At 64.8% G+C, this 57,671-nt stretch carries 49 protein-coding genes (2 of these 49 running past the window's edge); 27 read left to right on the plus strand and 22 right to left on the minus strand.

Going from position 1 to position 57,671, the window contains the following annotated elements:
* On the minus strand, positions 1–556 hold the 5' portion of the coding sequence (locus NLM15_RS35915) for an STM3941 family protein (RefSeq protein WP_254122639.1). Its footprint begins 107 nt before the window's first position; 556 of the gene's 663 nt are visible here — the first part of the coding sequence; the start codon lies at positions 554–556; its stop codon lies off the left edge, out of view.
* A 307-nt stretch (positions 557–863) separates the two neighbouring features.
* On the opposite strand from NLM15_RS35915, the gene NLM15_RS35920 reads away from it, so the two are divergent.
* From NLM15_RS35920 to NLM15_RS35950, 7 genes are all read left to right on the plus strand, one after another.
* On the plus strand, positions 864–3,713 hold the full coding sequence (locus NLM15_RS35920; RefSeq protein ID WP_254122640.1) for a bifunctional transaldolase/phosoglucose isomerase: 2,850 nt from the start codon (positions 864–866) through the stop codon (positions 3,711–3,713).
* A 13-nt stretch (positions 3,714–3,726) separates the two neighbouring features.
* Positions 3,727–4,725: a phosphogluconate dehydrogenase (NAD(+)-dependent, decarboxylating) gene (gene gnd, locus NLM15_RS35925; RefSeq protein ID WP_254122641.1), complete on the plus strand. Its 999-nt coding sequence runs from the start codon at positions 3,727–3,729 to the stop codon at positions 4,723–4,725.
* 28 nt (positions 4,726–4,753) lie between these two features.
* Positions 4,754–6,265 carry a glucose-6-phosphate dehydrogenase gene (gene zwf / locus NLM15_RS35930; protein WP_254122642.1) on the plus strand — a complete coding sequence of 504 codons (1,512 nt, stop codon included), beginning with the start codon at positions 4,754–4,756 and terminating at the stop codon, positions 6,263–6,265.
* The gene (pgl, locus tag NLM15_RS35935) at positions 6,265–7,014 is read left to right on the plus strand and encodes a 6-phosphogluconolactonase (RefSeq protein ID WP_254124592.1); all 750 of its coding nucleotides are present in this window, start codon (positions 6,265–6,267) and stop codon (positions 7,012–7,014) included. Before zwf ends, pgl begins: the two co-directional genes overlap by 1 nt.
* Positions 7,001–7,531: a gluconokinase gene (locus tag NLM15_RS35940; protein WP_254122643.1), complete on the plus strand. Its 531-nt coding sequence runs from the start codon at positions 7,001–7,003 to the stop codon at positions 7,529–7,531. Before pgl ends, NLM15_RS35940 begins: the two co-directional genes overlap by 14 nt.
* 36 nt (positions 7,532–7,567) lie before the next feature.
* The gene (locus NLM15_RS35945; RefSeq protein ID WP_254122644.1) at positions 7,568–8,380 is read left to right on the plus strand and encodes an HAD family hydrolase; all 813 of its coding nucleotides are present in this window, start codon (positions 7,568–7,570) and stop codon (positions 8,378–8,380) included.
* 79 nt (positions 8,381–8,459) lie between these two features.
* On the plus strand, positions 8,460–9,137 hold the full coding sequence (locus NLM15_RS35950) for a phytanoyl-CoA dioxygenase family protein (protein ID WP_254122645.1): 678 nt from the start codon (positions 8,460–8,462) through the stop codon (positions 9,135–9,137).
* Positions 9,138–9,149: 12 nt separating this feature from the next.
* On the opposite strand, the gene NLM15_RS35955 is transcribed toward NLM15_RS35950, so the two are convergent.
* Positions 9,150–10,952 carry a glycoside hydrolase family 15 protein gene (locus tag NLM15_RS35955; RefSeq protein WP_254122646.1) on the minus strand — a complete coding sequence of 601 codons (1,803 nt, stop codon included), beginning with the start codon at positions 10,950–10,952 and terminating at the stop codon, positions 9,150–9,152.
* Between the two features lie 43 nt (positions 10,953–10,995).
* Positions 10,996–12,957: a 4-alpha-glucanotransferase gene (gene malQ, locus NLM15_RS35960; protein ID WP_254122647.1), complete on the minus strand. Its 1,962-nt coding sequence runs from the start codon at positions 12,955–12,957 to the stop codon at positions 10,996–10,998.
* A 204-nt stretch (positions 12,958–13,161) separates the two neighbouring features.
* On the opposite strand from malQ, the gene NLM15_RS35965 reads away from it, so the two are divergent.
* Genes NLM15_RS35965 through treY form a run of 6 tightly spaced genes read left to right on the plus strand, consistent with a single transcriptional unit; the run spans position 13,162 to position 27,170 of the window.
* Positions 13,162–15,108, plus strand: coding sequence for a maltotransferase domain-containing protein (locus NLM15_RS35965; protein WP_254122648.1), 1,947 nt, complete (start codon positions 13,162–13,164; stop codon positions 15,106–15,108).
* A 10-nt stretch (positions 15,109–15,118) separates the two neighbouring features.
* Positions 15,119–18,409, plus strand: coding sequence for a maltose alpha-D-glucosyltransferase (gene treS / locus NLM15_RS35970; protein WP_254122649.1), 3,291 nt, complete (start codon positions 15,119–15,121; stop codon positions 18,407–18,409).
* On the plus strand, positions 18,402–20,549 hold the full coding sequence (glgB, locus tag NLM15_RS35975) for a 1,4-alpha-glucan branching protein GlgB (protein WP_254122650.1): 2,148 nt from the start codon (positions 18,402–18,404) through the stop codon (positions 20,547–20,549). The genes treS and glgB overlap by 8 nt, the downstream gene beginning before the upstream one ends.
* Before the next feature lie 3 nt (positions 20,550–20,552).
* Positions 20,553–22,631, plus strand: a complete 2,079-nt coding sequence (gene glgX, locus NLM15_RS35980; RefSeq protein ID WP_254122651.1) for a glycogen debranching protein GlgX — start codon at positions 20,553–20,555, stop codon at positions 22,629–22,631.
* Positions 22,628–24,382, plus strand: coding sequence for a malto-oligosyltrehalose trehalohydrolase (gene treZ, locus NLM15_RS35985; RefSeq protein ID WP_254122652.1), 1,755 nt, complete (start codon positions 22,628–22,630; stop codon positions 24,380–24,382). The genes glgX and treZ overlap by 4 nt, the downstream gene beginning before the upstream one ends.
* Position 24,383: 1 nt before the next feature.
* Positions 24,384–27,170, plus strand: a complete 2,787-nt coding sequence (treY, locus tag NLM15_RS35990; RefSeq protein WP_254122653.1) for a malto-oligosyltrehalose synthase — start codon at positions 24,384–24,386, stop codon at positions 27,168–27,170.
* A 3-nt stretch (positions 27,171–27,173) separates the two neighbouring features.
* On the opposite strand, the gene NLM15_RS35995 is transcribed toward treY, so the two are convergent.
* Positions 27,174–27,491, minus strand: coding sequence for a polyhydroxyalkanoic acid system family protein (locus NLM15_RS35995; protein ID WP_254122654.1), 318 nt, complete (start codon positions 27,489–27,491; stop codon positions 27,174–27,176).
* A 180-nt stretch (positions 27,492–27,671) separates the two neighbouring features.
* Between NLM15_RS35995 and NLM15_RS36000 the strand changes: the two genes are divergently transcribed.
* Positions 27,672–27,836 (plus strand): DUF3309 family protein, encoded by a 165-nt coding sequence (locus tag NLM15_RS36000; RefSeq protein WP_007595743.1) that lies wholly within the window; start codon positions 27,672–27,674, stop codon positions 27,834–27,836.
* Between the two features lie 129 nt (positions 27,837–27,965).
* Here NLM15_RS36000 and ligD read toward each other — a convergent pair whose 3' ends face one another.
* Entirely contained in the window at positions 27,966–30,632 is a 2,667-nt protein-coding gene (gene ligD / locus NLM15_RS36005) for a DNA ligase D (protein WP_254122655.1), read from the minus strand.
* 117 nt (positions 30,633–30,749) lie between these two features.
* Between ligD and NLM15_RS36010 the strand changes: the two genes are divergently transcribed.
* Entirely contained in the window at positions 30,750–31,634 is an 885-nt protein-coding gene (locus tag NLM15_RS36010) for a Ku protein (RefSeq protein WP_254122656.1), read from the plus strand.
* A gap of 111 nt (positions 31,635–31,745) precedes the next feature.
* Here the strand turns inward: NLM15_RS36010 and NLM15_RS36015 are convergent, their stop codons facing one another.
* The 6 genes from NLM15_RS36015 to NLM15_RS36040 form a co-directional block, all read right to left on the minus strand.
* Positions 31,746–32,435: a response regulator gene (locus NLM15_RS36015; RefSeq protein ID WP_254122657.1), complete on the minus strand. Its 690-nt coding sequence runs from the start codon at positions 32,433–32,435 to the stop codon at positions 31,746–31,748.
* Positions 32,432–35,155, minus strand: coding sequence for a sensor histidine kinase KdpD (locus NLM15_RS36020; RefSeq protein WP_254122658.1), 2,724 nt, complete (start codon positions 35,153–35,155; stop codon positions 32,432–32,434). The genes NLM15_RS36015 and NLM15_RS36020 overlap by 4 nt, the downstream gene beginning before the upstream one ends.
* A gap of 40 nt (positions 35,156–35,195) precedes the next feature.
* Positions 35,196–35,801: a K(+)-transporting ATPase subunit C gene (locus tag NLM15_RS36025; RefSeq protein WP_254122659.1), complete on the minus strand. Its 606-nt coding sequence runs from the start codon at positions 35,799–35,801 to the stop codon at positions 35,196–35,198.
* A gap of 109 nt (positions 35,802–35,910) precedes the next feature.
* The gene (gene kdpB / locus NLM15_RS36030) at positions 35,911–38,025 is read right to left on the minus strand and encodes a potassium-transporting ATPase subunit KdpB (RefSeq protein WP_254122660.1); all 2,115 of its coding nucleotides are present in this window, start codon (positions 38,023–38,025) and stop codon (positions 35,911–35,913) included.
* Positions 38,026–38,075: 50 nt separating this feature from the next.
* The gene (kdpA, locus tag NLM15_RS36035; RefSeq protein ID WP_254122661.1) at positions 38,076–39,779 is read right to left on the minus strand and encodes a potassium-transporting ATPase subunit KdpA; all 1,704 of its coding nucleotides are present in this window, start codon (positions 39,777–39,779) and stop codon (positions 38,076–38,078) included.
* Positions 39,780–39,891: 112 nt separating this feature from the next.
* Entirely contained in the window at positions 39,892–39,981 is a 90-nt protein-coding gene (locus NLM15_RS36040; protein ID WP_035698142.1) for a K(+)-transporting ATPase subunit F, read from the minus strand.
* A 485-nt stretch (positions 39,982–40,466) separates the two neighbouring features.
* On the opposite strand from NLM15_RS36040, the gene NLM15_RS36045 reads away from it, so the two are divergent.
* The 10 genes from NLM15_RS36045 to NLM15_RS36085 all read left to right on the plus strand — a co-directional run bounded on the left by NLM15_RS36045 (position 40,467) and on the right by NLM15_RS36085 (position 46,316).
* Positions 40,467–40,934 (plus strand): hypothetical protein, encoded by a 468-nt coding sequence (locus tag NLM15_RS36045; protein WP_254122662.1) that lies wholly within the window; start codon positions 40,467–40,469, stop codon positions 40,932–40,934.
* Positions 40,935–40,974: 40 nt separating this feature from the next.
* Positions 40,975–41,235 carry a hypothetical protein gene (locus NLM15_RS36050; protein ID WP_254122663.1) on the plus strand — a complete coding sequence of 87 codons (261 nt, stop codon included), beginning with the start codon at positions 40,975–40,977 and terminating at the stop codon, positions 41,233–41,235.
* A 133-nt stretch (positions 41,236–41,368) separates the two neighbouring features.
* Positions 41,369–41,626: a hypothetical protein gene (locus NLM15_RS36055; RefSeq protein ID WP_254122664.1), complete on the plus strand. Its 258-nt coding sequence runs from the start codon at positions 41,369–41,371 to the stop codon at positions 41,624–41,626.
* A gap of 18 nt (positions 41,627–41,644) precedes the next feature.
* The gene (gene dapA / locus NLM15_RS36060; protein WP_254122665.1) at positions 41,645–42,562 is read left to right on the plus strand and encodes a 4-hydroxy-tetrahydrodipicolinate synthase; all 918 of its coding nucleotides are present in this window, start codon (positions 41,645–41,647) and stop codon (positions 42,560–42,562) included.
* 25 nt (positions 42,563–42,587) lie between these two features.
* Entirely contained in the window at positions 42,588–42,986 is a 399-nt protein-coding gene (locus NLM15_RS36065) for a hypothetical protein (RefSeq protein WP_254122666.1), read from the plus strand.
* 114 nt (positions 42,987–43,100) lie between these two features.
* The gene (locus NLM15_RS36070) at positions 43,101–43,286 is read left to right on the plus strand and encodes a hypothetical protein (RefSeq protein ID WP_254122667.1); all 186 of its coding nucleotides are present in this window, start codon (positions 43,101–43,103) and stop codon (positions 43,284–43,286) included.
* An 18-nt stretch (positions 43,287–43,304) separates the two neighbouring features.
* Complete coding sequence (locus tag NLM15_RS36075) at positions 43,305–43,691, plus strand: hypothetical protein (RefSeq protein WP_254122668.1); 387 nt, start codon at positions 43,305–43,307, stop codon at positions 43,689–43,691.
* A 90-nt stretch (positions 43,692–43,781) separates the two neighbouring features.
* Positions 43,782–43,910 (plus strand): hypothetical protein, encoded by a 129-nt coding sequence (locus tag NLM15_RS43635; RefSeq protein WP_256565537.1) that lies wholly within the window; start codon positions 43,782–43,784, stop codon positions 43,908–43,910.
* Between the two features lie 162 nt (positions 43,911–44,072).
* A complete protein-coding gene (upp, locus tag NLM15_RS36080; RefSeq protein WP_254122669.1) occupies positions 44,073–44,708 on the plus strand; it encodes a uracil phosphoribosyltransferase in 636 nt (211 codons plus the stop codon).
* A gap of 33 nt (positions 44,709–44,741) precedes the next feature.
* Entirely contained in the window at positions 44,742–46,316 is a 1,575-nt protein-coding gene (locus NLM15_RS36085; RefSeq protein WP_254122670.1) for an AMP-binding protein, read from the plus strand.
* Positions 46,317–46,322: 6 nt separating this feature from the next.
* On the opposite strand, the gene NLM15_RS36090 is transcribed toward NLM15_RS36085, so the two are convergent.
* From NLM15_RS36090 to fliD, 9 genes are all read right to left on the minus strand, one after another.
* The gene (locus tag NLM15_RS36090) at positions 46,323–47,234 is read right to left on the minus strand and encodes a flagellin (protein ID WP_254122671.1); all 912 of its coding nucleotides are present in this window, start codon (positions 47,232–47,234) and stop codon (positions 46,323–46,325) included.
* 18 nt (positions 47,235–47,252) lie between these two features.
* Positions 47,253–49,025, minus strand: a complete 1,773-nt coding sequence (gene flgK / locus NLM15_RS36095) for a flagellar hook-associated protein FlgK (RefSeq protein ID WP_254122672.1) — start codon at positions 49,023–49,025, stop codon at positions 47,253–47,255.
* Between the two features lie 16 nt (positions 49,026–49,041).
* Positions 49,042–49,497, minus strand: coding sequence for a flagellar protein FlgN (locus NLM15_RS36100; protein WP_254122673.1), 456 nt, complete (start codon positions 49,495–49,497; stop codon positions 49,042–49,044).
* Between the two features lie 15 nt (positions 49,498–49,512).
* Positions 49,513–49,773: a hypothetical protein gene (locus NLM15_RS36105; protein WP_254122674.1), complete on the minus strand. Its 261-nt coding sequence runs from the start codon at positions 49,771–49,773 to the stop codon at positions 49,513–49,515.
* Between the two features lie 3 nt (positions 49,774–49,776).
* A complete protein-coding gene (gene flgE / locus NLM15_RS36110; protein WP_254122675.1) occupies positions 49,777–51,042 on the minus strand; it encodes a flagellar hook protein FlgE in 1,266 nt (421 codons plus the stop codon).
* A 31-nt stretch (positions 51,043–51,073) separates the two neighbouring features.
* Positions 51,074–51,742: a flagellar hook assembly protein FlgD gene (locus tag NLM15_RS36115; RefSeq protein ID WP_254122676.1), complete on the minus strand. Its 669-nt coding sequence runs from the start codon at positions 51,740–51,742 to the stop codon at positions 51,074–51,076.
* 324 nt (positions 51,743–52,066) lie between these two features.
* Positions 52,067–52,339: a hypothetical protein gene (locus NLM15_RS36120; RefSeq protein ID WP_254122677.1), complete on the minus strand. Its 273-nt coding sequence runs from the start codon at positions 52,337–52,339 to the stop codon at positions 52,067–52,069.
* Between the two features lie 171 nt (positions 52,340–52,510).
* The gene (fliS, locus tag NLM15_RS36125; RefSeq protein WP_254122678.1) at positions 52,511–52,939 is read right to left on the minus strand and encodes a flagellar export chaperone FliS; all 429 of its coding nucleotides are present in this window, start codon (positions 52,937–52,939) and stop codon (positions 52,511–52,513) included.
* Complete coding sequence (gene fliD / locus NLM15_RS36130) at positions 52,939–54,639, minus strand: flagellar filament capping protein FliD (RefSeq protein WP_254122679.1); 1,701 nt, start codon at positions 54,637–54,639, stop codon at positions 52,939–52,941. The genes fliS and fliD overlap by 1 nt, the downstream gene beginning before the upstream one ends.
* Here fliD and NLM15_RS43835 point away from each other — a divergent pair.
* Positions 54,566–54,718: a hypothetical protein gene (locus NLM15_RS43835; RefSeq protein ID WP_254124764.1), complete on the plus strand. Its 153-nt coding sequence runs from the start codon at positions 54,566–54,568 to the stop codon at positions 54,716–54,718. The two genes, fliD and NLM15_RS43835, sit on opposite strands and share 74 nt — an antisense overlap.
* Before the next feature lie 11 nt (positions 54,719–54,729).
* Here the strand turns inward: NLM15_RS43835 and NLM15_RS36140 are convergent, their stop codons facing one another.
* Both NLM15_RS36140 and NLM15_RS36145 read right to left on the minus strand, forming a co-directional pair.
* Positions 54,730–55,554: a flagellin gene (locus tag NLM15_RS36140; RefSeq protein ID WP_254122680.1), complete on the minus strand. Its 825-nt coding sequence runs from the start codon at positions 55,552–55,554 to the stop codon at positions 54,730–54,732.
* 141 nt (positions 55,555–55,695) lie between these two features.
* Entirely contained in the window at positions 55,696–56,394 is a 699-nt protein-coding gene (locus NLM15_RS36145; RefSeq protein WP_254122681.1) for an RNA polymerase sigma factor, read from the minus strand.
* A gap of 513 nt (positions 56,395–56,907) precedes the next feature.
* Between NLM15_RS36145 and NLM15_RS36150 the strand changes: the two genes are divergently transcribed.
* On the plus strand, positions 56,908–57,671 hold the start of the coding sequence (locus tag NLM15_RS36150; RefSeq protein WP_254122682.1) for a hypothetical protein. The gene runs 1,651 nt beyond the window's last position; 764 of the gene's 2,415 nt are visible here — the first part of the coding sequence; its start codon is at positions 56,908–56,910; its stop codon lies off the right edge, out of view.

Consider the following 57,671-nt stretch of genomic DNA (forward strand, 5'->3'; position numbering starts at 1 on the left):
TATCAAAATCGGTCGCCAACCCCTCCGAGCGGATGACAATCCGTTCATTCTGCCGATCGTCCTGCGCGCGGCGCGCCAAGCTTCGGACGGCGCAGAGCTGCCGCTGCAAGGCCGGCGTCAGCGTCAGCACGATCGACTTGTGCCCGCGGCATTCCTCAGCCGAAATCTCCGCAATCGAGTCCCACAGCAGAAATTCATTGCCGATGCGGAGGTCGCGGATGCCATAGGGGGTGACGATCACCACCGGTCCCCGTTCGGCGGGCAGCAGCCAGATCAGCCGGCTGGTCACCAGGCCGAACAGCACGACGCCGGCATAGCCGATCGTCGTATCGTAGTCGCCCAGACCGTCCCACCAGTCGAAGGCAAGGGTCGCACTGAAAAGGGTCATCGCGAAGCCCGCCGCGACCAGCAGCCGCAGCTGGGTCGTACATGGACTGATTTCGAGGTCGTGGGACGCGTCGATGCATACGGCCGGCGCGACCGATTGCGGGCTGTCGGCGACAGCGAGCGTGCGGCCGTTATGATGTGCGTGCATGCTTTTCCCCAGCATGGCCATTCGCGGCCGAGCGACGATGTATCAGGCGGACCAGGATCCGCTGATGACACTCCACGCAACCATGGGCTGACGAGACGAAGCGGCTGACGTTACGCGACGAGACCTTGGCGAGCTCTTCCAGCCAACGACTTTTTACGCAACACGGCTACTTCCGCCTGGATCGCCATGATCGCGACGGAGTTACACTGGAGGGTATGACGCCTATGCCCTTGATTGGTTCCCTCCCGGGAGCATGTAAGCTAGAGGATAGCGCGTCAGGACCGGCGCGGAAACCCCTCGCCCGTAGGCTTGGAGATAAATAAGCATCATGAATCCCGTCAAAGAACTGGAAAAGCACGGACAAGCCGTCTGGCTGGACTTCCTGGCCCGCGGCTTCATCGCCAAGGGCGATCTGAAGCGGCTGATCGACACCGACGGCGTCAAGGGCGTCACCTCCAATCCGTCGATCTTCGAGAAGGCGATCGGCAGCTCGGACGAGTATGACGCCCCGATCGGCAAGGCGCTGAAGCGCGGCGACCGGACCGTGGCCGACCTGTTCGAGGCCGTCGCGATCGAAGACATCCAGAACGCCGCCGACGTGCTCCGCCCGGTCTATGACCGTCTCAAGGGAGGCGACGGCTATGTCAGCCTGGAAGTCTCGCCCTATCTGGCGATGGACACATCAGGCACGGTCGCCGAGGCGCGGCGCCTCTGGAAGGACGTTGGTCGCAAGAATCTGATGGTGAAGGTGCCGGCGACGCCTGAGGGCCTGCCGGCGATCGAGCAGCTGATCGGCGACGGCATCAGCATCAACATCACGCTCTTGTTCTCCCGGGACGTCTACCTTGAGGTCGCCGAGGCCTATCTCGCCGGCCTGGAAAAATATGTCGCCGGCGGCGGCGACCCGTCGCACGTGGCGAGCGTCGCGAGCTTCTTCGTCAGCCGCATCGACTCGGTCGTCGACAAGCAGCTCGACGAGAAGATCGCCCGCGCCAACGATCCATCCGAGAAGGAACGGCTCGCCGCGCTGAAGGGCAAGGTGGCAATCGCCAATGCCAAGGTCGCCTACCAGGATTACAAGCGCCTGTTCTCCGGCCCGCGCTGGGACAAGCTCGCTGCCAAGGGCGCCAAGCCGCAGCGGATGCTGTGGGCCTCCACCGGCACCAAGAACAAGGACTACAGCGACGTCCTCTATGTCGAGGAGCTGATCGGCCCCGACACCATCAACACCGTGCCGCCGGCGACGCTCGACGCGTTCCGCGACCACGGCAAGCCGCGCGACAGCCTGGAAGAGAATGTCGACGACGCAAGGCGCGTGCTGGAAGAGCTGGAGCGCTCCGGCGTCTCGCTCGATGCGATCACCGAGGAGCTCGTCAAGGACGGCGTCAGGCAGTTCGCCGATGCCGCCGACAAGCTCTACGGTGCGGTCGCCCACAAGCGCGCGACCGTGCTTGGCCCCGCGATCGACCGCCAGCTTCTCTCGCTCGGCGACGGTCTCGGCAAGGCCGTGGCCAAGAGCACCGAGGAATGGCGCGCGTCGGCAAAGATCCGCAGGCTGTGGCAGCGCGACAAATCGGTCTGGACCGGCACTGACGAGGACAAATGGCTCGGCTGGCTCGACAGCGCGGCAAAGGCCGACGTCGCCGACTATGAGGACTATGCGAGCCGCGTGAAGGGCCAAAAATTCTCCGACGCCGTCGTCCTCGGCATGGGCGGATCGAGCCTTGGCCCTGAGGTGCTCGCCGAGACCTTCGGGAAAAAGCCCGGCTTCCCGAAGCTGCACGTTCTTGACTCCACCGATCCGACGCAGGTGCGGGCAATGGAGGACAAGATCGACATCGCCAACACCGTGTTCATCGTCTCCAGCAAATCGGGCGGCACCACCGAACCGAACGCGATGAAGGACTATTTCCACGAGCGCGTCGCGCAGGCGCTCGGCCCGAAGGCCAAGACCGGCTTCCGCTTCATCGCGGTCACCGATCCCGGCTCGTCGCTTGAGAAGGCGGCGAAGGAGCTGAACTACGCCCGCACCTTCCATGGCGAGCCGTCGATCGGCGGACGCTACTCCGTGCTCTCGCCGTTCGGCCTGGTGCCGGCGGCAACCGCGGGCATCGACGTCAAGACCTTCCTCAAGCATGCGCTGGCGATGGCCCGCTCCTGCGGCCCGGACGTGCCGCCGAGTGAGAACCCGGGCGTGCAGCTCGGCCTTGCCATGGGCCTCGCCGGCCTCGAAGGCCGCGACAAGGTGACGATCCTGCCGTCGAAGAAGATCGCCGATTTCGGCGCCTGGGCCGAGCAGCTCATCGCGGAATCCACCGGCAAGGAAGGCAAGGGCCTGATCCCGATTGCCGGCGAGCCGCTGGGCGATCCCTCGGTCTACGGCAATGACCGCTTCTTCATCGACGTCCGCACCGAGGGCGAGGCGGACGCCGCGCACGACTCGGCGCTCGCGGGGATCGAAGCGGCCGGCCATCCGGTGGTCCGCATCGTCATGAAGTCGATCGACCATCTCGGCCAGGAATTCTTCCGCTTCGAGATGGCAACCGCGGTGGCAGGCAGCATCCTCGGCATCAACCCGTTCGACCAGCCGGACGTGGAAGCGGCCAAGATCAAGACCCGCGAGCTCACCGCGTCGTTCGAGAAGACCGGCACGCTGCCGGCCGAGCAGCCGGTGGTCAGCACGGACGAGGCCGATCTCTACACCGACGAAGCCAACGCCACGGCGCTGCGCGCCGCGGGCGCCAACGGCGACCTCACCTCGTGGCTGAGGGCGCATCTGTCGCGCTCCAACCATGGCGATTATGTCGCCCTGCTCGGCTACATCGCGCGTGACAAGGCGACGATCGACGCACTTCAGACGATGCGTCTGGAAGTGCGCGAGAAGCGCCACGTCGCGACCTGCGCCGAGTTCGGGCCGCGCTTCCTGCACTCGACGGGGCAGGCCTACAAGGGAGGGCCCGACAGCGGCGTGTTCCTCCAGATCACCGCCGACGATGCCAAGGACCTTGCGGTGCCGGGCCAGAAGGCGAGCTTCGGCGTCATCAAGGCGGCGCAGGCGCGCGGCGACTTCGACGTGCTCACCGAGCGCGGCCGGCGCGCGCTCCGCGTGCACCTGAAGGGCGGGCTCAAGAAAGGTCTCGCGACGCTCAATGCGGCGCTCAACGACGCACTGAATTAAGGGAATCTCTCACATGCAACTCGGCATGATCGGCCTCGGCCGGATGGGCGGCAACATCGTTCGCCGCCTGATGCGTCACGGCCATTCGACCGTGGTCTACGACAAGGACGCCAAGGCCGTCGCCGGCCTTGCCGCCGACGGCGCGGTCGGCTCCGCGACGCTCGAGGAATTCATCTCGAAACTCGAGCGGCCGCGTACGGCCTGGGTGATGCTGCCGGCCGGGCACATCACCGAGACGACGATCGACACGATCGCGGGCGTGATGCAGGCCGGCGACGTCATCATCGACGGCGGCAACACGTTCTGGCAGGACGACGTCCGCCGTGGCAAGGCGCTGAAGGCGCGCGGCATCCATTATGTCGATGTCGGCACGTCAGGCGGCGTCTGGGGGCTCGACCGCGGCTATTGCATGATGATCGGCGGCGAGAAGCAGGTGGTCGACCGGCTCGATCCGATCTTCGCCGCGCTCGCGCCAGGCGCCGGCGACATCCCGCGCACGGAGGGACGTGACGGGCGCGATCCCCGCATCGGGCAGGGCTACATCCATGCCGGCCCGGTCGGCGCCGGCCATTTCGTCAAGATGATCCACAACGGCATCGAGTACGGCCTGATGCAGGCCTATGCCGAAGGATTTGATATTCTCAAGAACGCCAGCATCGAGGCTCTGCCGGCCGACCATCGCTATGATTTCGACCTCGCCGACATCGCCGAGGTGTGGCGGCGCGGCAGCGTGATCCCGTCATGGCTGCTCGACCTCACCTCGACGGCGCTCGCCGACAGCCCGCAGCTCGCCGAATATTCCGGCTTCGTCGAGGATTCCGGCGAAGGACGCTGGACCGTGAATGCCGCGATCGACGAGGCGGTGCCGGCCGAAGTTCTGACCGCGGCGCTCTACACACGTTTCCGTTCCCGCAAGGAACACACCTTCGCCGAAAAAATTCTCTCCGCGATGCGCGCGGGGTTCGGCGGCCACAAGGAGCCGAAGCAGCCGGGCGCGCCGAAGCCGAAGTAGGGCATAACAAAGCGAAGGCCAATCGTTCGTGACAAAAGACCCGCAAGCAAAGCGCAAGCCGGAAAATTGCGCCTTCGTCATTTTCGGTGTCACCGGTGATCTCACTCACCGTCTGGTGATGCCGTCGCTGTACAATCTCGCCGCCGAACACCTGCTGCCGGAAAAGTTCTGCGTCGTCGGCGTCGCCCGCAAGGGCCAGTCCGACGACGAGCTCCGCGACAGCCTGTTGAAGGGCCTGCGCCGGTTCGCGACGCGCCCCGTGGACGACGACGTCGCCAGGAAGCTGCTGGAATGCCTGACGTTCGTCGAGGCCGATCCGAACGACCCGCCCTCGTTCGATCGCCTGCGCGAGCATCTGGACTCGCTGGAATGCGCGCAGGACACCGGCGGCAACCGGCTGTTTTATCTTGCCACGCCGCCGGCCGCGTTCGCGCCGACCGCGCGCGAGCTTGGTCGCACCGGCATGATGAAGGAGAACGGCGCCTGGCGGCGTCTCGTGATCGAAAAGCCGTTCGGCACCGATCTCGCCTCGGCGCGCGCGCTGAACGCCGAGCTGCTGAAGATCATGGACGAGCACCAGATCTACCGGATCGACCACTATCTCGGCAAGGAGACGGTGCAGAACATCCTGGTGCTGCGCTTCGCCAACGGCATGTTCGAGCCGATCTGGAATCGCAACCATATCGACCACATCCAGATCACGGTGGAGGAGAAGCTCGGCGTCGGCCATCGCGGCGGCTTCTACGATGCCACCGGTGCGCTGCGCGACATGGTGCCGAACCATCTGTTCCAGCTGATGTCGCTGGTCGCGATGGAGCCGCCCGCCCGCTTCGACGCGCATTCGGTGCGCTCCGAGAAGGCCGAAGTGCTCACCTCGATCCAGCGGCCGAGCCAGGAGGAAGCGCTGAAGAGCTCGGTGCGCGCGCAATATCTTGCGGGCCGGATCGGCGAAGACGAGATCCCGGATTATCGCAAGACCGAGGACGTCAAGCCCGGCAGCACCACCGAGACCTTCGTCGCGCTCAAGCTGATGATCGACAATTGGCGCTGGGCCGGCGTGCCGTTCTACCTGCGCACCGGCAAGGCGCTCGGCCACAAGCGCACCGAAGTCGCGATCAAGTTCAAGCAGGCGCCGCTGTCGATGTTCACGGGCACGACGGTCGACCGCTTGTCGCAGAACTTCCTCACCATCGGCATCGCGCCGACCGAGACCATCGAGCTGCAGTTCAACGCCAAGATCCCGGGGCCCAGCGTCACCATCGACGGCGTCGAGATGAAGTTCCGCTACGGCGACTATTTCCGCGCCGATCCCTCGACCGGCTACGAGACGCTGATCTACGACTGCATGATCGGCGACAACATCCTGTTTCAGCGCGCCGATGGTATCGAGGCCGGCTGGCAGGCGGTGCAGCCGTTCCTGGATGCCTGGAAAAGCGCGGGCACCAACGGCATCGAGACCTACGAGGCTGGCAGCGACGGCCCGGCCTGCGCCGACGAGCTGCTCCGGCGCGACGGGCGCAGCTGGCGGAAATATTCGTGATGGCCGCGGCCGGACAGCCGAAGCTGATCGTCGAGGCCGACGCCGAGGCGCTGGCGCTGGCCGCAGCCGAACGGGTGATGGCGCGGATCGCCGCCAACCCCTCGCGGATCGCGATCTGCCTGACCGGCGGCTCTAGCCCGAAGAAGCTCTATCAATTGCTCGGAAGCGACGCCTGGCGCGGCAGGATTCCCTGGGACCGCGTGCACTGGTTCATCGGCGACGAACGTTTCGTGCCGGAAAGCGATCCGCTCAACAACATGGCGGTCGCACGCGCGACCTTTCTCGACCGCAATGCGCCCTCCGGCCATATCCACCCGATCCCGACGGCGGCTGAAAACCCCGATCAAAGTGCACAGGCCTACGCGCGCGAGCTGCAATCTTTCTACGGCGCTGCGAGCCTCGATCCGGCACGGCCGCTGTTCGACCTGGTCCTGATGGGCGCGGGACCGGACGGCCACACCGCCTCGCTCTTCCCGGGCTATCCCGCGGTCGAGGAGACCACACGCTGGGTCGTGGGCGTCCCCAGGGCCAATGTCGCGCCTTTCGTGCCGCGGGTCTCGCTCACCCTGCCCGCTCTGGCGTCGTGCCGCGAAATGCTGTTCGAGATTGCCGGGCACGACAAGCAGCCGATCTTGACGCGCCTGCTCAATGGCGAGAATCTGCCGGCTGTACGCGCGCGCTCGAATGGTGAGACCGTCTGGCTGGTCGACCAGGCCGCGCTTCCGGAGGGAATTCGTGGCGGGCGTTGAAGCACCTTGTGCGTTGATCGTGATGGGCGTGTCGGGTTCAGGCAAGAGCACGGTTGCGGAGGCGCTAGGCCAGCGGCTCGGCTGGCGCTTCGAGGACGGCGACAGCTTCCACCCCGCCAGCAATGTCGAGAAGATGCGGGCCGGCCACCCCCTCACCGACGAGGACCGCTGGCCCTGGCTCAACGCCATCGCCGACGAGATCGCCCGGGTCTGCGACAAGGGCGAGCACGTCATCATCGCCTGCTCGGCGCTGAAGCACACCTATCGCGACGTGCTGCTGCGCGGCCGCGACGACGTCCGCTTCGTCTTCCTGAGGGGCACCAAGGAGCTGATCGCCGCCCGACTCGCGCAGCGCAAGGGCCATTTCATGCCGCCCGAACTGCTGACGAGCCAGTTCACGACGCTGGAGCCGCCCGAGGCCAGCGAGCACGTCATCACCGTCTCGATCGACGAATCGGTCGAGGCGATCGTCGACGGCGTGGTGCGGCAATTGAAGCTAAGCGGGGCGAAACGCTGAGGCCAAGAAAGAGGCCAAGAAACCCAAGGTCCTGCCATGACGAAAATCTCACTCGTGGTCTCCGACGTCGACGGCACGCTGCTGACCAAGGACAAGACGCTGACCGAACGCGCGAGGTCCGCGGTGCAGCGGCTGCACAAGGCCGGCATCGGCTTCACCATCACCTCCAGCCGCCCCGCCATCGGCATGCGCTTCCTGATCGAGCCGCTGGCGCTCTGGCTGCCGGTCGGCCCGTTCAACGGCTCCTCGATCGTCGATCCCGAGATGAAGCCGGTCGAGCAGCACCTGATCCCGCCGGGCGCCGCCGAACGGTCCCTGCAGATCCTCCGGGAGTTCGGCGCCGACATCTGGCTCTTCACCTACGACAAATGGCTGATCGACAACCCGAGCGGCAAATACGTCGCGCACGAGCAGCACACGATCCGCTCCGACCCGACCATCGTGACGGATTTTTCGCCGTATCTTTCGAGCGCCTGCAAGATCGTCGGCGCCAGCGCCGATGCGGCCGGCCTCGAGCGCTGCGAGAAGGCGATGCAGGAGGCGCTCGGCGTTGAGGCGACCGCGGTGCGCTCGCAGACCTATTATCTCGACGTCACGCCGCCCGGCTTCGACAAGGGCACCTTCGTGCAGGCCATGGCCAAGCGCTTGGATATTTCGACCGACGCCGTTGCCACCATCGGCGACATGCAGAACGACCTCGCGATGTTCCGCGTCAGCGGCACCTCGATCGCCATGGGCAATGCCACCGACAGCGTCAAGGACCAGGCCACCCACGTCACCGCGACCAATGAGCAGGACGGCTTTGCGGAGGCGATGGAAATGATCCTGAAGTGGAATGGGGTTGGCTAGGGTTTGACGGGACGAGACTCGACCAGCGCCCCGGCGGAAGGCTCCCCCTTGTGGGACAGGGAACGGAGAGAGACCGCCGTTGGAAAGTGAACAGCTGACTTTTCTGGACGACGGCGCGCAGCTGTTCCGGCAGGCGCTGACCTCGGATCGATTGCAGCGGCTCAAGGCAATCCTGTCTCATCTACCGCCCGATCACGCGGGGCTGAGGCTGAGAGGCGTAGAGGATCTCACACCCTTCCTTGCCCCGAGCGGAGATATCGGACGCTGTGCCGCGTCGGTGCTTGGAGAGGCCTGTCGTCCAGTCAGGGCGATCCTGTTCGACAAGACCGCCGCGACGAATTGGGCGCTCGGCTGGCATCAGGATCGCACCATCGCTGTGAAGACGCGGGTCTCCGTTGATGGTTTCGAGACATGGAGCGTCAAGAGCGGCATGCAGCATGTCGAACCGCCCTTTGGGCTGTTGTCAGGCATGGTGACGTTGCGGGTTCATATCGATCCGGTCCCGGCGAGCAATGCGCCGTTGTTGATCGCGCCCGGGTCGCACAAGCTTGGGCGCATTGCCAAGGACGATGTGAAGGACGTCGTTCAGCGTTGCGGCACGGTTGCATGCCTGGCTGAAGCTGGCGACATCTGGCTCTATGCGACGCCTATTCTCCATGCGTCGGATGCGGCGACCTCTCCGATGCATCGCCGCGTGTTGCAGGTGGACTTTTCCGTCGGCGAGCTTCCCGGCGGCCTGGAATGGCTTGGGGTCTAGCGGCAAGCGTTACTACTTCGACCGCTGCACGGCCGGCTTCTCGCTCTCCTGCCTTGCCGCCGACAGATTGTGGGCGGTGTTGATCAGCGCGATATGGGTCAGCGCCTGCGGGAAGTTACCGGTCTGGCGCTTGGCGACTGAATCATACTCCTCGGCCAACAGGCCTACATCGTTGGCGATGCCGACGACGCGGTCGAGCAGGACTTGCGCCTTGTCGAGATCGCCCGCGAGCACATGGGCATCGGCCAGCCACAGCGTGCAGGCCAGGAACGCGCCTTCGATCGGCTGCTTCTCCTCGGAGACCTCGCGCGGATCGTGCCGCAGCACGAAGCCGTCGCGCATCAAGTGCTGTTCGACCGCCGCGATGGTGCCCTGGATGCGCGGGTCTGCCGACGGCAGGAAGCCGACCGCAGGCAATAGCAGCACGCTGGCATCAAGCAGTTTCGAGCCATAGGAATCGACGAAGGCGTTCTCCTCCGCGTCAAATCCCTTGTTGCAGACGTCGCGATGAATGGCTTCGCGCAGGGCGCGCCAATGCAGCAGCGGCGCCTTGAAGCCAAAGGTCTCGGCGCTCTTGATGCCGCGGTCGAATGCAACCCACGTCATCACCTTGGAGAAGACGTAGTGCCTGGGCTGTCCGCGCCGTTCCCAGATGCCGTGGTCGGGATGATCCCAGACTTCGGCGAGATGCTGGAGCACCGCGCATTCCAGCGCCCAGGTCGTCTCGTCGTCGAGCTTCAGCCGGGCCATGCGCGACTGGTGGAAGGCGTCGATCAGCTCGCCATAGACGTCGAGCTGGAGCTGCGCATGCGCGGCGTTGCCGACCCGCACCGGCCGGGCGCCCTCATAGCCATCGAGCCAGCCCGCTTCCCATTCCAGCAGACGCCGCTGGCCCCAGATGCCGTACATGATCTGCATGTTCGCGGGCGAGCCGGCCGCCGCGCGCAGCAGCCAATTGTGCCAGGCCAGGGCTTCCTCGGTGTAACCCGAGTTCATTAGCGCCAGCAGCGTGAAGGTCGCATCGCGCAGCCAGCAGAAGCGATAATCCCAATTCCTGGCGCCGCCGAGCTTTTCCGGCAACGAGGTGGTCGGCGCCGCGACGATGCCGCCAGTGGGCCCAAAGGTCAGTGCCTTCAGCGTGATCAGCGAGCGCACGATCAGATCGTGGTACTCACCATCGCGCGTGCATTTCCCGCACCACTCATTCCAGAAGTTTTCGGTCTCCTGAAGCGCGACGTCCGGATCGATGGGCGCGGGCGGATCGAGATGCGAGGGGCCGTAGGTCAGCACGAACGGCACGGTCTCGCCGGCCTTGACCTCGAAGTCGGAGACCGTGGTAAGATCCTCGCCGCGGGTTTCGACCGGCGTGCGCAGCACCGTCATGTCCTGGCCTGCGACCGCCAGCAGCGAATGGTCGATGCGTCGCACCCAGGGAATGTCGACGCCGAAGCCGAAGCGAATGACGAGCTCCATCCTCATCTTCACCGTGCCGCTGACACCGCGCACCAGCCGCACGATGTCGGAGGCCTTGCCGCGCGGCGGCATGAAGTCGATCAGCGCAACGACGCCGCTCTCGGTCTCGAAGCGCGTTTCGAGGATGAGGGTGTTGCCGAGATAGCGGCGCGAGATGGAGGTCACGTCCTCGCCCGGCGCGATCAGCCAGCGGCCGTTCTTGGGCGTGCCAAGGATCGCAGCAAAGCAGGCATCGGAATCGAAGGCCGGCCAGCACAGCCAGTCGATCGAGCCGTTGCGCCCCACCAGCGCCGCGGTCTCGCAATCACCGATCAGCGCATAGTCCTCGATTCTCTGAGACAATGTGTTGCGAGCCTCTGAAAATCCGCGAAAAATTCCAGGCGCTTCAACTCCCGCCGGTCAACGAACGTTCCCGTGTCGCCGCCCTCAAGGCCGCGAGATCTACCTTGGCGGCGATCTTGTCAAGCGTAACCGGCAGGCGCTGGCGCCAGTTCGGATGCTCATCGATCGTGCCGGGAATGTTGGGCTGGTCGATCACGCCGAGCAGATCCTCCAGCGACACCGCCAGAAGACGCGACGGCGCCCGCGACAGGAAGGCGAGCACCGAATAGAGATCGTTGGCGTTGATGCCGTTCTGGCGCAGGATCGCGTCGAGCGCGCCGAGCGCATCCCAGCGCGCCTGGTCGTCCTCGCCGGGATCGAGCCCGAGCGAGCGCTTCATCTTGAGATCGCTGAAGGAGCGCCAGCCGGCATAGGTACAGAGATCATGCGTGTTCAGCGTGACCAGCGCATTGGGCCGGTAATGGTCGGCGCTGCGGAAATGGCCCGCATCGTCGCGCTCGAACATCATGACGAGGTAGGACCAGATGCCGAAATCCTGCATCGTCTCGCGGAAACCTTCCGGAACGGTGCCGAGGTCCTCGCCGATCACGATGCATTTGTGGGCTGCGCTCTCGCGCACCACGGCGCCAAGCAGCGCCTCGAACGGCATCTGCACATAGGCGCCGTTGTCGGGCTTGAAGCCGCGCGGCACGAGATACAGCCGCTTCAGGCCCAGCACATGGTCGAGCCGGATGGCGCCGGCATGGCGCATCGACGCCGCCAGCATGTTCGCGAACGGCACGAAAGACTGCGCTTCGAGACCACCGGCATTGAAGCCGGCAAGGCCCCAATCCTGGCCGACGGTATTGAGCACGTCGGGCGGTGCGCCGACGGCGAGATGGCGCGAAATCGCCATCTGCTCGTTCCAGGCATCGAAGCCGTTGGACTGCACGCCGACGGCGACGTCGAGGTAGAGCCCGACGCGCATGCCAAGCTGGCCGGCCAGCTCCTTGGCGGCATGCAATTGGCTGTCGGCCGTCCATTGCACGAATTCGACGAACTCGACCTCGCGCCTGTCGGGACCGCTGCGGAGCTCGGCGCATTTGGCTTCATCCGGCTGCTGCCACTCCGGCGGCCACTCCCACCATGGCCGGGTGAAGCGATGGCGCAGCACCTCGAAGCAGGCAAAGCGGGACAATAGCGGTGCGCGGTCGGCGCGGAACGCGTCGAACTGGTTGCGGCGGACTCCGGTCGCACTCTTCACAAAACTGTCGAAGGCGGCGCGCAGGCCCCGCCATTTCAGCGCCGCCATGTCCGCATAGGGCACACGATCGCCTTCACGCAGCCGCGCCGCGGTCGCAGCCGCGTCGGGGACGAGGTCGGCGGAAAATTCCGGGATCGCCTCGACGTCGATATAGAGCGGGTTGAGAAACAGCCGGCTGTTCGGCGAATAGGGGCTGCAATCGGCCGGCTGATCATCGAACAGGACGTGCAACGGGTTGAGCCCGACGCCGTCGGCGCCCAGCTGCCTGGCGAGCCGGACGAGGCCGGCAAGATCGGTGAAATCGCCGATGCCCCAATTGCGGTCCGAGCGGACGCTGTAGAGCTGCACGGCAAGCAGCCAGCCGCGATCGAATTCGCCGCCGAAGGCGCGTTCGGGCGCCACGATCATCGGCACCTCTTCCGCGACACCCTTGGCATCGGTCAGCGTCAACCGGTGATAACCGAGCGGCAGGCCGGCGGGCCAGGCGATCACGGGCTCGCGCGTCTCGCCTTGCGCGATCACATTGCCGTTTGCGCTCAATTTCCACTGTAGCGGCGGCGTGCCGATCGTCGCCAATTCGGTGCGCGGATGTCCCAGGGCGCGCACCACCACCGGCCCGCTGACGAAGCGGTAGACCCGCTTCTCCGGCAGGGCGTCGAGGATGGATTTGAGCGCCTCGGGCGCGGTGACCCGCAGCTTTCCGAGGGCGTCGACGAATTCGGACTGAACGCCCTTGATCCGGGCTTGAGCTAAAAGATCCATTCGGCACGCAGCTTGCAAGCCACCCTGTTGTCGGGGGCATCGATTTTAACGAGGCGGTGGAAGACCTTAGTCAAGGGTAACTCGCAAACTGCACCGGTCGTTCCCAAGGGAACTAATGACACAGAACCGGCTTTCTATATAGGTACCAAGCGTAGGTTCCCGACAAGGGAAACGGGCTCCTGCTTTCTTGTCAATGGCATCACCGTGAACAAGACAATTCAAACTGTCGAGAGTGCCGCAGCCGGCAGCGCTTTCCTCATCGAAGACATCTATCCCTTGATCGATGGCGGCCGCTTCGCCGTGAAGCGGATCGCCGGCGAACGGGTCGAGGTCTGGGCCGACATCTATCGCGACGGCGACGGAGTGATCGGAGCCGCGCTGATCTGGCACGGTGAGCAGGACCGGGAATGGCGGAGCGAGCCGATGATCCATCACGGCAATGACCGCTGGTCCGGCGCGTTCACACCGGTTGATCCCGGCCAATATGTCTATGCGATCGAAGCCTGGACCGACGAGTTCGCCACCTGGTCCCGCGGGGTCGCACGCAAGCGGCGCGCCGGCGCGGACGTCAGCCTCGATGCGATCGAGGGCGCCGGCCTCCTGACCAAGGCGCATGGCGCGCGGCAGGACGCCACGACGGTCATCATGAAGCAATGCGAGGATTATCTTCAAACCGGCGATATCGGCTCGCTGCTTGCAGCCGATCTCGGCGCGGCCATGGCTGACAGCCAGTCGCGGCCCGACCTGACCCGCTCGCAGAACTTCCCGCTGGTCGTCGACCGCGACAAGGCGCGCTTCGGCGCGTGGTATCAGATGATGCCGCGCAGCCAGAGCCAGATCCCCGGCCGGCATGGCACGCTTCGTGACTGCATCGCGCGCGTGCCTGACATCGCCGCGATGGGCTTTGACGTGCTCTACTTCACGCCCATCCACCCGATCGGCCACACCCGCCGCAAGGGCCGCAACAATGCGCCGGTGGCAACCGAAGGCGATCCCGGCTCGCCCTATGCGATCGGCACCGCCGCGGGCGGGCACGATGCACTGCATCCCGAGCTCGGCACGATCGAGGATTTCCGCGCGCTGGTCGCGACGTGCCTCGAATACGGCCTCGAACTCGCGCTCGACTTCGCCGTGCAATGCTCGCCGGACCATCCCTGGCTGACCCAGCATCCGGAATGGTTCAAATGGCGGCCGGATCGCTCGGTACGGACGGCGGAGAGTCCCTATCCGGACATCGTCAACCCCGATTTCTCCTCCGTCGACAGGGCCGGGCTGTGGAACGCGTTTCGCGATGCCATGCTGTTCTGGATCGACCAGGGCGTCACCATCTTCGCCATCGACAATCACGACACCGCGCCGCTTGCGTTCTGGGACTGGCTGATCGCTGACATCCGCCGCCGCCATCCCGGGGTGATCCTGTTCTCCAAGACCTTCGCGAAGCCGAAGCTGATGAAGGGCCTCGCCAAGCTCGGCTTCGCGCAGTCCTTCAGCTATTTCCCGTGGCGCACGGAAAAGTGGGAGCTGGAGCAATATTTTTGCGAGCTGACGCGCTATCCCGAGCGCGACTTCTATCGCCCGAACCTGTTCGTGAGCACGCCCGACCTGCTGCCCTATCATCTCCAGGGCGGCGAGCCCTGGGCGTTCAAGTCGCGCGTCGCGCTGGCGGCGACGCTGTCCGGCAGTTATGGCATCTACAGCGGGTACGAGCTGCTGGAGCACGACGCGATTCCCGGCCGCGAAGAGTATCTCGATTCCGAGAAATACCAGATCAAGCAGCGTGACTGGGATCGGCCCGACAACATCAAGGCCTACATCGCCGCGCTCAATCGCATCCGCAATGATCACGCCGCACTTCAGCAAACGCAGAACTTGCGCTTCCTCGGCATCGAGGATGGCGAGACGATCGCCTTTGCCAAGGAGGCGGCCGATCCGTCCGATACCGTCGTCGCGGTCATCGCCCTGACGCGCCGTGAGCGCGAATTCTGGTTGCCGCTCGGCGACCTCACCATCGACGGCGGCGGCGCACGCCGCCACGTCACCGCACTGGAAAATCTCATCACCGGCGAACAGTCCCGCATCGAATGGGGCGGGATCAAATTGCGTATCGATCCCGACCGCGATCCGGCGTTGCTGTTCCGCTGCCTGGCGTAAGGATCACGCCATGAATGTTTTATCTTCCGTCGACACCAAGAAAGCCGAGGCTGCCGAGATCGTGGATGAGCTCTGGTACAAGGACGCCATTATCTACCAGCTCCATGTCAAGGCGTTTGCCGACAGCAACCAGGACGGCATCGGCGACTTCGCCGGCCTGACCGAGAAGCTGCCTTACCTCCAGGAGCTCGGCGTCACCGCGCTGTGGCTGCTGCCGTTCTATCCGTCGCCCGGCCGCGACGACGGCTACGACATCGCCGACTACGGCTCGGTCAATCCCGATTTCGGGACGATGAAGGATTTCAAGCGCTTCATCCAGGAAGCACAGAAGCGCGGCCTGCGCGTCATCACCGAGCTCGTCGTCAACCACACCTCGGACCAGCACAACTGGTTCAAGCGCGCGCGCCGCAGCCATCCGGGCTCGAGCGCCCGCAACTGGTATGTCTGGAGCGACACCGACCAGAAATACCAGGGCACGCGCATCATCTTCACTGACACCGAGAAGTCGAACTGGACCTGGGATCCCGAGGCCGGCGCCTTTTATTGGCACCGCTTCTTCTCGCACCAGCCGGACCTCAATTTCGACAATCCGCGCGTGGTCAGCGCGCTGATCCAGGTGATGAAGCGCTGGCTGGACGCGGGCGTCGACGGCTTCCGGCTCGACGCCATTCCCTATCTCTGCGAGCGCGACGGCACCAACAACGAGAACCTCCCCGAGACGCATGCCATCATCAAGCGCCTGCGTCAGGAGCTCGACGCCTACTCCAAGGGCAAGCTGCTGCTGGCCGAGGCCAATCAATGGCCCGAGGACGTGCAGGAATATTTCGGCCGTGGCGACGAGTGCCACATGGCCTACCACTTCCCGCTGATGCCGCGCATCTACATGGCGATCGCGCAGGAGGATCGCTTCCCGATCACCGACATTCTGCGCCAGACGCCGGACATTCCCGCAAGCTGCCAATGGGCGCTGTTCCTGCGCAACCATGACGAGCTGACGCTGGAGATGGTCACCGACGTCGAGCGCGATTATCTCTGGACCACCTACGCCAACGATCCACGCGCCCGCATCAATGTCGGCATCCGCCGGCGCCTCGCGCCGCTGATGGACAATGACCGCCGCAAGATCGAGCTGATGAACTCGCTGCTGCTGTCCTTCCCCGGCACGCCGATCATCTACTACGGCGACGAGATCGGCATGGGCGACAACATCTATCTCGGTGACCGCAACGGCGTGCGCACGCCGATGCAGTGGAGCCCGGACCGCAATGGCGGCTTCTCGCGCTGCGACCCGGCGCGCCTCTACGCGCCGCTGATCATGGATCCCGTCTACGGCTACGAATCGGTCAACGTGGAGGCGCAGTCGCGCAGCCTGTCCTCGCTGCTCAGCGCGACCAAGCGCCTGATCTCGGTGCGCAAGTCGACGCTCGCCTTCGGCCGCGGCACCATGACCTTCATCCGGCCGGCCAACCGCGCGGTGCTCGCCTATGTCAGGCAATACGGCGACGAGGTGATCCTCTGCGTGGCCAACCTCTCGCGCGCCGCGCAGGCGACGGAGCTCGACCTGTCGCCATGGAAGGACCGCATCCCGCAGGAGATGCTCGGCCGAACGCGCTTCCCGCCGGTCGGCGAGCTGCCCTACATGATCACGCTGGGGCCTTACGGCTTCTACTGGTTCCAACTCGCCGAGCGCGACAAGTCCGAGCCGGTGACGCCGCGCGCGGTGCCGGAATTCGAGACGCTGGTGGTGCCGGTCAATTCGAATTGGGTGTCGCTGGCGCGCGAGCGCGGCGTGTTCGAGCGCGACGTGCTGCCGGGCTTCCTGGCGCGCACGCGCTGGTATCCCGAGCACAATCCCAAGCACATCCAGGCCACGTTGACCTCGGCGGTACCGTTCAGCGACATCGGCGACAACAGGCCGTGGATCGCATTCTTCGAGACCACGCAGGACGACGTGACCACGCGCTATGTGTTGCCAATGCAGATCGAGTGGGTCCGCTTCGACCGCGAACGCTTCAATCCGAAGGCGCTCGCCGCCGTGCGCCAGGGCGCGCGAGAGGGCACGTTGCTTGACGTCGCAACCGAGCAGATCTTCATCGGACTTCTCCTGCGGGGCCTGTCGCAGAACCTGGTGGTCGACGAGAACAATCTGCGGCTGGAGTTCAAAGCCACCAACCGGTTCGCCGATTACGTCATCAAGGAGCCGGGACGCATCCGCGCCATCGAGCAGTCGAACAGCATCGCGCTGGTCGACAACCAGTATGTCGCCAAGATCTATCGCCAGCTCGAAAGCGGCATCAATCCCGAGATCGAGATTGGCTCCTACCTCACCGACGTCGCGCATTTTGCCAATACGCCGGCGCTGCTCGGCAGCGTCGAGCTGGTCGAAGGCAATCGAAGCAGCGCGGTCGGCGTGCTGCACGCCTATGTCGAGAACCAGGGCGACGGCTGGGCGGTCACCACGGGTTATCTCGACCGCTATATCGACGAGCAGCGGGTGCTGCCACCGGGCGAGATGCTTCGCGAAACCCAGGAGCAGGCGCCCTATCTGCACTTCATGGCGCAGATCGGACGGCGGCTGGCCGAGCTGCATGCGGCTCTCGCCGCCGCAAAGCCCGACGATCTCGCGCCGGAGCCGATCGGCTCCGCGCAGGTCGAGCGCTGGGCATCCGGGCTCAAGGCACGGGCCGAGCGGATCTTCGAACGGCTGGCCGACAGCCGCGACGGTCTGCGCGAGGCCGATCGGCCGTTGATCGACCAGCTCGTCGCGGTGCGCGCGACCCTGCCCGACCACCTCGATGCGCTCTTGCCATCCGACATCGGCGGGTTGAACATCCGTCATCATGGCGACTTCCGCCTCGGGCAAATTCTGATCGTGAAGGACGATATCTTCATCATCGACTTCGACGGTGACCCGCGTCTGCCGCTGGCCGACAGGCGGCGCAAGGCGCCGGCCGCACGCGACGTCGCCGGCCTGATCCGCTCGATTGAGCTTTCGGTCAACACCGCGCTCAGTCGCGCGCTCACGGGCGCAGCCGACGAGCAGGACCGGCTCGCGACCGCACTCGGCGAATGGCGCGAACGCGCCGCCGCGACGTTCCTCAACGCCTACCGCGAAACCATGACCGATCGCCGGCTGTGGCCGGATGATCGGCAATCCGCGGAAGGCCTGTTAAGGTTTTTCCTGCTTGATCAAGGTTTCGACGAAGTAGAGTACGAGCTGTCCCACCGGCCGGAGGGACTCCGCGCGGCGCTGACCGGACTGCTTCGCATTCTGTCCAATGAGAGCGAAGCCCATGCCTAAACTGCCAGCCGAGGCCTACGCGATCATCGAGGGGCGCCATTCCGACCCCTTCCATTATCTCGGGTTGCATCCCGAGGGCGGCAAGAGCGTGGTGCGCGCGTTCCTCCCCGAGGCCTCCAATGTCGAGGCGGTGGGCGAACATGGCGAGGTGGCGAAGCTCGACCGCGTCCACGATTCAGGCCTGTTCATCGGCGCCCTGCCGAACGGCTCGAAGCGCTACCAGCTGCGCGCCAAGTTCGGCGACAACGTCGTCGAGTTCGAGGACGCCTATCGTTTCCCGCCGATCCTGACCGACTTCGATCTGTATCTGCTCGGCGAAGGCACCCATCAGCGACTCTATGACAAGCTCGGCGCGCATCCGATGCGGCTCGAAGGCATCGACGGCATCGCATTCGTCGTGCTGGCGCCGAATGCGCGGCGCGTGTCCGTGGTCGGCGATTTCAATTTCTGGGACGCGCGGCGCCATCCCATGCGGGTGCGCGGTGCCGGTTACTGGGAATTGTTCATCCCGCACGCCAAGGGCGGCGATCACTACAAGTTCGACATCGTCGGGCCGCACGGCCACCAGTTGCCGCTGAAGTCCGATCCCATGGCCTTTGCGAGCGAGGTGCGGCCGAAGACGGCGTCCATCGTGTTCGACGAGGCGCATCTGCCGCGGCCGCGCCCGGCGCCGGACGGCATCAACGCGCTCTCGGCGCCGATGTCGATCTACGAGGTCCATCTCGGCTCCTGGCGGCGCAAGAACGGCGACGAATGGCTCACCTATCGCGAACTCGCCGAGCAGCTGCCGGCCTATGCGCGCGACATGGGCTTCACTCATCTCGAATTCCTGCCCGTCAGCGAGCATCCGTTCGACGGCTCCTGGGGCTATCAGCCGACCGGCCTCTACGCGCCGACCAGCCGCTTCGGCACGCCCGAGGATTTTGCCGCGCTGATTGACGCCTGCCATCGCGAGGGCGTCGGCGTGCTGCTCGACTGGGTGCCCGGCCACTTCCCGGACGATCCGCACGGGCTTGGCAGCTTTGACGGCACCTCGCTCTATGAGCACGCCAATCCACTGCAGGGCCGCCACCTCGACTGGGGTACGCTGATCTACAATTACGGCCGCACCGAAGTGACGAACTTTCTGGTGTCGAACGCGCTGTTCTGGCTCGAGCGTTACGCGATCGACGGGCTGCGCGTCGATGCGGTGGCGTCCATGCTCTATCTCGACTACAGCCGCCCGCCCGGCGCCTGGATTCCGAACCAGTATGGCGGCCGCGAGAACATCGAGGCGATCAACTTCCTGCGCCGCTTCAACACCGAATTGTTCGCGCGTTTCCCGCAGGCGACCACGGCCGCCGAGGAATCCACCGCCTGGCCGCAGGTCTCGCGCCCGGTCGAATTCGGCGGGCTCGGCTTCGGCTACAAGTGGAACATGGGCTGGATGCACGACACGCTGAACTACATCAGCAAGGATCCCATTCACCGCAAGCATCATCACGGCGAGATCCTGTTCGGCCTGCACTACGCTTTCTCGGAGAACTTCATTCTGCCGCTGTCACATGACGAGGTCGTGCACGGCAAGCGTTCGATCCTGGGCCGTATGCCCGGCGACGAATGGCAGCGCTTTGCGAATTTGCGCGCCTATTACAGTTTTATGTTCGGCCATCCCGGCAAGAAGCTGCTGTTCATGGGCGCGGAGCTCGCGCAAAGCCGCGAATGGAATCACGACCAGTCGCTCGACTGGCACCTGCTCGAGTACAAATACCATTCCGGCATCCAGTCGCTGATCCGCGACCTCAACCGGCTCTATCGCGCGGTGCCGGCGCTGCACCAGATGGATTGCGAACAGGCCGGCTTCGAATGGGTGATCACGGACGACGCCAACCGAAACGTGTTCGCCTGGCTGCGCAAGGGCTTTGACGAGCACGCGCGATGCCTCGTGATCGTCAACTTCTCGCCCAACGTCTATCGCAACTACCGCGTTCGCGTGCCCTTTGCCGGCAAGTGGAAAGAGGTGTTCAATTCGGACTCCGACCATTATGGCGGCACCAATGTCGGGAACATCGGCGAGGTCAATGCCGTTGACGGCAAGGCCCCCGAGCTGCGCCTCACCATTCCGCCACTCGCCGCGATCTTCCTCGTTCCGGAAAGCTGACCGATGCGCCTGACCGCCGGATCGCCCGCACGCCTCGGTGCAAGCTGGGACGGACGCGGCACCAATTTCGCGTTGTTCTCCGCCAACGCGCAGAAGGTCGAGCTGTGCCTGTTCGACACGCAGGGCCGGCGCGAGCTGGAGCGTGTCGAGCTGCCGGAGCGCACCGAGGACGTCTGGCACGGCTATCTCAACGACGTCTCGCCGGGCCAGCTCTACGGTTATCGCGTGCACGGCCCCTACGAGCCCGAGCACGGCCACCGCTTCAACGCCAACAAGCTGCTACTCGATCCCTACGCCAAGCGGCTCGCCGGACGGCTGGTCTGGAGCGATGCGCATTTCGCCTATCGCACCGGCTCGCCGCGCGAGGATCTCTCCTTCGACCGGCGCGACAACGCGCGCGGCATGCCCAAGGCCGTCGTCGTCGACGAGACCTTCAACTGGGGCCGTCGCGAGATCCGGCCCAACATCCCCTGGGAAGACACCATCATCTACGAGGCCCACGTCAAGGGCCTGACGCAGAAGCGCGACGACGTGCCGCCGAACTTGCGCGGCACCTATGGCGGGCTGTCGTCGCCGGCGATGATCGAACATTTGAAGACGCTCGGCGTCACCACCGTCGAGCTCCTTCCGATCCACAGCTTCATCGACGACCGCATCCTGGTCGAGAAGAAGCTCGCCAACTACTGGGGCTACAACACGCTGTCCTTCTTCGCGCCCGAGCCGCGCTATGCCCAGGACAACGCGCTCGATTCCTTCCGCACCACGGTCGCGCGCCTGCACGATGCCGGCATCGAGGTGATGCTCGACGTCGTCTACAACCACACCGCCGAAGGCAATCACCTCGGCCCGACGCTGTGCTACCGCGGCATCGACAATGCCTCCTATTACTGGCTGAACCGCGAGAACCCGCGCTATTACGACGATTTCACCGGCTGCGGCTCGTCGGTGAACCTCACCCATCCGCGCGTGCTCCAGATGGTGATGGATTCGCTGCGCTACTGGGTCGAGGTCTGCCATGTCGACGGCTTCCGCTTCGACCTCGCCACCACGCTGGCGCGCGGACCGAACGGCTACGATCGCGGCATCTCGTTCCTGACGGCAGTCCGGCAGGACCCGGTGCTGGCGACGGTCAAGCTCGTTGCCGAACCCTGGGATCTCGGGCTCGGCGGCTACCAGGTCGGCGCATTCCCGTCGCAATGGTCGGAGTGGAACGATCGGTATCGCAGCGCCATGCGCCGCTACTGGAGCGGCGAAGGCAGCCTGATCGGCGACATCTCCAGCCGCATGACGGCCTCATCCGACCTGTTCAACCATGACGGACGGCGGCCGCGCGCCAGCATCAACCACATCACCGTGCATGACGGCTTCACGCTCGCCGACCTCTTCAGCTACAACGAGAAGCACAACGAGGCCAATGGCGAGGACAATCGCGACGGCTCCAACGACAACCACAGCAACAATTGCGGTGTCGAGGGTCCGACCGACGATCCGGACATCATCAGCCTGCGGCGGCAGCTTCGCAAGAACGTGCTGGCCTGCCTGATGCTGGCGCAGGGCGTTCCGCTGATCCTCGCCGGCGACGAGGTTGGCAATTCGCAGTCCGGCAACAACAACGCCTATTGCCAGGACAACGAGGTCGGCTGGGTCGGCTGGGACAATCTCGGCAAGGACGGCGATGACATGGTCGATTTCGTCGCCGGGCTCGCCGAAATCCGCCGCCGGTTCTCCCAGCTTCGCAGCCATCGCTGGCTCGACGGCCGCGCCAAGGATGGCATCTCCTACGGCGCGCTGTGGCTGACGCCCGCCGGCGACGAGATGACGGAGAGCGACTGGAATTTCCCGGAAGGGCGGTTCCTCTCCTATGTGATGGGGCCGATGGAACCGGGAAGCGCCGCGATCTTTATCGTACTGAACGCCGCCCCCGAAGAAATCGCATTCAAATTGCCCAAAATGACCGAATACAAGAGCTGGCAGCAGATCCTGAACACGACGGATGGCGGGCTGAACAGCGTTGATTTCCTGCCCGGAAGCGACAGCAAGGCGCCGCCGCGCTCCGTGCTCGCCTTCGCGGGGGCGCTATGAGGCCATCCTTCGGGGCGAGGCCGACCAAAGACGGCGTGTCGTTCCGGCTGTGGGCGCCCGGTGCGCGCCGGGTCGATCTCCTGCTCGACAGAAGGCACGCGATGCAGCGCCGGCAGGATGGCTGGTATGTCGCCGAGATTGCCGCCCTGCCCGTCGGCAGCCCCTACAAGTTCAGGATCGACGACGAGATCGACGTGCCCGATCCGGCCTCGGCCTTCCAGCCCGAGGATGTGTCCGGCCCGAGCGAGGTGATCGATCACGACGCCTGCGCGTGGCGCGCGCGCGATTGGCGCGGACGTCCCTGGGAAGAGACGGTGCTGATCGAGACCCATGTCGGCACCTTCACGCCTGAGGGCACCTACCGCGCCATGATCGACAAGCTCGATCATCTCGTTGCGACCGGCGTCACCGCGCTCGAATTGATGCCGCTGGCCGATTTCGCCGGCCGCCGCGGCTGGGGCTATGACGGCGTGCTGTGGTATGCGCCCGACAGCGCCTATGGCCGGCCCGAGGACCTCAAGACACTGATCGACGAGGCGCATCTGCGCGGGCTGATGGTGTTCCTCGACGTCGTCTACAATCATTTCGGACCGGAAGGGAATTATCTCGGCCGCTATGCGCCGGCCTTCTTCACCGATGCGCATACGCCGTGGGGCAGTGCGATCGATTACCGCGTGCCGCAGGTCCGGGCCTTCGCAGTCGAGAACGCGCTGTCCTGGCTCACCGACTACCGCTTCGACGGCCTGAGGCTGGACGCCGCCAACCACATCATGGCGATCCCCGGCGAGCAGTCGATGCTGCAGGACCTCAGCGCCGCCACCGGCGAACTCGCTAAGGCCACCGGGCGGCACATCCACCTGGTGCTGGAGAACGGCGACAACCGCGCCAGCCTGCTCGATGCCGCGCAGGATCCGCCCAACGGCAAATATCGCGGCCAGTGGAACGACGACTATCACCACGTCTGGCACGTGATGCTGACCGGCGAGCTCGCCGGCTACTACGCCGACTACCAGACGCCGCGCATGGATCTTGCGCGCGCACTTGCGTCGGGCTTCGTCTACCAGGGCGAGATCTCCGAATTCTGGGGCAAGAAGCCGCGCGGCGAGGCGAGCGGCGAGCTGCCGCCGTCGACCTTCGTCAACTTCCTGCAAAACCACGACCAGATCGGCAACCGCCCCCTGGGCGACCGGCTCGAGAGCCTGGCATCACCGCAGCAGATCGAAGCCGCGCTCGCGGTGACTTTGCTCGCACCGATGGTGCCGATGCTGTTTCAGGGCGAGGAATGGGGCTCGACCGTGCCCTTCCCGTTCTTTTGCGATTTCCAGGGCGGCCTTGCCGACGCCGTGCGCAAGGGCCGCAAGCAGGAATATGCCTGGGCCTACGAGAAATACGGCGACGACGTGCCGGACCCGCTCGATCCCGCAACGCTGCAATCGGCGGTTCTGGATTGGACCGGCCATACGCCGGAGCAGGACACCCGGCTCGCGCGGGTGCGGGACCTGCTCGCACTCCGCCGCAAGGAGATCGCGCCCCGACTGAAAAACGCGAGGTTCGGCGACGCCGCGGCGGCCGATAGCGGCCTGCTCACCGCGCATTGGCGCATGGGCGATGGCACGACGTTACGCCTCCTCGCCAATCTCTCGGACAAGGACATCGCACGGCCCGGCGACGCGACAGGCACGCCGATCTGGGGCGCTATCAACGGCGATCGGCTCCCGCCCTGGTCAGTGATCTGGCATCTCGGAGGTTAAAATGCCTCCTGCCATTCCTCTTGCGACCTATCGGCTTCAGCTCACCGCGGATTTCGACTTCGACAAGGCCGCCGCGGTCGTTCCCTATCTCAAGGCGCTGGGGATCACGCATCTCTACGCCTCGCCGGTGATGAAGGCGCGCAAGGGCTCGACCCACGGCTACGACACCGTCGATCACGGCCAGTTCAATCCCGAGCTCGGCGGGGAGACCGGCTTTGCGCGGCTGAGCGACGCCCTCGAGCAGCACGACCTCGGCCTCATCATCGATTTCGTGCCGAACCATGTCGGCGTGCATTTCGCCGACAATCCCTGGTGGCTCGACGTGCTGGAATGGGGGCAAGCCTCGCCGCACGCGGTTTCCTTCGACATCGACTGGGATCAACTGGCCTATCGCGCGCGTGGCGGCGTGCTGCTGCCGATCCTCGGCTCGCCCTATGGCGAGGCGCTGGAGCGCGGCGAGATCGAGCTGCAGTACGATCCCGACGAAGGCAGTTTCTCCGCCTGGTATTTCGAGCATCGCCTGCCGATCGCACCGGAGCGCTATGGCGAAATGCTGCGCATGATCGTGAAGGAAGCCGACGCCGCCGAGACCGACGCCGGCAAGCGCCTGCTCGCGCTCGCGGCCCGCTACACGGGGCTGCGCCGCCCCAACCGCAAGGAAGCGCCCGGCTTCAAGGCGGAGCTCAAGGAGATCGCAGGCAGCGCCGACATCATCGTACGTGGTCTCGCCGCCTATCGTTCCGCCAGGGATCGCCCGGCGCAGACGCTGGCGCTGCATCATCTGCTGGAGCGCCAGCACTACAAGCTCGGGCACTGGCGGCTTGCCTCCAGTGACATCAATTATCGCCGCTTCTTCGACGTCAACGGGCTCGCGGGCCTGCGCGTCGAGGACGCGAGCACGTTCGCCGCCACGCACCGGCTGGTGAAGCAGCTCATTGCCGACGGCAAGCTGCAAGGCATTCGCCTCGATCACATCGACGGCCTGCGCGATCCCGCACAATATTGCCAGCGGCTGCGCCGGCTGGTGCGCGACGCGCAAGGCAACACAAAGCCGTTCTATACCGTGATCGAGAAAATATTGTGCGAGCACGAGCGCCTGCCGCATTTTGCCGGCGTTCAGGGCACCACGGGCTATGAGTGGATGAACGTCATCACCCAGGTCCTGGTCGAGGCGAAAGGGCTGGACGCGCTGAACGAGACCTGGCGGCAGATCAGCAACCGCCCGCCGCGGCTGGCGCCTTACGTCAAGGAGGCCAAGCGGCGCGTGCTGGAGACGCTGCTGACCAGCGAATTCACCGTGCTCACGCGCCTGCTCGCGCGCATCGCCAACGGCCATTACTCAACCCGCGATTTCTCCGCCGACAGCCTGCGGCAGGCGCTCGAGCTCTATGTGCTGCACTTCCCGGTCTACCGCACCTACCTGACGCATAGCGGCCCGACTGCGCTCGACCGCAAGCTGATCGACGACACCATCGAACACGCCCGCGCGGAATGGTTCGCCGCGGACGAGGGCATTTTCGACTTCCTGCGCGACGCGCTGACCATGGACCTGCTCAAGCCCGGCCGTCCCCCGCACAGCGCCCCGCGGGTGCGCCGCTTCGCGCTGAAGGTGCAGCAGTTCACGGGACCGATGATGGCGAAGTCGCTGGAGGACACCGCGTTCTATCAATTCCACCGGCTGCTTGCCCTGAACGAGGTCGGCGGCGATCCCGCCAGCAACGGCCTCACGATACCTGCCTTCCACGAGGCCATGCGAGCGCGCGCCAAGGATTGGCCGCAAGGGATGACGGCGACCGCGACCCACGACACCAAGCGCGGCGAGGATGCCCGCGCGCGGATCGCTGCCCTGAGTGAAATTCCCGGCGAATGGACCAGTGCCGTGGCACGCTGGAAAGTCCTGAACGCGCCGCACATCGTGCTCAACGGCAATCTGCGGGCCCCCTCAGCGACGTTCGAATACATGCTCTACCAGACCCTGCTCGGCGCCTGGTCGCTGCAGGCGCCGGCCGATGCCGGCTTCGTCGAGCGCATCCAGGCCTATGCGCTGAAGGCGGCGCGCGAGGGCAAGGAGGAGACCAGCTGGCTCAACCCGCACGAGCCCTATGAGAACGGCGTCAAGAGCTTCATCGAGAAGATCCTCGACCCCGCGTTGTCCCGCGAATTCCTGGAGGCGCTGCAAACCCTGGCGCGTCGCGTCGCGCTGCTCGGCGCCTTGAATTCGCTGAGCCAGCTTACGCTCAAGGCGACACAGCCGGGCGTACCCGACTTCTACCAGGGCACCGAGTTCTGGGACATGTCGCTGGTCGATCCCGACAACCGCCGTCCCGTGGATTTTGCCGCGCGGCGCACGGCGCTGACGTCACTGGATGCGCCGGACTGGCACGGGCTGATCGAGACCTGGCCGGACGGCCAGCTCAAGCTGGCCTGGACGCGGCACCTGCTCAAACTCCGCAACGAGCTTTCCGACGTTTTCGCGCAGGGCGAGTATCAGCCGCTGGAGGTCCGCGGCGGGCATGCGGACCACGTCATTGCGTTTGCCCGCCGACACGGCCGCGCGGCTGCGATCGTCGTGGTCGGACGCCAATTTGCACCCTTCACGCAGGAAGGCCGACAATGGCCCGCGTTCGAGGATGTTGACGCGGCGGTCGACATCAACGGCTACACCGTGCCGGGCCTTGCGGGCCATGAATTACCGCTCGCGCAGGCTTTCCGTGATTTTCCTGCTGCCGTCATCGAAGCCCGCGCCGCCAGCGCTGCGAGACCGAGGCAACAGCGCGCGCGCAGCTGACGCCTACTTTCCCTCATCCTTGGTGAGCAGAAGCTGCCCGCGCTTGCGGATGGTCGCCTGCGCCATCTCGGCGAAACGCTGCAACAGCCACGGCAGCACCACCTCGACCTTGACGTGATCGTCGGCGACATCGACCTGACCGCTCGCGATCTGCCCGAGCGCGCGGATGCGAAAATTCATGCTGTCGCCGTTCCAGCGCTCCTCCTCGACCTGCATCACGGGAATGCTGGCTGCGGCGCGGCCAAGCCCGGTCTTGAGCCGGCGCACGGCTTCCTCGCGGCCGAGACGATGCGGAATGGAGACGACAAGCGGTGCTGACATGGCGCTGCCCTGCGGTGACTGATCCTCACATAATCATGCCGGCTGCACAGGCAAAGGTTCCATGCAAGTTGGACCCGTTCGCCGTGTTTCAATGGGGGAACTATAAAACCTGCGGCAAGTTGCCCTCGCACAAGGGACAGGTGCAACGACCCTTTCAACAAAGGGCTGGAGGAGACTCGCATGTCTATCGGTACGATTATTCTGATCATTTTGGTCATCGCCCTGCTCGGCGGCTTCAGCGGCATCGGCGGCGGCCCGTTCTACGGCACCGGCTATTACGGCGGCGGCGGACTCGGGCTCGTCATCGTTATTCTGCTGATCCTTCTGCTGCTGGGACGGATCTAGCGATATTCGCGATGCCGTAGGGTGGGCAAAGGCGCTCTTGCGCCGTGCCCACCTTCTCCCTCCCGCGAGAAAGTCGGTGGGCACGCTTGCGCTTTGCCCACCCTACGAGCGTAGCATCCGGAGCACGACCTACCGCTTCCCCGCCAGCTTCTTCATCGCCGGCTTGATCGACGCAGCCGCGTCTTCATAGCCTTCCCACGCCTTCGATCGCGTCAGCAGGCCCGGCACAGTCCGCACCGTGTACCGCTTCGGATCTAGATCACCCTTCACCTGCGCCCACGTCAGGGGCATCGACACGGTCGCGCCATCGCGCGCGCGGGGCGACAGCGGGGCTACCGCCGTCGACATGCGGTCGTTGCGCAAATAATCCAGGAATATCTTTCCGTTGCGCAGCTTCTTCGCCATGTTCAGCAGATAGCGCTCGGGATCGTCGTCGGCCATCCACTGGCAAACGCCTTGCGCGAACGCCTTGGCCTCCTTCCAGCTCACCTTGTCGCGCGCGCCGTGCAGCAGCGGCACCACCACGTGCAGGCCCTTGCCGCCGGTGGTCTTGCAAAAGCTTTCCATACCGACATCGGTGAGGCGCTGCCGCATCTCCCTGGCCGCGTCCACCACGTCGGCGAACTCGACATCCGGCGCCGGATCGAGATCGAACACCAGCCGGCCCGGCGTATCGTAGGCGTTCGGGGCACAATTCCAGGGATGCAACTCGACGCCGCCGATTTGCGCGACCGCGGCAAGCCCCTCGACACGATCGATCTGCAAATATGGCTTGCGATCGCCCGAGACTTTCGCGAGTTCAAGCAGGTTCGAGGTGCCCTGCATGGCATGGCGCTGGAAGAATTTTTCACCGCCGATGCCGTCTGGCGCACGCACGATCGAGCAGGGACGGCCCTTGATGTGCTCGATCATCCAGGACCCGACGGCCTCGAAGTAGCGCGCGAGATCGAGTTTTGTGACGCCCTCACCGTCACCGCCATCGGGCCAGAGCGCCTTGTCCGGCTTGGAGATCACGACACCCATCACCTCGGCGGTGCCCGAGTCTTTCCTGGCAGACTTCGGCGCGGCGCGCTTTCTTGGGGACGGTTTTGCCAATTTGGTATCGGCAGGCGTCTCCGCCTCGACCTCCTCGGCCGGCTTGTCCTGCCGCAGGCCCTTGAACGCGGCCTGGCGGATATTGCCGTCGGCGGTGAAGCCGGCAAACTCGATTTCGGCGACGAGCTCCGGCTTCAGCCAGTGGACGTCGCGCGTCTTCTTCGGGGCATTCTTGCCGCCGAAAGGACTCTCCTTGGCCTCCACGGCCTTCAGCGACGGCATGATGCGCTTGACCTTGTCGGCGCCGAAACCGGTACCGACCATGCCGACGAAGGCAAGATGATCGCCGCGATGCACGCCGGCCATCAGCGAGCGGAATTTTCCGTTGGTAGTCTTGTAGCCGCCGATCACGACCTCATGTCCGGCGCGACACTTCGCCTTGGTCCAGCTCTCCGTGCGTCCCGACCGGTACGGCGCGTCCAGCTTCTTCGAGACCACGCCTTCGAGCTCGAGCTTGCAGGCCGATTGCAGCACGGCATCGCCGCCGCTCTCGAAATGCTCGACATAGCGGACCTGGCCCGATCTCTTCCTGCGTGCTTCCAGCAGTTCCCTAAGGTGGTCCTTGCGCTCGCCGAGCGGCAGGCGCCGGTAATCGAGCCCCTCGGCAAACAGGAGGTCGAAGGCAAAGAAGATCAGGTCCTCGGTCTTGCTGTCCGACAGCGCGGCCTGGAGCGAGGAGAAATTCGGCGCTCCGTTGTGATCGAGCGCCACGATCTCACCGTCAATCATGACGTCGGGAAGCTCGCCCGCCTCTTTCGCGATCGCCGCGAACTTGTCGGTCCAGTCGAGGCCCTTGCGCGTCTTCAGCGTCGCCTCGCCGTCCTCGACGCGGAGCTGGACGCGATAGCCGTCGAACTTGATCTCGTGGCACCAGCCATCGCCGCCCGGCGGCCGCTCGACCGAGGTGCAGAGCTGCGGCGCGACGAAGTCCGGCATCTCCGAGACTTCTTTCGCATTTGTCGCGGTCGTCGCTTTCTTCCTTGCTCCCTTCCCGCCCTGCAACGCCGTGCGCGGCGCCGGCTTGACGGTGCGCCCTTTCGGCTCCTCGGCCCGGTTGGACTGCCAGACCGCATCGGCCTTGGTCTTGGCACCCTTCGTCAGCATGAACGGCTTTGGCGCGCGGCCCTTGCCATCGGCGATCTGATCCATCGCACGGCCGGACGCAACGGACTTGTCCTCGTCGAGAATGTCGTTGTCCGCACCCTCGCGGACATATTCATCACGATGCTTGATCAGGAGCCAATTGGTGCGCTTTCCGCCGGTGCGGTCGCTGCGCATGCGCACGAGCACCCAGCTTCCGTGCAGCTTGTCGCCATGCAGCGTGAACTTCAGATCGCCTTTCTTGAAGCCGCGCTCGGGATCCTCGGACTCCCAGGTGCCGCGATCCCAGAGCATGACCGTGCCGCCGCCATACTGCCCTTCCGGAATCGTACCTTCGAAATCGCCGTAGTCGAGCGGATGGTCCTCGACCTCGACCGCCAGCCGCTTGTCATGCGGATCGAGCGAGGGTCCCTTGGTCACCGCCCACGACTTGAACACTCCGTCGAACTCGAGCCGCAGGTCATAGTGCAGCCGCGTCGCATCGTGCTTCTGAATCACGAAGCGCCGCTGCTTCGAGGGCGCCACTGCCGTCTTGCCCGACGGCTCCGGGGTCTTCTCGAAATCACGCTTCTGTCGGTATGTGGAGAGTTTTCGCAGCACGACCGGTCCCGCATTCTCTAATCGCGTTGGAGCCTATCACGGCCGAAGTCCCACCCGGAACCAAAACCCGATGGGGTGGTTGGGGTTCCAAAATGCCTTGAAACACTGGAGAACGGAATGGCCCCGCGCGCCTATTGGAAGGGAACGTTAAAGCTCTCGCTGGTCAGTTGCCCGGTCGTGCTCTATCCGGCGACCACCGCGGCCGAGAAGACGCGGTTTCACATGATCAACCGCGAGACCGGAAACCGGCTCAAGCAGCAGATGGTGGACTCCGAGACCGGTGACGTGGTCGAGAGCGACCAGAAGGGACGCGGCTACGAGCTGCGCAAGGGCAAATATGTCGAGATCGAGCCGGAGGAGCTCGAGGTGGTCCAGATCGAGAGCAATCACACCATCGACATCGAGAGTTTCGTCCCGAGCGAGGAGATCGACCAGCGCTACCTCAACCACCCCTATTACGTCGCGCCCGACGGCAAGGCCGCGATCGACGCCTTTGCCGTGATCCGCGATGCCATGAAGGATCAGGATCGCGTCGCGCTCGCAAAAATCGTGCTCACCAATCGCGAGCACATCATCGCGATCAAGCCGCTCGGCAAGGGCCTGCTGGGCACCACGCTGCGCTTTCCTTATGAGCTGCGCGAGGAGGACCAGTTCTTCGACGATATCAAGAGCCCGAAGATCACCAAGGACATGGTCGAGCTCGCCGGCCATATCCTCCACACCAAGGCCTCGCATTTCGACCCCAGCAAGTTCAAGGACGAGTACGAGACCGCGCTGAAGGCACTGGTGAAGCGCAAGGCTAGCGGCAAGAAGATCGAGCTGCCGGAGCCGGAAGAGCGGCCGAGCAACGTCGTCAGCCTGATGGACGCGCTGAAGCAGAGCTTGAAGGGGCGCGGCGGGAAAAAGACGGCAGCGAAGTCGAACGCGCGACGGACGACGGGGCGGCGGCAGGCGGCGAAGAAGACACACAGGTCGACAGCGCGGCAGAGGAAGGCGGGGTGACTGTGGTTATCGTAGGATGGGTAGAGCGAAGCGAAACCCATCACACATCGGCGGGCGCGGAAGCATGATGGGTTTCGCTTCGCTCTACCCATCCTACGGTTCCGCGGGGAATTAATCCCCCGCCTTCAGCCGATACCCGATCCCCGTCTCCGTCAGCACATATTGCGGACGTTCCGGATCGGCCTCGATCTTCTGGCGGAGCTGGCGGACATAGACGCGCAGATATTGCGCGTCGGTCAGCTCGTCCCAGAGCTCCTTGAGCAGGAAACGGTGGGTGAGCACCTTGCCGGCGTGCTGCACCAGCACGCGCAGCAGGTCATATTCCTTCGGCGACAGCTTTATGTCGCGCTCGCCGAGCTTGACGATGCGGCGGACGAGATCAACCGAGAGATCACCGGTGCGGAATATCGGGCGTTCGCCCTGCACCTGAAGCTGATGGCGCAGCGCGGCGCGCAGGCGCGCCAACAGTTCGTCCATGCCGAACGGTTTGGTCAGATAATCGTCGGCGCCGAGATCGAGCGCCTGCACCTTGCCGGCCTCGTCGCCCCGGCTCGACAGCACCACGATCGGAACGCCCTCATTGCGCGCCCGAATGGTGCGCAGCAGTTCGTGACCCTGGATGTCGGGCAGGCCGAGATCGAGGATGATCAGCGCCGGCTCCTCGCCGAGCTTCTCCAGCGCGGTCTTGCCGTTCGGCGCTTCCAGGATCTCATATCCCTGCGTCGTCAGTCCCATCCGCAGCAATTTGCGGATCGGCGGCTCGTCGTCGATGACCAGAACCTTGATCGGGGCGGCGCTCATGCGGCGGTATCCAATGCGTGGGTCTGTACCGGAACGGGCAGACGGATGGTGAGAACGGCGCCACTGCGGTCGCCGCGGTTGGCGGCCGAGATCGTGCCCCGCATCGCCTCGACGAAGCCGCGGGAGATGGCGAGCCCCAGCCCGGTGCCGGGACGGACATGGTCGCCCTTCTGCACGCGGTAGAACTTGTCGAACACGCTCTCGAGCTCGTCGGGCGGAATGCCGCCGCCTTCGTCGGCGATCTGAAGCACAACATGATCCCGCTCGCGCTGGCTACGGATCGCGATCGTCGTGTCGGGCGGCGAATATTTTGCGGCGTTGTCGAGCAGGTTGAACAGCACCTGCTCGAACAGAACGGCATCGAGCTGAAGCATCGGCAGATCGGCGGCCAGCACCAGCTCCACTTTGTGCGCCGTCAATATCTTGCTTGCCCGCCTCAACGCACTGCCGACGATCTCGCCGAGATCGTGCAGCGCCGTGTTGGGCACGATGGCGCCGGATTCGAGCTTGGTCATGTCGAGCAGATTGGCGATGAAGCGGTTGAGACGCTCGGATTCGTCGATCACGGTAGCGAGCAGATCGCGCTTCTCGGTATCGGACAGTGCCCCGGCGAGATCGCGCATGGTCGAGGCCGCGCCGAGCACGGAGGCGAGCGGCGTCTTGAGGTCGTGCGAAATCGAGGTCAGCAGCGCCGAGCGCAGCCGCTCGGATTCGACCGTGCGTTTGACGCGGTCGACGTCCTCGACCAGCAACACGCGCTCGATTGCCAATGCGCCCTGGTCGACGAGTGCATCGAGCAGCCGGCGCTGGTCGGGGGTCAGCAGCGGCCCGGTACGATCATTGTCGATGCCGATGACGCCGATCGGACCGCGTCCGGTGCGCATCGGCAGGAACAACCGCTTGGCACCCGGCAACGTATCCGAGCCGCGGCCGGCGGGACGATCGTTGCTCCAGGCCCAATTGGCGGCGGCAAGATCGGCCTGATCGAGATCATCCTCGGGCGGATAGCCGGATTTCACCGTGAGCAGGCCTTCCTCCGGCAGCAGCAGCACCACGCGGACCTTCAGCATCAGCGCGATCTGATAGGCGGTCGCCCACAGCACGTCATCGAGCGTGCCGGTGCCGGCGAGCTTGCGGCTGAAAGCATAGAGCTGCTCGGTTGTCCGGATACGGCCGATCGCGGTGTCGGCCTGGGTCCGGACCCGCCCCGCGACATTCGACACCACGAACGCGATCAGCATGAAGAAGAAGAACGCCGCGACGTTGGTCGGATCAGTGATGGTGAAGGTATAGACCGGCGGCAGGAAGAAGAAATTGTAGGCGAACGACGAGACGACGCTCGCAAGCATCGACGGCCACAGCCCGTAGCGCACGGCAACCGTCACCACGGCGGTGAGGAACATCAGGTCGACGTTCTCGATGCCGAAATACGGCTTGATGGCCACGGCGGCAGCAAGGCCGAGCGCGGAAATCCCGAGCGCCTTGAGATAGGGCCGGGCATCGAACGGGTCCGATCGCGCAGCCGTCTGCACCGCCGTTTTCGGCGCCGGCTGGTCGACGAGTTCCTCGCCGGGGATGACATGGACGCTGATGTTGCCGGCGCGGCGCACCAGATCGTGCACGACCGATCCACGTGTCATCTCGAACCAGCGCGAGCGGGTCGACTTGCCGATCACGATCTGGGTGACGTTGTTGCCTTGCGCGAAATTGATGACGTCGTCGGCAATGCGCCGGCCGACGGCCGGAATGGTCAGCGCCTCGCCGCCGAGGGCCTCGGCGAGCCGCAGCGTGTCGGCAAGGCGATCGCGTTCCTCGTCCGACAATTGCAGGGATCGCCGTGTCTCGATCGAGACCGCGGTGAACGGCGCATGCAGCCGGTCGGCGAGCCGCTTCGTATAGCGCACCAGCCCGGCCGCGCGCGGATCCTCGCTGACACAGACCAGAATGCGCTCACCCGCGGCCCAGGGACCGGAGATGGCGTTGGCCTGCATGTGATTGAGAAGCTGCTCGTCGACGCGCTCGGCCGTTCGCCGCAGCGCAAGCTCGCGCAGCGCGGTCAGATTGCCCGGCGAGAAATAGTGGTCCAGGGCCCGCTCGGCTTGCCTGGGGACATAGACCTTGCCCTCCTTCAGCCGCTGGATCAGATCATCGGGCGTGAGGTCGATCAGCTCGATCGCGTCGGCACGGTCGAATACCGAATCCGGAACCGTCTCGCGCACCCGCACATGGGTGATCTGGGCGACGACGTCGTTCAGGCTCTCGATGTGCTGGATGTTGACGGCCGAATAGACGTCGATGCCGTGGGAGAGCAGCTCCTCGACGTCGAGATAGCGCTTGGGATGACGGCTGCCGGCCGCATTGGTGTGGGCGAGTTCGTCGACCAGAGCGATTTTCGGCCGCCGCGCGATCACGGCATCAAGGTCCATCTCCTCGACGATCTGGCCGCGGTAGTCGAGCCGCTTGCGCGGGATCACCTCGAGCCCGCGCACCAGCGCCTCGGTCTCGGCGCGGCCGTGGGTTTCGACGAAACCGACCACGACGTCGATGCCGGCCTTGCGCCTGGCGTGGGCGCTTAGCAGCATCTCGTAGGTCTTGCCGACGCCGGGGGCGGCGCCGACGAAGATCTTCAGCTTGCCGGTGACGCCCTCCTCCCGGCGCGCGGCCTCCAGCAGCGCCTCAGGCGACGGACGTTGTTCGGGATCGCGGCGCTCTCGGACCATTTTGCCAATATAATCATCGGGGCGCCGCGAGCCTAGACCGCTACTTCGCGGCCATGCGATCGAGCGCGAGGTTCAGCGCCAATACGTTAACACGGGGTTCGCCGAGCAGGCCGAGCAGACGGCCTTGGACGTTGGACGCCACAAGCTGCTTCACCGCCTCTTCCGGCATATTCCGCGCCTTGGCGACGCGCGGCACCTGGAATTGTGCGGCTTCCGGCGAGATGTCGGGGTCGAGGCCGCTGGCCGAGGTCGTGACCAGATCCTCGGGGACGGCAGCGTTGGGGTTCTCCGCCTTGAGCTTGTCCACGTCCTCCTTCAGCCGGTCGGCCAGCGCCTTGCTGGTGGGGCCGAGATTGGAGCCGCCGGAGTTGGCGGCGTTGTAGGGCGCCGAGACCGTCTTGGTCGAATCATTCGGGTCCGGCGCCAGCGTCGCCGAGGGGCGGCCGTGGAAATATTTGTCGTCCTTGAATTCCTGCCCGATCAGGGCGGAGCCGACCACCTTGCCATCCCTCTCGATCAGGCTTCCTTGCGCCTGCGCGGGAAAGATCGCGCCGGCAATGGCTGTCATCGCGAGCGGATAGGCCAGGCCCGTGATGGCGGTGAGCACCAGCAACAGGACGATGGCGGGGCGGATTTCTCTGAGCATGTTAGGTCTCCTATGTCTTCCGTCATTGCGAGCGAAGCGAAGCAATCCAGAGTCTTTTCGCAGAGGCAGTCTGGATTGCTTCGTCGCTTCGCTCCTCGCAATGACGGGGTTATGCCAGGTGCAGGGCAACGACCACGAGATCGATCGCCTTGATGCCGATGAAGGGAATGACGATGCCGCCGAGGCCGTAGACCAGGAGGTTGCGGCGAAGCAGCGCGCCAGCACCGACCGCACGATAGGCAACGCCTTTCAGAGCCAGCGGGATCAACCCGATGATGACGAGCGCGTTGAAGATGATCGCCGACAGGATGGCGCTCTGCGGGCTCGACAGGTTCATGACGTTGAGCACGTTGAGCTGCGGGTAGAACGCCAGAAACATCGCGGGGATGATGGCAAAGTACTTGGCGACGTCGTTGGCGATCGAGAACGTCGTCAGCGCCCCGCGCGTCATCAGCAGCTGCTTGCCGATTTCGACCACCTCGATCAGCTTGGTCGGGTTGGAATCGAGGTCGACCATGTTGCCGGCCTCGCGGGCGGCCTGGGTGCCGGTGTTCATGGCGACACCGACGTCGGCCTGCGCGAGCGCCGGCGCGTCGTTGGTGCCGTCGCCGCACATCGCAACCAGCTTGCCCTTGGCCTGCTCGTCGCGGATCAGCTTGAGCTTGTCCTCCGGAGTTGCCTGGGCCAGGAAATCGTCGACGCCCGCCTCGGCCGCGATCGCCGCGGCCGTCATCGGGTTGTCGCCCGTGATCATGACGGTGCGGATGCCCATGCGGCGCAACTCCGCAAACCGCTCGCGGATGCCGCCCTTGACGATGTCCTTGAGCTGGATCACGCCGAGCAGCTTGCCGTCCCTGGCGACCGCCAGCGGCGTGCCGCCGGCCTTCGAGATCTCGTCGGCAATGGCCTGGACCTCGCGGCCGATGTCCGAGAGCCCGGCGGGCTGCAGCGCGCGCGCGGTGTTGCCGGAGGCAACGGCCAGCGGTGCGCCGCCGCCGACATAGTTGAGCATGGCATCGACCGCGCCCTTGCGCACCGACGAGCCGCCGGCATCGACGCCGCTCATGCGGGTCTGCGCCGTGAACGGAATGAAAGTGGCGCCAAGCTCGGCCATGTCGCGGCCGCGGATGCCGTATTTCTCCTTGGCCAGAACGACGATGGAGCGACCTTCCGGGGTCTCGTCGGCAAGCGAGGCGAGCTGGGCTGCGTCCGCGAGCTCCTGCTCGGTGACGCCGCGCACGGGACGGAATGCAGTCGCCTGGCGGTTGCCGAGCGTGATGGTGCCGGTCTTGTCGAGCAGCAGCGTATCGACGTCACCAGCGGCCTCGACCGCGCGGCCGGACATCGCCAGCACGTTGAAGCGCACCAGGCGGTCCATGCCGGCGATGCCGATCGCCGACAGCAGCGCGCCGATCGTTGTCGGGATCAGCGTCACGAACAGCGCGACCAGCACGATCACCGAGATCGAGCCGCCCGCATAGGCCGCATAGCTCGGAATGGTGACGGTGGCGAACACGAAGATGATGGTGAGACCGGCGAGCAGGATGTTGAGCGCGATCTCGTTCGGCGTCTTTGCGCGCTCGGCGCCCTCGACCAGCTTGATCATGCGGTCGATGAAGGTCGAGCCTTGCGCCGCCGTGATGCGAACTCGGATCCAGTCGGACAGCACCTGCGTGCCGCCTGTTACCGCCGAGCGATCGCCGCCGGATTCGCGGATCACGGGCGCGGATTCACCGGTGATGGCGGCTTCGTTGACCGATGCCACACCCTCGATCACCTCGCCGTCGGACGGGATGGTATCGCCCGCCTCGACCAGCACGATGTCACCGACCTTCAGGCTGGTGCCCGGCACGAGCTTGAACGCCTGGCCGGCGCCGGTCAGCAGCTTGGCCTGGCTCTCGGTGCGCGTCTTGCGCAGCGAATCGGCCTGCGCCTTGCCGCGGCCTTCGGCCACCGCTTCGGCGAAATTGGCGAACAGCACCGTGAACCAGAGCCAGAGGATGATCTGGAAGGTGAAGCCGAGATTCGCGCCGCCGGTGACGAGGTCGCGCAGGAAGATCACACTGGTGAGCGCAGCCACGATCTCGACCACGAACATCACGGGATTCTTGATCATCAGCCGCGGATCGAGCTTGGTGAAGGAGGCGCGGATCGCCGGCAGCACGATCCTGGGGTCGAGCATCGCCGAGACGGAAGCGCGTTTTTGCAGTTTCATCGTATCCATGGAGGTCACTCCAAACCCATCAGAAGACTGTCGATCAGAACACTTTTCGATCAGAACACTTGGCCGGCGTTCATCGCGAGATGCTCGACGATCGGACCGAGCGCGAGCGCCGGGAAGAAGGTCAGGCCGCCGATGATCAGGATCACGCCGACGACAAGGCCGACGAACAGTCCGCCGGTGGTCGGGAACGTGCCCGCCGACGGCGGGATCGATTTCTTGGCGGCCAGCGAGCCGGCGATCGCCATGGCCGGGACGATCATGAAGAAGCGGCCGACGAACATCGCGCTGGCGAGCGTGAGGTTGTAGAACAAGGTATTGCCGGTGAGGCCCGCAAAGGCCGAGCCGTTATTGCCGGTCGCCGAGGTGAAGGCGTAGAGCACCTCGGTGAAGCCGTGCGGGCCCGCATTCGCCATGGAGGCGACCGCCGCCGGATAGACCACGCCGACCGCGGTCCAGCCGAGATACATCAGCGGCAGCACCAGGATCGCGAGCATCGCCATCTTGACCTCGCGCGCCTCGATCTTCTTGCCGACATATTCCGGCGTGCGGCCGACCATCAGGCCGGCGACGAAGATCGCGAGCACGACGAACAGCAGCATGCCGTAGAGACCGGCGCCGACGCCGCCGATGATGATTTCGCCGAGCTGCATGTTGATCAGCGGAATCATGCCGCCGAGCGCGGTGAAGCTGTCATGCATGGCATTGACGGCGCCGCAGGACGCGGCCGTCGTGATCACGGCGAACAGCGAGGACGCGACGATGCCGAAGCGAACTTCCTTGCCTTCCATGTTGCCGCCGGTCAGGCCCAGCGCATGCATGGTCGAGGTGCCGTTGGCTTCCGCCCAATAGGTGACGGCAACGCCGGCGAGGAACAGCACGCCCATCACGGCGAGGATCGCCCAGCCCTGGCGCTGGTTGCCGACCATGCGGCCGAACACGTTGGTCATGGCCGCGCCGATCAGGAAGATCGACAGCATCTGCACGAAGTTCGACAGCGCTGTCGGGTTCTCGAAGGGATGCGCGGCGTTGGCATTGAAGAAGCCGCCGCCATTGGTGCCCAGCATCTTGATCGCGACCTGCGAGGCAACCGGGCCGACCGCGATGGTCTGCTTGGCGCCTTCGAGCGTCGTCGCCTCGACGTAATCACCGAGCGTCTGCGGGATGCCCTGCCAGACCAGGAACAGGCAGTAGACGACGCAGATCGGCAGCAGCACGTAGAGCGTCGTGCGGGTGACGTCGACCCAGAAATTGCCGACCGTGCGCATCGAGGCGCGCGAGAAGCCCCGGATCAGGGCCGCCGCCAGCGCGATGCCGGTCGCCGCCGACAGGAAGTTCTGGTGCGTCAGGCCGAGCATCTGCACGAGATAGGACACCGTGCTCTCGCCGCCGTAGTTCTGCCAGTTGGTGTTGGTGATGAAGGAGATCGCGGTGTTGAAGGAGAGATCCTGGGCCACCGCCGACTGCCCGGCAGGATTGAACGGCAGCACGGCCTGAAGCCGCATCACGCCGTAGATGATGAGGAAGCCGCCGACGTGAAAAAGCAGCATCGCGACCGTGTAGGTCAGCCAATGCTGCTCGCGCTTCTCATCGACGCCGGAGAACCAGTAGATCCCCGCCTCGATCGGCCGCAGCACCGGCGACAGAAACGTCCGCTCGCCGTTGAACACGGCCGTCATGTACCAGCCGAGCGGCTTTGCGAGCGCGACGATAATGACGCAAAAGAGAATGATCTGGAGCCAACCGATCATGGTCATGGAATCAACCCTTCAGGCTTGGTGCCGGGCGCAAAAGCGGCAGGAGCAACGTCAGCAGGCAGGCGACCAGCACGGCGTCCGCCAGCAGCAATTCGACAAGGAGCAGCACGGCTCAGAACCGTTCCGGCCGCAGCAGTGCATAGGTGAGATAGATCAGGAGGCCGAACGAGACGGCGCCGGCGAGCGCATAATCGAAAATCATGGTCCGCTCCCTCACAGCCGTTCGCAGGCATAGGTGTAGCCGATCGCAAGGGCAAAGAAGGCGAAGCCCAGCGCCAGCATCAGGATGTCCATCATGGGATTGCTCCTCATTGCGCCCTCATGTCCGGCGCAACTGCTTCTCGGGGACCCGGCGAAGCTCGATGGAAATGCTGGCGCATTTCCACGACCACCAGCCGGGACTTTTGACCGTGCTGAAATGCCAGCACAGGCATAGGTTTTCGAGATGAGGCCTATGGCGAAGATATAGGAATCTCATAAAGGCGGGGGGCAGCGCCCGCCCGAGTCCCCATGTCCGCGAGGACGACAGAAGGGGAATTGGCCGCACGTTGCGCCCCTCGCGCACTCCCATCCTCACTTATGAAATCACTATATCTCCCGCCCCGTCCCCATCTCGTTTTCAAATGCCCTTTTGGCCATCTTGGAGAGGCCGGCCGACTGACCGACGCCAACTCCAGGAGGCCTGACATGACCGCCGCTCTCCGTCGCCTTTCCCGACCTTCCCTCAACCAGCGGCTTCGCGCGGCGCCAGTGATGACGCGGTCGCTGATGCTCGATGTCATCGATCACACCTGCCGGCGCTTTCCCTCGCTCGGGCAAAGCGAGCGCACCGCGCGCGTGATGCGTTTCGTCGATGCGGAGGCCTGGACCGATGCCGCGCTGGCGCTGATGGAGCTCGAGCTGCCGCTGTGGCAGGTCCGCCGCATCGCCTATGATGAAGGCGAGTGGCATTGCGCGCTGTCGCGCGAGCGCGAGCTGCCGGATTGGCTCGACGCCGCGATCGAAGCCCGGCATGCCGACCTCGCCCTGGCATTGCTGTCGGCCTTCATCGAGGTCAAGGCACTGGCCGTGGAGGTATCCCGGCCAAGCGTTCCCACCGTGCGCCCCGCCCCGGACGCTCTCTACGAGCCGGTTGCTTGCGAGAATTTCAGCTAAACCAGCCTGACAGGTTCGCGCCTTGCCGCAATCTTCGGACATGTCGCGGGGCCTGAGCCCTGCTCGGGTGATCGCGCGTTTTGCCATCCGCATCGCGCTGCTCGCCGCCTTTGCCGCCTTCGGCAGCGTCGGCTTCGGGCGGAGCCTCGCCGCCCTGCTCTGGATGTCGATCATTCTGTGCGCCCTCGCCGGCCTCGTCAGGCGCGAGCCGCTGTTCGGTGCCCTCCTCAATCATTGGGACGAAGGCGTCGCCTTCGGTGCACTGTTCGCGCTGGTTCATGTCGTCAACGAACTGGCCTGAACATCAGGCTTTATGACGTTCCTATGAGATCACCGCACGGCCTCACTCGAAATCATATTCGCTTGAAAAGATATTGATCGGGTGGCCGCGCGACATGCGTCCGCCACCTTCGTCAATCGGAAGGAATAGATCCGTGAAACTCGTCGAACCTCCCTCCTCGTGCAGCTCGCCCTCGACCATCGTCTTCATCGGCAAGAACCGGCGGGGACAATGGGTCGCCCAGGAACAGAACGGCCTCTATGGCGGCCTGTTCGTCAACCGCGCGCAGGCGATCAAATATGCGCTGTTCGAAAACGGCCAGCATCCCGAAACCATCGTCGAGCTGCCGCGCGAGATCGAGCTCGACATGGGCAGAAGGCCCGATGCCGCCGCGCCCAAGCGCGCCGCCTGAACCCCTCCGGCAAAAGCCATGTTCATCCCGCCCTCCGCCTGGTTCACCGGGTTCATTCCGGACCTGCCGACACCGTTCGATTCGACCGACGCGATCGACCTGAAGGCGTTCGCCGCGCTCTGCGAGCGCCAGATCGGCGCCGGCGTCCCCGCGCTCGTGGTCTGCGAGACGGCAGGCGAGGCGCCAACGCTCTCGTCGGCCGAGCAGGAGCTCGTCATTCGCGCCGCGGTCGATGTCGCCCGCGGCCGCGTTCGGATCATCGCCGGCGCGGTATCGAATTCAACGAGCCACGCCGTCGAGCTCGCGCGGCGCGCGGAAGCCGCCGGAGCCGATGCAATCATGTCGGTGGTCCCCGCCTACAACAAGCCGATGCAGGAGGGGATGCTCGTGCACTTCCGCAGCCTTGCCGGCTCGGTCGGCCTGCCCGTGATCCTGCACGATGCTCCCTCCCGCACGCTGCGCCCGCTCGCCGACGAGACGCTTCTGCGCCTCGTCGAATCCCGCCAGTTCGTGGGCCTGCGCGACGGGAGCCATGACATCACCCGCCCGATGCGGCTGTCCCGCCACCTGCCTGCCGGCTTTCGCTGTCTCTCCGGCGACGACAGCACCGCCTTCGGCTTCATCGCGGACGGCGGCGATGGCGCGATCTCGGAGATCTCCAACATCGCGCCGGATCTCTGCCGGACGATCTTCTCACATGTCAGGCAGGGCCGGCTGCAATCCGCCCGTTACCTCGACAAGCGGCTGATGCCGCTCATCGCGTGCCTCGCCAAGGAGAGCCCGGCGGCGCTCAAATTCGCCCTGAGCATGCTTGGCTTGATGCAGCCGGACACGCGACTGCCGATCGTGCCGCTGGACGCTCCCGCTCGCGCGGAGGTCGTCCGGGCGTTCGCTGCGCTCTCCGATGAAGAGCTGATCGACAGCGTCGGTGCCTGACGTTTCGGGCTCGATCGGATCTCGCATGAATTCACCGCCGTCAACCGATGGACATCACAGGCTGCTCCGTGCCTGGCAATTGGCGCTGCTGCGCTTTGCCGTCACGCTGGACGATTGCGACCGGGTGAATGTCGTCGCACTTGCCGGAGAACTCGATCGCCTCGACCGGCGCAACGCGGATGACTCACTCCACTTCTTCCGCCGATCCAGCTCCCGGCTCTGCGCAGCTATCCGTGGCGAGGGAGAGAACGCGACAGCGGTCCTGGACCGCTTCTGTGGCGAGATCAACGAGCCGCGGCTGCGGCTGGCTTTTGCATCAGCCGCCGGGATCGTACGTTCGGATCCTGTCCCGCCCGGAATTCGTCCGAAACGCAACCGCGATCTGTTCAGAGGTCTTCCGACGCGACGGACGGCTTCTTTATGAGATTCCTATGCGGCGAGCCCGGCGCGCATCTCGCAATCCTACGCGCTCATGGCCATCATTCGAGGCAGATTGCGGCGGCCTCGGCCACCGCCATGCTGACGAAGGAATATCGAGATGTCGATGCTGACCCACGGCCTTGAACACTCCGTTGACCTGGCCCCTGCGCGGATCTCGCCGGAGCGCAAGGCCCGGCTCAAGCGTGTCGCGCTCGGCGCGCTGACCATGCTCACGATGGGCAGCGTGCTCACAGCGCTGATCGCGCTGAGGACCACGATCTATGTCTGGCATCTTCTCCCCTGACGGGCATGGGAGACCATCATGACCTTGCAGATGTGTGAAGAGGCCGCCATGGCCGCGATCGCCCTTCAAGCCACCCGTCGCCGACCTGACGCGCAACAGGCGACGGCACTCAAGCCGCTCGACCCCGATGTCGTCAGCGCGGCCATCCCCGCCTTCTTCATCGGACGCAACGGCGCCGGCCTCTGGGTCGCGCGCGAAGTGAATGGGCGCGTCGGCGGTCTGTTCCTGTTCAAGAGCTCGGCGGTCGATTTCGCCAACCGGCAGAGCGGGCTGGCGCGGTGCGCACTCGTATTCCCCTCCGAGACCTTTGAGCTGGACATCGAGAACCGCGGCAATCCCCTGATCGTATTGGTTGATGGAGCCAGGCAGCTCCTTGCGCGCATCGCGGCAAGGCTACGGCCATGATCGAGCTCAAGATCGGCATCCTGGTTGCATTGATGGGCGCGCTGCTGCTCGGCATGCGCATCACCGCGGCCACGGCCTCGGACAGGTAGCATGCAGCTCCTCAAGGGAAATCTGGAGCAGGCGGTCACCACGACGATCCTGACCATGACGCTGAGCCTGATCTGGGGAGCAATCCTGACGCTCGTGATCACACTGCTTGCGCGCGGTCTGGGGGTTTAGAACCCCGGTCCATCGATCGACCATGGCTGCCTACGTGGCGAGCAACCGGACGCGCAGCGCGGTCGCGATGCCCGCCTGAGGCCGCGTATCCCCGCGGAAAAGACCTGAGCGAAAGACCGGGCCGATCTGGCGCAGTTTCACGGAACCGTGTAGAGCGGTTTCATGAGCACAAGCAGCGTCAACGTCGTCGCCCACCCCCTGGTCCAGCACAAGCTCTCCCTGATGCGGGAGAAGGACCGCTCGACCAAGAGCTTTCGCGAGATCCTGAACGAAATCGGGATGCTGCTCGGCTACGAGGTGACGCGCGACCTGCCGCTGGAGCTGGTGGACATCGAGACGCCAATCTCGCCGATGCGAGCGCCGAAGATCGCCGGCAAGAAGCTCACGCTGGCGCCGATCCTGCGCGCCGGCGTCGGCTTCCTCGACGGCATGCTGGCGCTGATGCCCTCGGCGCGCATCGCCCATATCGGGCTCTACCGCGATCCCGAAACCTTGCAGGCCGTGGAATATTACTTCAAGGCGCCGCAGGACCTGTCCGACCGCACCGTGATCCTGATGGACCCGATGCTGGCGACCGGTAACTCCGCCTGCGCCGGCGCCTCCCTGCTCAAGGCGCGCGGCGCCCGCGACATCCGTTTCGTCTGCCTGCTGGCCGCGCCCGAGGGCATCGCGCAGTTCCAGAGCGAGCATCCCGACGTGCCGGTCTGGACCGCCGCGATCGACGAGCGGCTCAATGACCACGGCTACATCGTACCGGGCCTTGGCGACGCCGGCGACCGGATGTTCGGCACCAAGTAGACAGGTTTGCGCGATCGGGTTAGTCCGGTTGCCATGAGCGCCAACCCATTTTCGCTGCAATCGCTGATCGGCACCGGGCCCGCCTCCGATCCCGCCTTCGTGTTCGGCGGCACGCCGGTCTCACGCGCCGAGTTTTCACGGAAGGTCGAGCAGACCGCCGCCTGGCTCGCGGCTCAGGGCATCGGCAAGGGCGACGTGGTCGCGGTCTGGCTGGTCAACCGGATCGAATGGATCGCGCTGCTGTTCGCCGCCGCCCGCTGTGGCGCGATCGTCGCCGCGGTCAATACGCGCTACCGCAGCGCTGAGGTCGCGCATCTGCTCAAGGTCTCTGGCGCCAGGCTGATGGTGGTCGAGGCCGCCTTCCGCTCGATCGATTTTGCCGCCATCCTCGCCGATATCGCCAGGGACGAGGTTCCGGCGCTGCGGGAGCTCGCAGTGGTTGGCGCGGATACGATCCCCGCACACTGGCCCTGCGTGCGCTTCGACGCCTTCGACAAGGCTTATCCACCAGCCCCGCCACCCCAGGACGATGTCGACCTGCCCGTGCTGCTCTACACCACGTCCGGCACGACCAAGGGACCGAAACTCGTCGCGCATTCGCAGCGGACGCTGGCCACGCACGCCACCTCCGTCGCCAAGGCGCTGAACCTCTCGCCGCAGCGTCATTCGCTGCTGGCCATGCTGCCATTCTGCGGCACCTTCGGCATGACGAGCCTGCTCGGCTTCATCGCCGCGGGTGCGACCGTCCATGCGCTCGACGCCTTCGAGGCGGCACCGGCGCTCAAAATCCTCAACGAGCACGAGATCACCCACTCGTTCGGCTCCGATGAGATGTTCCGCCGCATCCTCGCGCTCACCGATGTGCCGCGGCCGTTCCCGCATCTCGAGATCTGCGGCTTCGCCGCGTTCCAGCCCGGCTGGCGCGAGCTCGCCGTAGAGGCCGAGGCGCGCGGCATGAAGCTGTTCGGCCTCTACGGGTCGAGCGAGGTGCAGGCCCTGTTCTCGATCGCCCGCGTCAGTGACGCCTTCGCCGACCGCATCGAGGGCGGCGGCTGGCCGATGTCCCCCGACACGAAGGTGCGCGTGCGCGACACCGAAACCGGCGAGCTCGCGGCCCAAGGCGTCTCCGGCGAGATCGAGATCAGCGCGCCCTCGTGCTTCCTCGGCTATTTCAACAACCCGGACGCAACGCGCGATGCGATCACCGCCGACGGCTTCTTCCGCACCGGTGACATCGGCCGTCTCCGCGGCGACGGCGCCTTCGTCTACGAGACCCGCGCGGGCGACGCCATGCGGCTCGGCGGCTTCCTGGTCGCGCCCGGCGAGATCGAGGACGAGCTCAAATCCTGCACGGGAGTGGCCGACGCCCAGGTCGTCGCGGTCGATCTGAAGGGGACCGCACGCTGCGTCGCCTTCGTGATCCCGCACCAGGAACCACCGCAGCAGGAGGCGCTGACTGCGCGTCTTCGCGAACGGCTCGCCGGCTACAAGGTCCCGGCGCGGATCTACGTCGTGGATGCCTTTCCGGTCACTGACAGCGCCAATGGCGTGAAGATCCAGCGCGCCCGGCTGCGCGACATGGCGATGGAACGGATCGCTTCCGAATAGGCCGGCCTATTTCAGGTAGCTCGCCAGATTGATGCTCAGGATCTTGGCGAGCGCCGAATAGGACGCCGTGAGCTGCGCCTGATAGGTCGACAGCTGCGCCGTGATGGCGGCGACGTCGACGCCGGTAAGGTCGTTTGACAGCGTCTCGGCATAGCTCTTGTAGTCGGTCTGGCGCGAGCTCGCCGTCTCGATCGCGGACGCGTTGTTCGACAGCTTGGCCTGCACCGCCGCGGTGTCGTCGAGCGCCGTGCCGGCAAGATCGAGCGCGCTGGTGATATCCGAGGACGACAGCGAGGTGCTGTTGGCCACGAATTTGAGCACCCGCATCACCTCCTCGAACGCCGAATTATCGGCGGTGATGCCGTAAGACACCGTCTCGTCGGCGGCGACCCGCACCGAGGCGATCTCGTCGTCGCCGTTGTAGTAGCTGGTGTCGGTCGTGGTAAGGGAGCCGGTACCGGACGCGAAGCTCGTGAGATCGACCGGCGCGGTGTCGGTCTTGCCGCCGGCGAACACATACTGGCCGTCATATTGCGTATTCATCAGCGAACCCATCTCCTCCAGCATCTGCTGGGCGGTGGTGATCACCGAATTCGTCTCGGTCGAGCTGCCGGTCGAGGCCGCGCTGAGCTGGGAGCGGAGCTGCGTAAGGATGTCGGTCATCGATCCAATCGCCGAATACATCACCTGGACCTTGCTGTCGGCGAGCGTCGCGGCATCGATATAGGATTGCGCGCGAGTCACCGAGACCTGGAGGTTGACGACATGCTGCGCGTCCGAGCCGTAGCCGCCGAAATCGCTCGAGATCACGCCCGACGATTCCTGGATCTGCTTGTTGGCCATGACCGTCTCCACGCGCATCGCGTCGGCGATCATCTTGTTCGACTGCGCGAAGGTGGCGACCCGCATGGCGACCATGAGCCCGCTCCCGGCTGTTTACGACTGCACGGCGGACAGCAGCGCCGAATACATGGTGTTGATGGCCTGGATCAGCGCGGAGGCCGCGGTGTACTTGTTCTGAAGCGTGCTGAGCTTGGCGGACTCCTCGTCGAGGTTGACGCCGGATTGCGAGGACAGCGAACTCGCATAGGTCGACTGCGCGGTTTCCTTCGCGGTGTAATCGGTGGACGCCTGCGAGGCCTTGCTGGCGACGTCGGCCACAATGGCCGAGGCATAATCGGCGAGCGACCCGGTGGTGGCGGCGAGCCCGCCGGTGGTGGCGAATGTCCGGGAGTCCGTCAGCGCGTCGTAGAAGGCGTTGACGACGGTGGCCGATCCCGACGACAGCACGGTGCTGCCCACCGTCAGGCTCGACGAGGAGTCCAGCGTCGCCAGTTGCAGCTCGTTGGTGCCGGACAGGATCTTGCTGTTGACCGCGATGTCAGCGGCGCTCGTTCCGGTCACGAGGTCGTTGAGGCCGAAATACTCGGAAAATCCCTCGCCCGAGCTTCCCACCGTGCTCGTCATCTGGTTGATGGCGACGCCGTTGCCCGAGCCGGTCGCCGTGATCGAGAGATGACCATCCGCATCGACCGAGGCCGACAGTCCGGAGATGCCGTTGATGGCGGTGACGAGGTCGCCGACGGTGGAATAGGACGACAGGTCGAGATCGCCGTAGGAGACCAGATTGCCGCTCTGGTCGGTGACGGCAAGACGCACTGTGCCGGTGGCGGACAGCGCCGTGCTGCTGGTGACGCTGGTCGTCCCTGTGAGGCTCGTCGGCGCCGGCACAGCGGAGGCGCTGTTCGAGACGCTGTTCATTGCGGACGCAAGCTGCTGGGCGAGCTGATCGAGCTGGGACTGCGCGTTCGGCAGTGTCGTGTCGCGGAGCGTGATGAGCGCGCCGATGTCCCCGCCTGTGATCTGCGAGGTGATGTCGACCCCGTTCACCGTGATCGCGCTGAAGCCGCTCGACGAGGAACCGGCGGTATAGGTCGTCGCCGCCGTCACATTGGCGGCGGCGGTATAGCTGATCGTATGCGCGGAACTGTCGACCAGAGCCTGGCCGGACCTGGTGTAGATCTGGATGTCGCCGTTCGACGCTGTGAAATAATTGATGTTCATCCTGGAGGCGAGGTCCTGGAGCGCGGTGTTGCGCTGGTCCTCCAGATCCGCGGTCGACTGGCCGGCCGCCGCGGTCTGCTTGATCTGCGCGTTCAGATCCGCGATCTGCTGCAGGTCCGTATTGACGTCGTCGATCGAGGACGCGATGTCCTGGTCGGCATCGGAGCGGAGCTTCTGGATGCTGCTCGACGTCTCCCGCAGCTGGCTCGCGACGTCGTCGAGCGCACTGACGACGTTGGATTGCAACGAGGCGCTGCTCGGCGTGCTCGCCAGCGACGACAGTGCCGATTCCAGCGAAGCAATGCTGTTGGCGAGCGACGTCCCGGTCGACGAACTGTCCGTGCTGCTGGTCGAGCCGTAGAGTTTTTCCAGCGACGTCAGATAGGTGTTGGTGGTATCGGCGGAGCCGAGGTCGGAGGTCGCGGAGATCAGCGACTTCAGCAGCAGCTTGTCGACCGTCGAGGTGATGCCGGTCACCGTGACGCCGGTGCCTACGCCATTGGTGACGCTGCTCGACTGGTTCGCGGTCTTCGCCGTATAGCCGGTCGTGTCGGCGTTCGAGATGTTCGACGACGTCACGCTGATCTGCACCGACGTGGCCGACAGGCCGCTGAAGGCGATCGATCGTGCGATATCGAGCGACACGGCGGGTCCTCCGTCGTCAGGCGCTGCGGCTGGTGCCGCTGGAGACCGCGCGCGCGGCGAGCCGGCCGGAGGCGCCATAGGGCGATACCGCTGCGATCTGCTCGCGGATCGCCTGCATGACGGCTTCGATCCGGCGGTTGCTGGCCTCGATGGCCGCGCGCAGGCGCACCAGATTCTCGTCCATCGCCATACGCAGCTTCAGGATCCGCTCCATGAGCTGCTCGCGCAGGATCCGGTCGCGCACGTTGAGGCTGGTCGTCCCCGCCGCGCATTCGGCGACGGTGCGTTCGAACATCTCCGCGAGGCGGTTCTTCTCGTCGACCTGCTTCAGGCGCGACGCCGGCAGGCCCTTGGCGAGTTCGGCATTCTCCTCGGCGACCAGCGCGGTCAGCGTGTCGATCAGCGTGATCAGCGACTTGATCCGGGCATCGCCATTTGCGGCGCTCGTCCGGGTGGCTTGAGCTACAGTCATGGTGATCGCCTTCTTCTAGTTGTGCCGTTTGCCGCGGTGGACTTGCGAACCACGCAAATACGCGCCGATCGCGGTCGTCCTGACGGTTGCCTGCCTCATCTCGCCCTCGATCTCCGCACATTCCCGCAGGAGACCGCGCCGTGTCGTCTCGACGTCGTCGAGCAGCGCAAGCAATTGCTTGCGGTCATCGCCTTTGGCGGTTGACGCCCGGGCCACCAGGCGCTTCAGCCGGCGCAGCAGCGCCTCTCCGGCGGTGCTCGCTTTCTCACCACGCATCGCTCACCTCATCGCCGAGATCAGGGTGTCGTACATCTTGTTGACGGTGGAGATGACCTGGGACGCGGCGGAATAGGCCTGCTGCGCCGAGATCATGCTCGAGAACTGGCTGGAGGTATCGGTGGTCGAGGATTCCAGCTCGCTGCCGTAGACCGTGCCCGCACCATTCTCGCCGGATGCCTGCAAGGAGGCATTCCCCGACGCCACCGTCGCCGAATAGAGTCCGTCGCTGGCCGCGGAGAGACCGTTGGGATCGGCGAACGTCGCCACCGCGATCTTGTAGATTGCGATGGTCTCGCCGTTGGAATAGGTCGCATCGACGACACCGTTCTTGCCGATCGAGATGCTGGACAGCTTGCCGTAGGACAGGCCATCGGAGTCGATGCTGGTGACGTTGACATCGGGCGTCGTTTCGCCGGAGGCATATTGCGTCAGGCCATCGGTGCCGCCGACCGTGCCGAGGTCCATGGTCACGGTGCTGTCGGCCGCCCCGTCGGTCCAGCCCGTGATCGAGACGGTCGCCGGGTCCGGGCTGGTGCTGGCCAGCGAGCCGTCGCTGTTGAAGGTGATGTCGATCGTGCCCGAGGCCGTGCCTGTCGCGGTCGTGGTGTCCGACGAGGAGGTCGGATTGGCGAAGCTCGCGCTCCAGGTGTTGGTGCCGGTCTTGCTCCAGGTGATCTGCATCGTGTTTGCAGCACCGAGGGAGTCATACACCGTCATCGAGCTGGTATAGGTGTCGCCGGTGGCAGCGTCCGACGGCAAATTGGCCGCGATCGTGGTTTTGGTGGTGGCGCTGCCGCTGGTCGAGGCGATCTGGGTATTGATGGCCGAGAGGTTGCTTGCCGACTCGCTGCCGACCACATTGCCGTCCGCGTCGGTGCGCCAACCCTCGAGGTAGCTGCCGTTGTTCTCGAGATAGCCGGCATTGTTGATCGTGAAGGCGCCGTTGCGGGTGTAGGACGTGATGCCACCGGACGTGGCGCTGGTCACCACGAAGAAGCCGGAGCCCTGGATGGCGACATCGGTGGCATTGGAGGTCGCCGCCAGCAAGCCCTGCTGGCTGATGTTGGCGCGGCCCGAGACGGTGACGCCGCCCGATGCGTAGGAGGTGGTATTGCTCGACGCGGTCACGAGCGCGTCGAACATCGCTGACGTCGTCTTGTAGCCGGTCGTGTCGGAGTTGGCGATGTTGTCGCTGATCATCGACAGGGATTGGCTCTGGGCGCTGAGCGCCGAGATCGCCGAGGACAATGCGCCGGTGAGACTCATGATGAAACTCCGAGGAAATCAGGATGCGGGATCAGGACGTGACGCCGAGGATATTGGCGGCGCTGACAGCGACGCCGTTCACCGTGAGCGAGGGCGTGGAGGTCGAGGTGTCGATGCCGGTCACCGTGCCGGTGACGGTCGTGTAATTGAGGACCGAGTTGCCGGCGGAATCGGTCGCGGTCACCGAGATGGTGTACTGGCCACCGTCGGAGAGCTGGTTGCCGCTGGAATCCTTGCCATCCCAGGTGAAGCTGTTGGAGCCTGAATTACCCGTGCCGGTGCCGGTGTAGACGACGTTGCCGGAGGAATCCGAGATGCTGATCGAGACGTTCGAAGCGGCCGAGGACAGCGAGTAGCCGAACGTCGCCGAGCCGTTGCTCAGCGTCGACGTGTCGGTCTTCGCCTCGACGGTGTGGCCGATATAGTTCACCGAATTGAGCGTCACGAGGCTCGAGAACGAGCTCGCCAGCGAAGACATGTTCGAGTTGATCGACTGCTGCTGGGTGAAATTGGCGTAGGAGGTGAGCTGATTGATGAAGTCCGTCGTCGAGGTCGCGTTCAGCGGATCCTGGTTCTGAAGCTCGCTGACGAGCAGGCTGAGGAAATCACTGGAGGTCAGCGACGAACTGGATGATGTGCTCGACGACGACGATGTCGTCGTGGTCGCAGTCGTTGCGGAACTCGCGGCGGAAACGGTCATCAGAAACTCCGGCTTCCTTGCGCGGCCAGCGACCAGACGTCGGTCGGCGCGCTTGAAATCTGTGTGCTGATGAAACGGGTGGGCGCGCGGATTCAGGCGGGGATTCGCGTGCGCGAAAACGGCATTCGACACGGCAAAATCTGCCGTGTTCGCGCGTTAGAAGAACGATGATTTCAGCGTCGGGAGTGCGGAGATTTCCACAACGTCATGGCCGGGCCTGTCCCGGCCATCCACGACTTGCAACGCAACACGAAGAACGTGGATGCCCGGGACAAGCCCGGGCATGACGAAGTCTCGTCATATTCGATCTCAGAAAAGAGCCGTTCAGCTCCCCGCCGTCTCGCCTTCGGTGCGCGGCTCGGCAATGTCGCCTTTCGTTTTCGCGGCGGCGGCGACGATGCGGTCGGCGAGGCCCGCGGGAGCACGGACCGGCGGCGCGGCGAGCGCCTGGCGCAGGGTGCGCGCCTCTTCGAGCAGGGCTTGCGCGGCGGACGAGCGCGCCAGCAGCTCTTCGGCAGGCAAGCGCCGGTCGTCGGGCCAGAGGGAGAGATCCTCGCCCAGCCGATCGATCAGTTCCTCAAACTCGGTGACGTCCATCGCCCGCCGGTCCCGCCTCGGTCAGGCCACGTCATAAAGCATTGCAGGCACGGCGGAAACCGGATTCCGGCGGTTTCACGCGCCAAAACCGTCCGCAGCACTACGGAAGGCGGCCGAAACGGCCGGCCGTGGAATCGCCGGCACGTTTCGAGACCAGACGGCCCGCGCTTTTCAGCCCCTGCGGGCCGAATCGGCCGGCCCGGCCTTGCCACCGCGCAACGTCGCATCGACGTGCTCCCAGGCCTCCCGCAACTCGGTCAGCCCGGCAATGATGCGGCCAAAGCTTTCACGTGCATGCGGGCGGCCGAAGGCCTTGTGGCTCGCCACGATCATCGCGTTGTAGGTCTGGAACAGCCGCTCGGCCACCGCGCCGCCCTTGGCGAAATCGAGATTGTGGCTGAGCCCTCGCAAGATCGCGGTCGCCTTCATCAGGTACTCGTGCCCCTCCTCGAAGCGCCGCGCCTCCTGCGCGGCCAGCGACTTCTGGAGGAAGGTCATCGCGCCGCCAAGCAGCATCGAGATCGCCTTGAGCGGCGGCACGCTGGTCGCGGCTCCCCGATAAGCCTGGTTGGCCATGTACGCCATCGGATTATGCATCATCAATCACTCGAGCTGGAATTGAGCAGGGCCTTGAGATAGGTGAGCGTGTTGTTGGCGCTCTCGATCGCGGCCTGGTAGGCCGCATATTGCACCTGGAGCTGCGCCTGGTAGGCCGACGCGGCGCTTTCGATATCGTCGACCTTCTGCTGAAGCTCGCTGTCGCGATCGGTCAGATTCGTGATCAGCGTCTGCAACGCGCCCGTGCTCGACGAGTAGTTCTTGGAGATCTGGTAGAGCTGGGTCGCGATGCCCTGGGTCGAGGTCACCGTGATCGACTGCGACGTCGATCCCGAATAGGTGAACGCCATGCCGGCATAGGCCGTTCCGGCAGCGCCGATGATCGTCGTGCCGCTGATCGTGAACAGCGATGAATCGCCGCCGACCGAAGCCGAGGATAGATTGCCGTCGGAATCCACCGTCAGATCCAGCGTAAAGGATTGCGGCGACGTTCCGGTGTTGACGACGCTGAGCTGGCTCGACGATGTCTTGGTCTGCGCCGACAGGAACGTGGTGACGCCGCTCAGATTCGTGCTGAGGATCTCGGACAGCGTCGAGGTGTCGAGCTCGAGCTCGTTCTTCTCGTTGAAGGACAGGCCGAGGTCCGCCATGGTGAGGCCGCCGACGGTGCTGTTGAGCGCGTTCTGGAGCGCGTCCATGATATCGCGCATGGTGCCGTCGCCGAACAGCACCGCGCTCGAATCCGCCGTACCGTCCGATGACGTGGCTTGTTGCGCGATCACCGCATCGCGAAACGTATTGTAGTTGGTGACGAAGGTCTCGACCGCCGATTCGATCTGGCTGGTGTCGGGTTCGATGCTGATGTTCACCGTGGCACCATCGGGCGTCGCCTGGAGCAGGTTGAACGTCACGCCCGTGAGCACGTCGGTGATGTCGTTGGTATCCCGGGTCATCGAGATGCCGTCGAGGGAGAAGATGGCCGCCTGCGACGTCTGGAGGACGTCGGCGAAGGCGCCCGTGCTGTCGGTCACCCCGAGCTCGTTCAGGATGTCGTCGCCGGACGTGCTGGAATAGGTGATGTCGGCGGCATCCTCGGTTCCCGTCAGCACCATCTCGTAGGACCCGCTCGACACCTGCACGATCGAGGCCTGGACGTTGGTGGTCGAGGTCTGGGCGTTGATGCTGTCGACGATGTCCTGGAGTGACATCGTGCTGGTGATGGTGATGTCGGACGTGGTGCCGCCCTCGAGGCCGATGGAGAACGTGCCGGAGTAGCCGAGCTCGTCGGTCTGGCTCGACTGCGAGGTGCCGACCACCTTGTGCGCGGTCGCGATCTGGCTGATCGTGAGCGTATGGTCGCCGGTCGCAGCGCCATTGCTGACCGACATCGACAGCGCCGAGGACGCGCTCACGTCGCCGGTCGAGCTGATGGTCGCAGCGCGGGTAGCAAAGGCGTTGGTCGCCAGCGAATTGATGACGGAGGTCGCGAGCGAGGACAGCCCGCTCGACAGCGTGGAAAGGTTGGTCTGAAGCGTCTCGTAGGCGGAGATCTTGGCTTCGTTGTTGGTGATCGTGGTCGAAATCGTGGTCGCCGTGGCGAGCTTGGCGTTCACCGCGGCGGTGATCAGCGCACTCCAGTCGACGCTTGTCGAGGTCGTGGTCCCGGTCGTGGTCACCGATGAGCTGCTCGATGAAGTCGAGCTGGTCGACGTACTGCTGGTGCTCGAACTGACGCTTGTCACTTTGCTGCCCGATCCATCCAGGATCCATCCGAGGGTGGACCGGGCCGGCATCACGCCGGCCCGGTTTGACGATCGTTAGGGCCGCGTGCCTTAGCCGAGCAGCTTGAGCAGATATTGCGGCATCTGGTTCGCCGCGGATTCGGCCGACACCGCCGCCTGGGTCTTCACCTCGGCGGAGGACAGCTTGGCCTGCTCGGCCGCGATATCGACGTCCTTGATCGCCGAATTCGCAGCCTGCAGGTTCTGGGTCTGCGTCGAGATCGAGTCCGACGAGAAGTTGAACCGCGATTCCTGCGCACCGATGCTGGCGCGGGCGGCGGAGACGGTGTCGATCGCGGTATCGAGCGCGGTCAGCGCCGAGGTCGCGTCCGACAGCGAGCTCACGTCGAGCGAGGACACGCCGAGCGAGGACGCGGTGAGGCTGGTCAGGGTGATGGTGATGGTGTCCGAGCCGGAGGAGCCGACCAGGACCGAGACGCCGGAGGCGAACACGCTGGAGCCGTCAAGCAGGCTCTGGCTGGAGTAGCGCGTGCCGCTCGCGATCGAGTCGATTTCGCTCGTCAGCTGCGTGAATTCCGAGTTGATGTAGGCGCGGCTGGAGTCGGTCGTGGTACCCGATGCCGATTCCGAGGCCAGCGACTTCATGCGCGCCAGGATGTCGGAGATGTTCGAGGCGCCGCCGTCAGCGGTCTGGAGGATCGCGGTCGCCTGCGAGGCGTTGGTCGCGGCCTGCTGGAGCGTGGTGACGTCCGAGGAGATGCGGGTCGAGATGGCGAGGCCGGCGGCGTCGTCGGAGGCTGAGGTGATGCGCGAGCCGCTCGACAGCTTCGCGAGCGAGCTGCTCTCCTGCGCGGAGTTGATGTTGAGGTAGCGGACCGCTGAGTTCGCCGCGGTGTTCGTATTGATTGCAGGCATTGGAAGCTCCTGTGCTGATGGGCATGGCGTGCCGCATCGTTGAAGACGATTGACGACGCGGACCGCAGCCCCGTCCGTTCGCTCAAACGGCGGAGCGCAAGGAGATCAGGCGCGAAAATTTTCGCGACGTGATTTTTATGATTAGCAATCGGTAAACGCGGTGCGGATGTCGCGCTCGTGCTTGCGCAGCAGCTGGCGAAGCTGCTGGCGGCCGCGTTTGAGCAGCGACTCCACGGCAGCCACCGTGGTGTCCATCACCTGCGCGATCTCGCCGTTGCTCATGTTCTCGTGGTACGAGAAGATCACTGCGATCCGCTGTTGCTCGGGCAGGCGCTGCATCGCGAGCTCCAGCATGCCGTTCAGCTCGTTGCGCTCGATGATCTCGACGGCGCCGGGCTGACCGTCGGCGACCTCAGGCACGGTCTCGACATTCTCGTTGCGCGGCTTGCGGCGCAGATCGATGCAGCGGTTGGAGATGACGCGATAGAGCCAGGTCGAGAATTTGGCGCGGCCGTGCTGCCAGCGACCGCGATGACTCCAGATCTTGAGCATGGTGTCCTGCACCACGTCTTCGGCATCCGCCGCGTTGCCGACGATGCGCAGCGCGATCGCGTAGGCGCGGTCGATGTGACGTTCGACCAGCATGCGGAACGCGGCTTCGTCGCCGGTGGCGAGCTTGTCCAGAAGTTCGCTGTCTTCGTCGTAGACGATTTCGGCGGCAACAGGCGTGCTGTCCGGCGCGAGCGGCACCGACGGCATCACCGGTACGATCGCATCGACCGGCGCCGTCGTCGTGATCTCGGCTTCGGCGGGAGCCCAGACATCAGCAGCGTAACTCATCCCGCAACCTCCAACCCGCAATGCCGGCGGCGCACATGCCACACGGCTTCCAGGCGTTGAACGCGGCGCCAAAACAATCCAGGCGGAGAATTTTTGTTATTTTTCAAGATGTTAGCCGGTCGTTTTTGCCGAGCATCGGGCAATAATTGCCGACCGCGCGATGCTCTCGCGCATCACAGCTGCAATCATCACATCGTCTCGCGCCATGGCGGATCATCCATCCCGAACAGATGTCGTTGAGAGAAAACGCTGACATTACGCGGCACTAGGCGATCGAACGCGACGCGCGCGAAGCGCATCGAGAAGCGATTGTTTCCGAGTGTGAATGAACGCGAGACGACTTTCGCACCCGGCAATTTTTGCCGAATCACCTTTTTCGAACCTAGCGTTTTTTTTGAATCTGTCAGTCGCGACGAATGCGATTTTGAATCGTGCGTGAAGTTTTTTCGTCGTTGTGGCGCCTGACTCCGCGCATGCGCACGTTAATCGTCATGGTGGACGGGGAATTGTCGCATGATGATCGCAACGGCCGGGCTCGCGCCCCGCACGAAAATTGTTTCTGCTTGGTCGTTCGATGTTTTCGATACGTTTCTGCTTCGCGCCTGCACGACGCCGGATGGCGTATTTGAAAGGACTTACGAGCTTTCCGGCATTTCACGAACTTGTCCGAATGTTTCCGCAAGTTTCGTTCAGCATCGAATCCAGGCCGAATCGCGTGCACGCCGGACCGCGAAGGAGAAGCGCGGCGGAAGCGAAGTTCACGTCGCCGAGATCTATTCCTATTTTCCGTTCAAGCTGTTCGGCCTCGCGCGCCGTGACCTGAACGATCTGGTCGAATCGGAGTTCGCCGCCGAACTGGAGCTCTGCCGCGCCAATCCCGACATGATCAGGCAATATCTGGACATGAACCGCGCCGGCCATCGCGTCGGATTCATCTCCGACACGTACTGGGATTCCGACCGGCTGGCGCGACTGCTGCGAGCCTGCCGTCCCGGGCTGACATGGGACTTCCTCTATGCGTCGTGCGACCACGGCAGCAGCAAGAGCGAGACCCTGTTCGCGACATATCTGTCGGAGCAGGGCATCGACGCCGGCTCCTCCTTTCACGTCGGCGACAACGAGAAGGCCGACATCAAGGGCGCGAAGCGCCACGGCATTTGCCCTCGTTATTATCCTCAGGCCACCGCGCAACTGGCCTCGAGATTTCAGCGCGAAACGGCGCTGTTCGAACTGTTGTGTCCCGGCGGCCCGTCGCGGCTTGATCATGGTGCGCGAAC

The sequence above is a fragment of the Bradyrhizobium sp. CCGB20 genome (assembly GCF_024199855.1).
Taxonomy (GTDB): domain Bacteria; phylum Pseudomonadota; class Alphaproteobacteria; order Rhizobiales; family Xanthobacteraceae; genus Bradyrhizobium.

What these genes read in the sequence shown, in the direction of transcription:
- treS (WP_254122649.1), top strand. Translation starts at nt 15,119, where the DNA reads ATGAATGTTTTATCTTCCGTCGACACCAAGAAAGCCGAGGCTGCCGAG.
- dapA (WP_254122665.1), top strand. Translation starts at nt 41,645, where the DNA reads ATGTTCATCCCGCCCTCCGCCTGGTTCACCGGGTTCATTCCGGACCTG.
- kdpA (WP_254122661.1), bottom strand. Translation starts at nt 39,779, where the DNA reads ATGACCATGATCGGTTGGCTCCAGATCATTCTCTTTTGCGTCATTATC.
- NLM15_RS36105 (WP_254122674.1), bottom strand. Translation starts at nt 49,773, where the DNA reads ATGCGTGGTGAGAAAGCGAGCACCGCCGGAGAGGCGCTGCTGCGCCGG.
- NLM15_RS36115 (WP_254122676.1), bottom strand. Translation starts at nt 51,742, where the DNA reads ATGACCGTTTCCGCCGCGAGTTCCGCAACGACTGCGACCACGACGACA.
- pgl (WP_254124592.1), top strand. Translation starts at nt 6,265, where the DNA reads ATGGCCGCGGCCGGACAGCCGAAGCTGATCGTCGAGGCCGACGCCGAG.
- NLM15_RS36065 (WP_254122666.1), top strand. Translation starts at nt 42,588, where the DNA reads ATGAATTCACCGCCGTCAACCGATGGACATCACAGGCTGCTCCGTGCC.
- treZ (WP_254122652.1), top strand. Translation starts at nt 22,628, where the DNA reads ATGAGGCCATCCTTCGGGGCGAGGCCGACCAAAGACGGCGTGTCGTTC.
- gnd (WP_254122641.1), top strand. Translation starts at nt 3,727, where the DNA reads ATGCAACTCGGCATGATCGGCCTCGGCCGGATGGGCGGCAACATCGTT.
- NLM15_RS36100 (WP_254122673.1), bottom strand. Translation starts at nt 49,497, where the DNA reads ATGACTGTAGCTCAAGCCACCCGGACGAGCGCCGCAAATGGCGATGCC.
- fliS (WP_254122678.1), bottom strand. Translation starts at nt 52,939, where the DNA reads ATGATGCATAATCCGATGGCGTACATGGCCAACCAGGCTTATCGGGGA.
- NLM15_RS43635 (WP_256565537.1), top strand. Translation starts at nt 43,782, where the DNA reads ATGCAGCTCCTCAAGGGAAATCTGGAGCAGGCGGTCACCACGACGATC.
- glgX (WP_254122651.1), top strand. Translation starts at nt 20,553, where the DNA reads ATGCGCCTGACCGCCGGATCGCCCGCACGCCTCGGTGCAAGCTGGGAC.
- NLM15_RS36090 (WP_254122671.1), bottom strand. Translation starts at nt 47,234, where the DNA reads ATGGTCGCCATGCGGGTCGCCACCTTCGCGCAGTCGAACAAGATGATC.
- NLM15_RS36120 (WP_254122677.1), bottom strand. Translation starts at nt 52,339, where the DNA reads ATGGACGTCACCGAGTTTGAGGAACTGATCGATCGGCTGGGCGAGGAT.
- NLM15_RS36000 (WP_007595743.1), top strand. Translation starts at nt 27,672, where the DNA reads ATGTCTATCGGTACGATTATTCTGATCATTTTGGTCATCGCCCTGCTC.
- NLM15_RS36015 (WP_254122657.1), bottom strand. Translation starts at nt 32,435, where the DNA reads ATGAGCGCCGCCCCGATCAAGGTTCTGGTCATCGACGACGAGCCGCCG.
- NLM15_RS36085 (WP_254122670.1), top strand. Translation starts at nt 44,742, where the DNA reads ATGAGCGCCAACCCATTTTCGCTGCAATCGCTGATCGGCACCGGGCCC.
- NLM15_RS36020 (WP_254122658.1), bottom strand. Translation starts at nt 35,155, where the DNA reads ATGGTCCGAGAGCGCCGCGATCCCGAACAACGTCCGTCGCCTGAGGCG.
- glgB (WP_254122650.1), top strand. Translation starts at nt 18,402, where the DNA reads ATGCCTAAACTGCCAGCCGAGGCCTACGCGATCATCGAGGGGCGCCAT.
- NLM15_RS35920 (WP_254122640.1), top strand. Translation starts at nt 864, where the DNA reads ATGAATCCCGTCAAAGAACTGGAAAAGCACGGACAAGCCGTCTGGCTG.
- NLM15_RS36025 (WP_254122659.1), bottom strand. Translation starts at nt 35,801, where the DNA reads ATGCTCAGAGAAATCCGCCCCGCCATCGTCCTGTTGCTGGTGCTCACC.
- NLM15_RS36010 (WP_254122656.1), top strand. Translation starts at nt 30,750, where the DNA reads ATGGCCCCGCGCGCCTATTGGAAGGGAACGTTAAAGCTCTCGCTGGTC.
- NLM15_RS35995 (WP_254122654.1), bottom strand. Translation starts at nt 27,491, where the DNA reads ATGTCAGCACCGCTTGTCGTCTCCATTCCGCATCGTCTCGGCCGCGAG.
- NLM15_RS36075 (WP_254122668.1), top strand. Translation starts at nt 43,305, where the DNA reads ATGACCTTGCAGATGTGTGAAGAGGCCGCCATGGCCGCGATCGCCCTT.
- malQ (WP_254122647.1), bottom strand. Translation starts at nt 12,957, where the DNA reads ATGGATCTTTTAGCTCAAGCCCGGATCAAGGGCGTTCAGTCCGAATTC.
- NLM15_RS36140 (WP_254122680.1), bottom strand. Translation starts at nt 55,554, where the DNA reads ATGCCTGCAATCAATACGAACACCGCGGCGAACTCAGCGGTCCGCTAC.
- NLM15_RS36145 (WP_254122681.1), bottom strand. Translation starts at nt 56,394, where the DNA reads ATGAGTTACGCTGCTGATGTCTGGGCTCCCGCCGAAGCCGAGATCACG.
- NLM15_RS36040 (WP_035698142.1), bottom strand. Translation starts at nt 39,981, where the DNA reads ATGATTTTCGATTATGCGCTCGCCGGCGCCGTCTCGTTCGGCCTCCTG.
- treY (WP_254122653.1), top strand. Translation starts at nt 24,384, where the DNA reads ATGCCTCCTGCCATTCCTCTTGCGACCTATCGGCTTCAGCTCACCGCG.
- NLM15_RS36045 (WP_254122662.1), top strand. Translation starts at nt 40,467, where the DNA reads ATGACCGCCGCTCTCCGTCGCCTTTCCCGACCTTCCCTCAACCAGCGG.
- flgE (WP_254122675.1), bottom strand. Translation starts at nt 51,042, where the DNA reads ATGAGTCTCACCGGCGCATTGTCCTCGGCGATCTCGGCGCTCAGCGCC.
- NLM15_RS36050 (WP_254122663.1), top strand. Translation starts at nt 40,975, where the DNA reads ATGTCGCGGGGCCTGAGCCCTGCTCGGGTGATCGCGCGTTTTGCCATC.
- NLM15_RS36070 (WP_254122667.1), top strand. Translation starts at nt 43,101, where the DNA reads ATGTCGATGCTGACCCACGGCCTTGAACACTCCGTTGACCTGGCCCCT.
- NLM15_RS35945 (WP_254122644.1), top strand. Translation starts at nt 7,568, where the DNA reads ATGACGAAAATCTCACTCGTGGTCTCCGACGTCGACGGCACGCTGCTG.
- kdpB (WP_254122660.1), bottom strand. Translation starts at nt 38,025, where the DNA reads ATGGATACGATGAAACTGCAAAAACGCGCTTCCGTCTCGGCGATGCTC.
- upp (WP_254122669.1), top strand. Translation starts at nt 44,073, where the DNA reads ATGAGCACAAGCAGCGTCAACGTCGTCGCCCACCCCCTGGTCCAGCAC.